Source organism: Collinsella sp. LCP19S3_C9 (assembly GCF_052121575.1).
Classification (GTDB): Bacteria; Actinomycetota; Coriobacteriia; order Coriobacteriales; family Coriobacteriaceae; genus Collinsella.
The window spans coordinates 1-57,671 of record NZ_JBQKDZ010000004.1; the positions used below are offsets into that span (position 1 = coordinate 1).

51 protein-coding genes and 1 riboswitch (1 of these 52 running past the window's edge) are annotated in these 57,671 nt (G+C 59.5%); of the genes, 15 read left to right on the forward strand and 36 right to left on the reverse strand.

What is annotated here, in order from left to right:
* Positions 1-129: 129 nt before the first annotated feature.
* From ACTQXI_RS02735 to arcA (ACTQXI_RS02795), 13 genes are all read right to left on the reverse strand, one after another.
* The gene (locus ACTQXI_RS02735; protein ID WP_441548286.1) at positions 130-1,752 is read right to left on the reverse strand and encodes a peptidoglycan D,D-transpeptidase FtsI family protein; all 1,623 of its coding nucleotides are present in this window, start codon (positions 1,750-1,752) and stop codon (positions 130-132) included.
* A 260-nt stretch (positions 1,753-2,012) separates the two neighbouring features.
* Complete coding sequence (locus tag ACTQXI_RS02740) at positions 2,013-2,483, reverse strand: hypothetical protein (RefSeq protein ID WP_427747787.1); 471 nt, start codon at positions 2,481-2,483, stop codon at positions 2,013-2,015.
* Positions 2,484-2,573: 90 nt separating this feature from the next.
* On the reverse strand, positions 2,574-3,539 hold the full coding sequence (rsmH, locus tag ACTQXI_RS02745; RefSeq protein WP_154515233.1) for a 16S rRNA (cytosine(1402)-N(4))-methyltransferase RsmH: 966 nt from the start codon (positions 3,537-3,539) through the stop codon (positions 2,574-2,576).
* Positions 3,540-3,559: 20 nt separating this feature from the next.
* Entirely contained in the window at positions 3,560-3,994 is a 435-nt protein-coding gene (locus tag ACTQXI_RS02750; protein WP_035137949.1) for a division/cell wall cluster transcriptional repressor MraZ, read from the reverse strand.
* 463 nt (positions 3,995-4,457) lie between these two features.
* A complete protein-coding gene (gene xerD, locus ACTQXI_RS02755; protein WP_427747788.1) occupies positions 4,458-5,399 on the reverse strand; it encodes a site-specific tyrosine recombinase XerD in 942 nt (313 codons plus the stop codon).
* Between the two features lie 2 nt (positions 5,400-5,401).
* Positions 5,402-7,063, reverse strand: a complete 1,662-nt coding sequence (locus ACTQXI_RS02760; RefSeq protein ID WP_441048613.1) for a CTP synthase — start codon at positions 7,061-7,063, stop codon at positions 5,402-5,404.
* 180 nt (positions 7,064-7,243) lie between these two features.
* Complete coding sequence (locus ACTQXI_RS02765) at positions 7,244-7,627, reverse strand: hypothetical protein (protein ID WP_441048612.1); 384 nt, start codon at positions 7,625-7,627, stop codon at positions 7,244-7,246.
* A gap of 193 nt (positions 7,628-7,820) precedes the next feature.
* Positions 7,821-9,302: a DUF1846 domain-containing protein gene (locus ACTQXI_RS02770; RefSeq protein WP_154515227.1), complete on the reverse strand. Its 1,482-nt coding sequence runs from the start codon at positions 9,300-9,302 to the stop codon at positions 7,821-7,823.
* A gap of 500 nt (positions 9,303-9,802) precedes the next feature.
* A complete protein-coding gene (locus tag ACTQXI_RS02775; RefSeq protein WP_370450555.1) occupies positions 9,803-11,290 on the reverse strand; it encodes a YfcC family protein in 1,488 nt (495 codons plus the stop codon).
* A 138-nt stretch (positions 11,291-11,428) separates the two neighbouring features.
* Positions 11,429-12,424, reverse strand: coding sequence for an ornithine carbamoyltransferase (argF, locus tag ACTQXI_RS02780; RefSeq protein ID WP_006234279.1), 996 nt, complete (start codon positions 12,422-12,424; stop codon positions 11,429-11,431).
* Between the two features lie 104 nt (positions 12,425-12,528).
* Positions 12,529-13,770 carry an arginine deiminase gene (gene arcA, locus ACTQXI_RS02785; RefSeq protein WP_427719159.1) on the reverse strand — a complete coding sequence of 414 codons (1,242 nt, stop codon included), beginning with the start codon at positions 13,768-13,770 and terminating at the stop codon, positions 12,529-12,531.
* A 578-nt stretch (positions 13,771-14,348) separates the two neighbouring features.
* Positions 14,349-15,473 (reverse strand): aminotransferase, encoded by a 1,125-nt coding sequence (locus ACTQXI_RS02790; protein WP_441048611.1) that lies wholly within the window; start codon positions 15,471-15,473, stop codon positions 14,349-14,351.
* Positions 15,474-15,735: 262 nt separating this feature from the next.
* On the reverse strand, positions 15,736-16,977 hold the full coding sequence (arcA, locus tag ACTQXI_RS02795; protein WP_427719159.1) for an arginine deiminase: 1,242 nt from the start codon (positions 16,975-16,977) through the stop codon (positions 15,736-15,738).
* A gap of 548 nt (positions 16,978-17,525) precedes the next feature.
* On the opposite strand from arcA (ACTQXI_RS02795), the gene ppk1 reads away from it, so the two are divergent.
* The 5 genes from ppk1 to ACTQXI_RS02820 all read left to right on the forward strand — a co-directional run bounded on the left by ppk1 (position 17,526) and on the right by ACTQXI_RS02820 (position 23,749).
* Positions 17,526-19,934 (forward strand): polyphosphate kinase 1, encoded by a 2,409-nt coding sequence (ppk1, locus tag ACTQXI_RS02800; protein WP_441048610.1) that lies wholly within the window; start codon positions 17,526-17,528, stop codon positions 19,932-19,934.
* Between the two features lie 86 nt (positions 19,935-20,020).
* Positions 20,021-21,349 carry a 23S rRNA (uracil(1939)-C(5))-methyltransferase RlmD gene (gene rlmD, locus ACTQXI_RS02805; protein ID WP_427748199.1) on the forward strand — a complete coding sequence of 443 codons (1,329 nt, stop codon included), beginning with the start codon at positions 20,021-20,023 and terminating at the stop codon, positions 21,347-21,349.
* A gap of 177 nt (positions 21,350-21,526) precedes the next feature.
* Complete coding sequence (locus tag ACTQXI_RS02810) at positions 21,527-22,069, forward strand: DJ-1 family glyoxalase III (RefSeq protein ID WP_441048609.1); 543 nt, start codon at positions 21,527-21,529, stop codon at positions 22,067-22,069.
* Positions 22,066-22,647: a Maf family protein gene (locus ACTQXI_RS02815; protein ID WP_441048608.1), complete on the forward strand. Its 582-nt coding sequence runs from the start codon at positions 22,066-22,068 to the stop codon at positions 22,645-22,647. The genes ACTQXI_RS02810 and ACTQXI_RS02815 overlap by 4 nt, the downstream gene beginning before the upstream one ends.
* 100 nt (positions 22,648-22,747) lie before the next feature.
* Complete coding sequence (locus ACTQXI_RS02820) at positions 22,748-23,749, forward strand: P1 family peptidase (protein ID WP_427794874.1); 1,002 nt, start codon at positions 22,748-22,750, stop codon at positions 23,747-23,749.
* A gap of 362 nt (positions 23,750-24,111) precedes the next feature.
* Here ACTQXI_RS02820 and ACTQXI_RS02825 read toward each other — a convergent pair whose 3' ends face one another.
* A complete protein-coding gene (locus ACTQXI_RS02825; protein ID WP_441048607.1) occupies positions 24,112-25,143 on the reverse strand; it encodes a glycosyltransferase family 2 protein in 1,032 nt (343 codons plus the stop codon).
* Positions 25,136-26,338: a UDP-galactopyranose mutase gene (glf, locus tag ACTQXI_RS02830; protein ID WP_427729079.1), complete on the reverse strand. Its 1,203-nt coding sequence runs from the start codon at positions 26,336-26,338 to the stop codon at positions 25,136-25,138. Before glf ends, ACTQXI_RS02825 begins: the two co-directional genes overlap by 8 nt.
* A 231-nt stretch (positions 26,339-26,569) precedes the next feature.
* Between glf and pta the strand changes: the two genes are divergently transcribed.
* Positions 26,570-27,550 (forward strand): phosphate acetyltransferase, encoded by a 981-nt coding sequence (gene pta, locus ACTQXI_RS02835; protein ID WP_427718446.1) that lies wholly within the window; start codon positions 26,570-26,572, stop codon positions 27,548-27,550.
* Between the two features lie 550 nt (positions 27,551-28,100).
* Here the strand turns inward: pta and ACTQXI_RS02840 are convergent.
* The 7 genes from ACTQXI_RS02840 to rnd form a co-directional block, all read right to left on the reverse strand.
* Positions 28,101-29,279, reverse strand: a complete 1,179-nt coding sequence (locus ACTQXI_RS02840; protein WP_441015726.1) for an acetate/propionate family kinase — start codon at positions 29,277-29,279, stop codon at positions 28,101-28,103.
* A gap of 163 nt (positions 29,280-29,442) precedes the next feature.
* The gene (locus ACTQXI_RS02845) at positions 29,443-30,621 is read right to left on the reverse strand and encodes an acetate/propionate family kinase (protein ID WP_441548287.1); all 1,179 of its coding nucleotides are present in this window, start codon (positions 30,619-30,621) and stop codon (positions 29,443-29,445) included.
* Between the two features lie 147 nt (positions 30,622-30,768).
* A complete protein-coding gene (locus ACTQXI_RS02850; protein WP_035137921.1) occupies positions 30,769-31,104 on the reverse strand; it encodes a histidine triad nucleotide-binding protein in 336 nt (111 codons plus the stop codon).
* A 155-nt stretch (positions 31,105-31,259) separates the two neighbouring features.
* Entirely contained in the window at positions 31,260-31,526 is a 267-nt protein-coding gene (gene xseB, locus ACTQXI_RS02855) for an exodeoxyribonuclease VII small subunit (RefSeq protein ID WP_006234311.1), read from the reverse strand.
* A gap of 42 nt (positions 31,527-31,568) precedes the next feature.
* Positions 31,569-33,020 (reverse strand): exodeoxyribonuclease VII large subunit, encoded by a 1,452-nt coding sequence (xseA, locus tag ACTQXI_RS02860; RefSeq protein WP_370450632.1) that lies wholly within the window; start codon positions 33,018-33,020, stop codon positions 31,569-31,571.
* Between the two features lie 115 nt (positions 33,021-33,135).
* Entirely contained in the window at positions 33,136-33,840 is a 705-nt protein-coding gene (locus ACTQXI_RS02865) for a zinc metallopeptidase (RefSeq protein WP_441548288.1), read from the reverse strand.
* Positions 33,841-34,078: 238 nt separating this feature from the next.
* Positions 34,079-35,212 carry a ribonuclease D gene (rnd, locus tag ACTQXI_RS02870; protein WP_154517283.1) on the reverse strand — a complete coding sequence of 378 codons (1,134 nt, stop codon included), beginning with the start codon at positions 35,210-35,212 and terminating at the stop codon, positions 34,079-34,081.
* Between the two features lie 98 nt (positions 35,213-35,310).
* Here rnd and ACTQXI_RS02875 point away from each other — a divergent pair, with 98 nt between their 5' ends.
* The 5 genes from ACTQXI_RS02875 (at position 35,311) to ACTQXI_RS02895 (ending at position 40,108) form a co-directional block, all read left to right on the forward strand.
* Complete coding sequence (locus tag ACTQXI_RS02875) at positions 35,311-36,228, forward strand: diacylglycerol/lipid kinase family protein (RefSeq protein ID WP_427727874.1); 918 nt, start codon at positions 35,311-35,313, stop codon at positions 36,226-36,228.
* 261 nt (positions 36,229-36,489) lie between these two features.
* Positions 36,490-36,720, forward strand: a complete 231-nt coding sequence (locus ACTQXI_RS02880; RefSeq protein ID WP_441548289.1) for a hypothetical protein — start codon at positions 36,490-36,492, stop codon at positions 36,718-36,720.
* Positions 36,721-36,864: 144 nt separating this feature from the next.
* Positions 36,865-37,434, forward strand: a complete 570-nt coding sequence (locus ACTQXI_RS02885) for a hypothetical protein (protein ID WP_441048603.1) — start codon at positions 36,865-36,867, stop codon at positions 37,432-37,434.
* Positions 37,435-37,602: 168 nt separating this feature from the next.
* Positions 37,603-39,369 (forward strand): ABC transporter ATP-binding protein, encoded by a 1,767-nt coding sequence (locus ACTQXI_RS02890; RefSeq protein WP_441031568.1) that lies wholly within the window; start codon positions 37,603-37,605, stop codon positions 39,367-39,369.
* The gene (locus ACTQXI_RS02895; protein WP_427727867.1) at positions 39,362-40,108 is read left to right on the forward strand and encodes an energy-coupling factor transporter transmembrane component T family protein; all 747 of its coding nucleotides are present in this window, start codon (positions 39,362-39,364) and stop codon (positions 40,106-40,108) included. The genes ACTQXI_RS02890 and ACTQXI_RS02895 overlap by 8 nt, the downstream gene beginning before the upstream one ends.
* A gap of 194 nt (positions 40,109-40,302) precedes the next feature.
* Here ACTQXI_RS02895 and ACTQXI_RS02900 read toward each other — a convergent pair whose 3' ends face one another.
* Both ACTQXI_RS02900 and ACTQXI_RS02905 read right to left on the reverse strand, forming a co-directional pair.
* On the reverse strand, positions 40,303-41,049 hold the full coding sequence (locus ACTQXI_RS02900) for an aspartate/glutamate racemase family protein (protein ID WP_441048602.1): 747 nt from the start codon (positions 41,047-41,049) through the stop codon (positions 40,303-40,305).
* An 85-nt stretch (positions 41,050-41,134) separates the two neighbouring features.
* The gene (locus ACTQXI_RS02905) at positions 41,135-42,391 is read right to left on the reverse strand and encodes an ATP-grasp domain-containing protein (RefSeq protein ID WP_427748222.1); all 1,257 of its coding nucleotides are present in this window, start codon (positions 42,389-42,391) and stop codon (positions 41,135-41,137) included.
* A 789-nt stretch (positions 42,392-43,180) separates the two neighbouring features.
* Here ACTQXI_RS02905 and ACTQXI_RS02910 point away from each other — a divergent pair.
* Positions 43,181-44,314, forward strand: coding sequence for a coiled-coil domain-containing protein (locus tag ACTQXI_RS02910; protein WP_427748224.1), 1,134 nt, complete (start codon positions 43,181-43,183; stop codon positions 44,312-44,314).
* A gap of 37 nt (positions 44,315-44,351) precedes the next feature.
* Here ACTQXI_RS02910 and ACTQXI_RS02915 read toward each other — a convergent pair whose 3' ends face one another.
* From ACTQXI_RS02915 to ACTQXI_RS02955, 9 genes are all read right to left on the reverse strand, one after another.
* The gene (locus tag ACTQXI_RS02915; protein WP_441048601.1) at positions 44,352-45,731 is read right to left on the reverse strand and encodes a serine/threonine protein kinase; all 1,380 of its coding nucleotides are present in this window, start codon (positions 45,729-45,731) and stop codon (positions 44,352-44,354) included.
* A gap of 98 nt (positions 45,732-45,829) precedes the next feature.
* Positions 45,830-46,252 carry an XRE family transcriptional regulator gene (locus ACTQXI_RS02920; RefSeq protein WP_154517313.1) on the reverse strand — a complete coding sequence of 141 codons (423 nt, stop codon included), beginning with the start codon at positions 46,250-46,252 and terminating at the stop codon, positions 45,830-45,832.
* A 39-nt stretch (positions 46,253-46,291) separates the two neighbouring features.
* Positions 46,292-46,834: a DUF4352 domain-containing protein gene (locus ACTQXI_RS02925; protein ID WP_154517316.1), complete on the reverse strand. Its 543-nt coding sequence runs from the start codon at positions 46,832-46,834 to the stop codon at positions 46,292-46,294.
* Positions 46,835-47,253: 419 nt separating this feature from the next.
* Positions 47,254-48,357 carry an ADP-ribosylglycohydrolase family protein gene (locus tag ACTQXI_RS02930; RefSeq protein ID WP_441048600.1) on the reverse strand — a complete coding sequence of 368 codons (1,104 nt, stop codon included), beginning with the start codon at positions 48,355-48,357 and terminating at the stop codon, positions 47,254-47,256.
* Between the two features lie 9 nt (positions 48,358-48,366).
* A complete protein-coding gene (locus ACTQXI_RS02935; RefSeq protein ID WP_427727850.1) occupies positions 48,367-49,290 on the reverse strand; it encodes a GIY-YIG nuclease family protein in 924 nt (307 codons plus the stop codon).
* 480 nt (positions 49,291-49,770) lie between these two features.
* Positions 49,771-50,037, reverse strand: a complete 267-nt coding sequence (locus tag ACTQXI_RS02940) for a hypothetical protein (RefSeq protein ID WP_427727848.1) — start codon at positions 50,035-50,037, stop codon at positions 49,771-49,773.
* An 86-nt stretch (positions 50,038-50,123) separates the two neighbouring features.
* Positions 50,124-50,465, reverse strand: a complete 342-nt coding sequence (locus ACTQXI_RS02945; protein WP_427727846.1) for a HigA family addiction module antitoxin — start codon at positions 50,463-50,465, stop codon at positions 50,124-50,126.
* Positions 50,437-50,718, reverse strand: a complete 282-nt coding sequence (locus tag ACTQXI_RS02950) for a type II toxin-antitoxin system RelE/ParE family toxin (protein WP_441015768.1) — start codon at positions 50,716-50,718, stop codon at positions 50,437-50,439. Before ACTQXI_RS02950 ends, ACTQXI_RS02945 begins: the two co-directional genes overlap by 29 nt.
* A gap of 100 nt (positions 50,719-50,818) precedes the next feature.
* Entirely contained in the window at positions 50,819-52,006 is a 1,188-nt protein-coding gene (locus ACTQXI_RS02955) for an N-acetyldiaminopimelate deacetylase (protein ID WP_441548290.1), read from the reverse strand.
* Between the two features lie 144 nt (positions 52,007-52,150).
* Positions 52,151-52,319: riboswitch (Lysine riboswitch) on the forward strand.
* A 65-nt stretch (positions 52,320-52,384) separates the two neighbouring features.
* Between ACTQXI_RS02955 and dapA the strand changes: the two genes are divergently transcribed.
* From dapA to dapD, 3 genes are read left to right on the forward strand one after another with little or no spacing between them, the layout of a single operon-like run.
* The gene (gene dapA / locus ACTQXI_RS02960; RefSeq protein ID WP_441063779.1) at positions 52,385-54,694 is read left to right on the forward strand and encodes a 4-hydroxy-tetrahydrodipicolinate synthase; all 2,310 of its coding nucleotides are present in this window, start codon (positions 52,385-52,387) and stop codon (positions 54,692-54,694) included.
* Positions 54,687-55,427 carry a 4-hydroxy-tetrahydrodipicolinate reductase gene (dapB, locus tag ACTQXI_RS02965; RefSeq protein WP_441548291.1) on the forward strand — a complete coding sequence of 247 codons (741 nt, stop codon included), beginning with the start codon at positions 54,687-54,689 and terminating at the stop codon, positions 55,425-55,427. The genes dapA and dapB overlap by 8 nt, the downstream gene beginning before the upstream one ends.
* 39 nt (positions 55,428-55,466) lie before the next feature.
* Positions 55,467-56,186 (forward strand): 2,3,4,5-tetrahydropyridine-2,6-dicarboxylate N-acetyltransferase, encoded by a 720-nt coding sequence (gene dapD, locus ACTQXI_RS02970; RefSeq protein WP_441040967.1) that lies wholly within the window; start codon positions 55,467-55,469, stop codon positions 56,184-56,186.
* Positions 56,187-56,464: 278 nt separating this feature from the next.
* Here the strand turns inward: dapD and ACTQXI_RS02975 are convergent, their stop codons facing one another.
* The 3 genes in view from ACTQXI_RS02975 to ACTQXI_RS02985 are tightly spaced (at most 12 nt apart) and all read right to left on the reverse strand, a layout consistent with a single transcriptional unit that may run on beyond the window.
* Complete coding sequence (locus ACTQXI_RS02975; RefSeq protein WP_441548292.1) at positions 56,465-56,809, reverse strand: type II toxin-antitoxin system RelE family toxin; 345 nt, start codon at positions 56,807-56,809, stop codon at positions 56,465-56,467.
* Entirely contained in the window at positions 56,806-57,228 is a 423-nt protein-coding gene (locus ACTQXI_RS02980) for a hypothetical protein (RefSeq protein ID WP_441548293.1), read from the reverse strand. Before ACTQXI_RS02980 ends, ACTQXI_RS02975 begins: the two co-directional genes overlap by 4 nt.
* Positions 57,229-57,240: 12 nt before the next feature.
* On the reverse strand, positions 57,241-57,671 hold the final stretch of the coding sequence (locus ACTQXI_RS02985; protein WP_118377194.1) for a nucleoid-associated protein. It continues 574 nt past the right edge of the window; the window shows 431 of its 1,005 coding nt (coding positions 575-1,005); its start codon lies beyond the right edge, outside the window — the gene reads right to left on this strand; its stop codon occupies positions 57,241-57,243.

A 57,671-nucleotide genomic window follows, 5' to 3' on the forward strand; every position in this document is an offset into this window, starting at 1 on the left:
CCTGCGGCTTCTACGAGCATACGAGGCGCCAGATGATCGATCGTCCCCAGCCCTTCTGGGACTATTGGCAACGGCAGGGAGCGGCTACGTCAATGCTGGTCTAACAGAGAGTTTCAGGATTGTAACCCCCTACTTGGTGCGTGGGATACCCAACACATCGAGCGCGTTAGCCATAATGACCTGGAACGGCACGGCAGCAGCATCCGAACCGCTCGGCGTTCCGTCGAGCGTGATATAGCACAAAACCTTGGGTGCTTGCGCCGGGGCAAACCCCATAAAGGACGACATATAGCTCGCTTTGAGGTAGCCGCCTTTTTCATCGGCGCGCTCGGCCGTACCGGTCTTACCCGCCACGTCGTAACCGTCGACGGCGCCCCCGACACCCGTGCCCTCGGAAACGACCGTCTGCATGCACGATATCACCTGGGCGGCGGCGTCCTCAGAAATTGCCTGCTCGCCCTCGCCCCAGTCCTTCTCCTCGCCTTTGCTGGATTTATAAAAGTGCGGCGTCATCATCACGCCGTCGTTGGCAATGCCGCCCACGGCGCGCGCAATCTCGATCGGCGAGACAGACAGCGCTTGGCCAAAACTCATCGAGCCCAACGTGGCGCCGTCATACTGGTCACGCTCCTTGACAATGCCAAGGCTCTCGCCGGGAAAATCGATGCCCGAACTGTGTCCAACGCCCCATTTGTCCACGTACGCGGCAAAATCGTCCGCGCCGATCTTATGCCCGACCAATACAAAGCCAACATTGGATGAGCGGCGCATCATCTCGCGCACATCCATGGTCATGGCGTAGTCACGCTTATCGGCATCGGTGACGGTATCGTCGCCGACCTTAATGCTCGCCGGCACCTCAAACGACGTACTCGAGCGCACGACGCCCAAGTCGAAACCCGCACCTGCAACGAGCGTCTTAAAGACCGAACCGGGTTCATACGCATCGGTGACCAAGCGCAAGTTCATATCCTCGGTCTTGGCGTTCTCCAAATTGGTCGGGTCGTAGGTCGGATACGAACAGGCGGCCAGAATCTCGCCGGTAGTAGGGTCTGTCACCAAAGCCGAACCGTTCTTGGCTTTGGTCTTCTCAACCGCCTCCGCCAGAGCGTCCTCTGCTGCACGCTGGATATTGACATCCAGCGTCGTCACGATGTCAACGCCATCGATGGCGGCAACCTTTTTATAGGCGCCACCCGCAATATAGCTATCGTCCCTCGCACGCTCTCGTACCAGCGTGCCGTTTGTTCCGGTCAGCAATTTGTCATATTGCTTTTCAAGTCCCGTTAGGCCCACGTTGTCAACGTTCACCACGCCTAGAACCTGCGAAGCCAGATTGCCGTATGGATACACCCGCTTCATCGCCTGCTCAAAGAGCACGCCGGGCAGATTTTTCTTCTTCAATGCCGCGGCATCGTCCTCGTCCACCTGGCGCTTGATATACACCCAGGTGCCATCGGACTGAACCAGCTTGCGGCAAGTCTTCTTATCGATTCCAGTCGCCTTAACCAAGGCCGATACCGTTTTGTCGACATCCTCGATCAGCTGTGGATTCACGGCGACATTGCTGCACTCGACCGACGACGTCAGCACGTTGCCGTTTCGGTCGTAGATCGTGCCGCGTTTGGCGTAAAGCGTCTCCGCAAGCAGGCGTCGAGCATCGGCGCGCCCGCGCAACTCATCGGCATTTACGATCTGGTAGTCGGTAAGGCGGATGGCGCCCGCAGCCAGGCCCAAACCGATACAACCCATGACGACATTACGGCGAGGCAATGGCGTCCCCGTAAGCCATTCGGTCGAAGATCGTCTATTCGATCTGCTATTGCGTACTTGAGGGTCATCCGAGCCGCGAAGGCGCGACGTTGGGTCGTTGCCACGATTCGACCCCAAGTTGTAAGATGACCGACCCGATCCTTGATAACCAGAACGTCCCTGCGAAGAGGGACGTCCCTGCCCGCGACTCCCGTCTGGACCGCGGCGATAATCATTTGTCATACTCAGCTACCGTCTTATTACTGGACAGCCGCAACCGAGCTAGCGCCCGCGGCTGCATCCTGCGAAAAATCAAGTGTAACGCTCTCGCTGGGCTCCACCATGCCATAAGCGCCCGCAAGATCGCGAATGCGCGTATCGGCACCATAAACAGAGTGCATGACCTCAAGGTCAGAGCTCTCATCGGTCGCCTTCTCGAGCGTGTTGGTAAGCTCGGCGTTGCTGTTGAGCACCTGGGCCGTAACGCTTGCAAGCGCCACGCGGGCGACGCCAATCGTCATGAAGATAGCCGCAATGATGCAAAACGTTTTAAGAACGCTCATGAAAACCGGGCTTACCGCCTGGTTTGCCTGACGGCCCGCGCCCGTGTAGACATCAAAGCGCGGTGTGCGCTGCTCACGGGGAGCAGCGGGCGCCTGCGGTGCCTCGCGGTAGGCGGGCATGGCGTTCATATCATAGGCGAGTGCTGCGTTTGAGGTGTTGTAGCCCATGATATGCCGCCTCCCATCCCGAGTACGTTGGTAGTGTGTTTAAGCTTCGTTTATGGTGCGAGCGGGAGGTCCAATATCGCGCGCGTAACGCTACAAGCGCTCCGCCACGCGGATTTTGGCTGATCTCGCCCGAGGGTTGCGCGCAACCTCATCGGGTTGGGCAACCAAGGGTTTGCGGGTGATGACCTTGAGTATCGGCACGTTGCCGCACACGCACACCGGAATCTCCGGCGGACACGTGCACCCCTGGCTCATCTCCTTAAAGTGGTTCTTTACGATACGGTCCTCGAGCGAGTGATACGAGATGACGCAGATGCGTCCGCCCGGGTTGAGCCACCTGGTGGCGGCGTCAAGTCCTCTCTCGAGCACATCGAGTTCATGATTGACCTCGATGCGAATGGCCTGGAAACTTTTCTTGGCCGGGTGTCCGCCATGCCGACGAGCGGCAGCCGGAATGCCAGCCTTGATGATCTCGACAAACTGACCGGTGGTTTCAATCGGTTCGGACTCGCGTCGACGCACGATCTCGCGTGCAATCTGCGAGGCGAACTTCTCTTCACCATAGACGCGTAGAATCCGGGCGAGGTCGTGTTCGTTATAGGTGTTGATGACCTCAGCTGCGTTTAGGGTGTTGTTACCCGGATCCATCCGCATGTCCAATGGGGCATCTTCGTTATACGAAAAGCCCCTGCCAGGGATATCGAGTTGCGGTGACGAAACGCCCAAGTCAAACAGGAAGCCATCGACCCCGGGCACCTCGGCCGAGCAAAGCAGCTCGTCCAAGTCGCCAAAGTTGCCCTTCAACAACTGATGCGGGACGCCGGGGACCTCGCGGTCCAGACGGGCACCAGCGGCCTCGAGGGCCATGTCGTCCTGATCGACGCCAAGCAAAAGACCCGTCTCCCCCACCTGCGCGGCCATCTTTACCGAATGACCGGCACCGCCAAGGGTGCAATCGCAGACGACAGATCCGCTCTTTAGCTGCAGCGACTCAAGCACTTCGCCTAGCATGACAGGTTCATGCCGATATTCTTGTGTCAAGATCCCACGCTCCATCCGTTACTCATGCCTTGCCCTTACGAGAAGAAGAGGTCCAGCAGAGCCTCATCGTCATCGTCCTCATCGGCCGTAGCACGGTCCCAAACCTCGAGGTGGTCGTAGTTGCCCACAACCGTGACCTCGCGGTCGAGGTTCGCCTGCTTGCGGAGAGACTCAGAAAGACCGATACGACCGGCGCTGTCCACATCCATCGAGGTGGTGCGCTTGTTGATCGCCCTCATGAGTTTCTGGTCGTTGATGTCACGCGGGTTAAAACCCTCGTGGCCCTCACGACCCGCGAAGAGTCCTTCGACCCACTTATCGAAGGCCTCGGCAGAGAACACGTACAGAGCATCGACATCCAGGGCTTTGAACACGCGAACATGCTCTCCAAGCTCCTCGCGAAGGGGTGCAGGCAGAGACAGACGACCTTTTGCATCGAGATTGCGCTCGTATGCACCCGTCATTCCCATGTGCGCCCTCCCCTCGGTTACTCAGATGGCACGTACGCGGGGAACCACCCCGCCTGTCGACGTCATTAATAATATGGGGAACTGCCCCATTTTTCAACATCTTTCCCCACACCTTCCCCCACAACACCCCACTACTCCACCCTCTATATGCTGTAAAACACCCTCGTTCATATGTTCGAAAACACAACATGTTGTGTTTACAGCAAAGCCGGGATGCCATCTGTAGCAGCCCGGCTTTCAACCTCAACCTTCAAGTTGACCTTGAGGCGAATTTTGTGTCCCTTTACGCGCCGTTCACATCGCCCCCCAAACTTCCCCACCAACGTCACGCGTGACCCACCGGCGCATCGGCGCAAGACAAAAGATGGGGCGGACCCCAGATTGCCGATACGCGCACAAAACCGCGTCACGACAACCCGGGGTCCGTCCCCCATTAGTTGTAAATATGCAGGTCAAAGAGTCGCTAGCGATGCGCCAACGGATGAGCCGCCAGGTAGACCTCGGTCAGCTGCGTGCGGTCGACATGCGTGTAGACCTGTGTGGTCGAAATGTCGGCATGTCCCAAAATCTCCTGTAGCACGCGCAGGTCGGCACCGCCCGCAAGCATATGGGTCGCAAAGGAGTGACGCAAGGTATGAGGATGAAGCCCCACCAGTCCCACCTGACGCCCGTATCGCTCGCATATGACGTGAACACTCTGACGCGACAGGCGACCACCGTTCTTATTTAAAAAGACTGCCGGCGTCTTTGACCCGCGGGCATGAGCGGCCAGGCGCCGACGCCCATCAGCAATATATTGAGCCATAGCCCGTGCGGCACTTCCCACGAGTGGGGCAAGCCGCTCCTTCGAGCCCTTGCCGCGCACCAGCACAAAGCCGTCGTCAAAATGAACGTCGCCCACATCGAGCCCCACCAACTCGCTCACGCGCAGGCCACATCCATAGAGCACTTCCAAAATGGCATGGTCCCGCAAACCCATCTCCCCTTCCGGGAAATCTTGGTCGAGGAGCGCCGAGACATCCCCTACCGAGAGACACTCCGGAAGGCGCTCCGCCTTTTTGGGCAGGCGCAGTGCAGCCGTCGGGTTTTGGGCGACGATTCCATCGCGAACCAAAAAGGCATGCAAACCTTTCACGGCCGCAACTGCACGCTCCACCGAGGCATCGGAGTAGCCCCCGTCGCGCCGATCACCGACAAAACCCTCTATTATCTGACGGTTCACGCCTTCAAAGGACTCAACACCGGCCCGCTCCAGGTAGGAACAGTAAGTCGTCAAGTCACGACGATATGCCGCGATCGTATTGCGCGCCAAGCCTCGCTCGACCGCAAGGTAATCAAGATACTCCCCCGTCACCGTATCGAGCAACGAGGGAGTATCTTCGGTATGTCTTTCGTTCGCTGACACCCTTAGTCCGTCGCGAGGTTCATGGGCGTCACCTGCAGGCGATCGACACCCTCGTGCTGGCCAATCGAGGCGCGCACGAACTCGCGGAACAGAGGCTGCGGCTTGGTCGGACGGCTCTTAAACTCGGGGTGGGCCTGGGTGGCCACATACCACGGATGCACGTCACGCGGCAGCTCGACCATCTCGACCAGACGCTCGTCAGGCGAAAGACCCGAGATAACCAAACCCGCGTCCTCGAGCTGGTCGCGGAAGGCATTGTTGAACTCAAAGCGATGACGGTGGCGCTCATAGACAAGCTCCTCGCCATAGGCCTCGCGCGCAAGGGTATCGGCAGTGAGCTTGCACGGATAGGCGCCCAGGCGCATGGTGCCGCCCTTCTCGGTCACGTCCTCCTGCGAGCTCATCAGGTCAATTACGCTAAACGGACCGTCCGGATCGAACTCGGAGGAGCTAGCGCCGGCAAGGCCGACCACGTTGCGGGCAAACTCGCACACGGCGACCTGCATGCCCAGACAAATGCCCAGATACGGAATCTTATGCTCGCGAGCAAACTCGGCAGCAAGAATCTTGCCCTCCAGGGCACGCTTGCCAAAGCCGCCGGGCACCAAAATGCCCGATGCGTCGCCCAGCACCTCGGAGACGTTCTGCTCGTCGAGGCTCTCGCCGTCGACCAGCTGCACGTCCACATGACGATCATAGAAAACGCCTGCATGATGCAGGGCCTCGATAACCGACAGGTAGGCATCGGGGAGCTGGGTATACTTGCCCACAACGGCGATCTTGACCTTGTCGGCATGGTGGTTGGCATGATTCTGTTTGCGCAGGAACTCGTTCCACTCGCTCATGTCGCGCTCGCGCGGGTCCAAGCCCAGTCGCTCGCAGATGCGCAGGTCAAAGTCCTGCTCGGCGAGCAGCTGCGGCACATCGTAAATACTCGCGCAATCTTCGTTGGTAAAGACGCAGTCGGTATCGACGTCGCAGAAGCTTGCGATCTTGCCACGGATGGCATCGTCGATATGGTGATCAGAACGCAGCACAATGATGTCGGGCTGAATGCCAAAGCTGCGAAGCTCCTTGACCGAATGCTGCGTGGGCTTGGTCTTGACCTCGTGCGCGGCGGCGATATAGGGGACGAGCGACACGTGGATGTAGCAGACGTTTTCGGGGCCGGCCTCTTTACGGTACTGGCGGATGGCCTCCACGAACGGCTGCGACTCGATATCGCCAATCGTGCCGCCCAGCTCGGTGATGACCACGTCGGAACCGGTCTGCTCCTCGATGCGGCGGAACTTATCCTTAATGGCGTTGGTGACGTGCGGAATCACCTGAACGGTGCCGCCTAAAAAGTCACCGCGACGCTCGCGGGCAATCAGGCTCTTGTAGATAGCGCCGGTCGTAAAGTTGGAATCACGGGTAAGATTCTCGTCAATAAAGCGCTCATAATGGCCCAGGTCCAGGTCGGACTCGTAGCCATCCTCGGTCACGAAGACCTCACCATGCTGAAACGGGCTCATGGTGCCGGGGTCGACGTTCAGATACGGGTCGGCCTTCTGCATCGTCACCTTGTAGCCTCGTGACTTGAGCAGACGGCCCAACGAGGCCGCGGTGATGCCCTTACCCAAAGACGAAACTACGCCGCCGGTTACAAACACATGCTTGGTCATATTGAATTACCTGCGCTTCCCGTAGAAGTTTTCCATTCACATCTTACGGGTCTTCATTGTAATACTCGAAAAGCAAGCCGCTCGCTATTTTTCACCCGCATGCCCGCATTTCTCCATCTCGAAACAAAACACCGCCCAAGTAGCTTTGGGCGGTGCAGGCTCGTCGAAACTGCCGTGTTGTTACCGATCGGCAGTCTCATCCTTCAACATATCTTGAACAAGCATGCCGGCACGAACACCCTTAAGGTACCACTCGCCTCGCCCGGTCAGGCATATGCCATTTGCAAGCTGGCCGCCATCATCGTTATAACGAGAAACGACCTCGATAAGGCCATCAGAATCCAAACGGTCGATTGCAGCGCGGGCACGATACGGCGAAACCCCTACGCACTCGGAGAGTGTCTTGCGCGAGAAACCGTACGGCGCACCGTTTCCCTTAGATTGCCGAGCGATCTCCATCAGCACCAGCACCTCGACACGCTTCATATCGTTGACACTCGCACGACCCTTGCCCGCCATGGCAGCCTCCTCAAACCGAGCACGAGCATCAAAAGCACCGCGCATGACCGGCGCATCCCTCGATGGCCGGTAACATCCATCATGGGTAGCCCCGCAAAGGATGTATCCACTGAGGTAATTGTATACCGCGCAAATCGCTTTTGGGCAGGTAAACGGCCTAAATTTCGGCAAATATAGCCCTAAAAACCCCTAAGCGCCGCATCGGGTGCGCACTCCGATGCGGCGTCTCATCTCAATCTTAGCGATGGAAGAAACCGCGGCGCTCAAACTTGGGCTCGCAGCACACGTTAATGCCCAGCTTGCGCAGCACCGTCTCGTCCGTAGGCGAGATAATCACGCTAAAGAAGGCGTCGCAGCCGCGCAGCTGCTCAAGACCCGAAAGAACACGAGTAGCCGTCTCGCTCGTGGCCGAGGTGATAGAGAGCGCCATGAGCGTCTCGTCGGTGTGGAGACGCGGGTTTTTGCTGCCAAGGAAATGCGTCTTGAGCTTGCTGATAGGCTCAATCGCCTCATCGCTGATGACCTCGAGCTCAAGATCGACGCCCGAAACATGCTTAAGCGCGTTCATGATGAGCGAGCTCGCGGCGCCCAGACGCGTTGAGGTCTTTCCGGTCACTACCGAACCGTCCGGCATCACCATGGCGCCCACGGGACCGCCCGTCAGTTGCTCCCTGGTGAGAGCAGCCGAGCGTGCCGGCGAATAGTTCTTGTCGATGCCGGCTTTTTTCATAATGAGTTTGAGACGGTCGACCTGCTCATCGCCCACGCCAGTACGGCGCACGCTTTCAACCGCGGCAAAATAGCGGCGCACGATCTCCATCTTGGAGGCATCTCGGCATGCATCGTCATCGGTAATGGCAAAACCGACCATATTGACGCCCATGTCCGTGGGGCTCTGATAGGGGCTCTCGCCCAAGATCTTTTCCATCAGGGCGCGAACAACCGGGAACGCCTCAACGTCTCGGTTGTAGTTGACCGTGGTCTTGTTATATGCCTCAAGGTGGAACGAGTCGATGATGTTGGCGTCATCGAGGTCTGCCGTGGCAGCCTCATAGGCAATGTTCACCGGATGCGTAAGGGGGAGATTCCAGACCGGGAAGGTCTCAAACTTGGCATAGCCGGCAGCGGTGCCATGCTTGTGCTCGTGATACAGCTGCGACAGGCAGGTGGCGAGCTTACCCGAGCCAGGGCCGGGCGCCGTCACGACAACGAGCGGACGCGTGGTCTCGACAAACTCGTTCTTGCCGTAGCCTTCATCAGAAACGATCAGGTCGACATCGTGCGGATAGCCCTCGATGGGATAGTGCAGCTTGGCGGGAATGCCGAGCGCGTTTAGACGATTGCGGAAGACGTCGGCAGCGGGCTGACCGGCATACTGCGTGATAACCACGGCGGCAACGGCAAATCCGTTCCCGCGGAACAGATCGACCAGACGCAGGACGTCCTCGTCATAGGTAATGCCCAAGTCGCCACGGGCTTTGTTCTTCTCGATATGGTTCGCATTGATTGCGATGATGACCTCGACGTCGTCGGCAATGCTCTTGAGCATGCGGAACTTGCTGTCCGGTTCAAAACCCGGCAGCACGCGGCTCGCATGATAGTCATCGAACAGCTTGCCGCCAAACTCCAAATACAGCTTGCCGCCAAACTGCGAGATGCGCTCCTTAATGTGAGCAGCCTGCAGCTCGATATACTTCGCGTTGTCGAAACCCTGGCGCATGTATGGCTCCCGTCCCGTTTCCATTTAATGTCCTAGGCGATTATAGCGGAGCAGACCCTCCCCCACCGACGAGGCCGGGGCAGCTAATTTGGGACGGGGCTTTTTTGACTACCCTTTATGTGGGGGTAGTCAAAAAAGCCCCGTCCCAAATTAGCTGCCCCAAACGCACTTCCCCTGCACCAGCAATGGCAACATCGCAGGTTGAGCATAAGTCAGCGAGCGCCGTCCAGAACGTACGAGTTGGCATGAAAAAGGCAAGGCATAGACCTTTTGGTCATGCCTTGCCTTTTGAATGGCAAATTGTCGTTCTGGGCGGCGCGCAGCGTCAACTGGTTGCGCGGTTCGTAGAACCGCGCAACATAAGAGCGCCCCCTCCCGCGCACGGAACGGGAGGGGGCTAAAGGTAGGAGTCTACCGGTGGGTTGACCCCACCGGACAGACGATGACCAAGTGATCCTCTACAGGATCGTCAAGGTTTCCGTGGGGCACCCGTTGGGTACTTAGATCAACACGCAGGCGACGGTCAGGATGATGGCGCAGACGACGGAGAGAACGACGATGAGCTTAAGGGCAAACTTGAGCCAGGTCGTCCACTCGATCTTGGCCAGGGCGAGACCGCCCATGATGGCACCGGAGGTCGGGGTGAACAGGTTCACGACACCGATGGCGGCGGAGAAGATCATGACCATGACCTCGGGCGAGAAGCCGAGCTTAACAGCCAGCGGTCCCATGATGGGCATGGAGACGGTAGCCATACCAGAGGTCGAGGGGATCAGGAAGGACAGGCCGAAGTAGACCAGGAAGCTCATGGGAGCGAAGATCACGCCGGACAGACCAGCCAGGGCACTGGCGGCAGCGTCGAGGACGTAGACGTCGAGACCGGTGTTGGCCATGAGGACGGAGATGCCACGGGCGAGGGCGATGACGAGAACAACGGACATCATGTCGGCAGCGCCGGTGATGAAGGTGTTAACGATCTGCTTCTCGGACAGGCCACCGATGATACCGATCAGGATAGCCATGAGGAAGAACCAGGTGGAAGCCTCGTCGAAGTACCACTGGCCAATGGGCAGGCCGGTGATCAGGGCAGACCAGCCCTGGACGACGGTGTTACCGTCGGCATCGTAGACAGCGCCAGCGTCAAAGAAGTTGGCGACGCCCTCGTTGAGGTCGGCCAGCGGAATGAAGCCGACGATCATGACGACGAAGGTGAAGGCGAAGGCGATCAGAACACCCTTCTGACGACCGGTGAGCTTGACCTCCTTGTTAACCTCGGAAGCAGCCTTGCCGTGAGCCTCTTCGGCGTCCTTGAGCTCCTGCATCGACAGGATGGTGGAACCCTTGTCAGCCTTGACCTTCTTGGCATAGCCCATGACGAAGAAGATGGAAATGGCCGTGGTAACAATCCACAGGACGGCACCGAGGCCGATGATGATGGACTGGTTGACCTCAATGCCAACGCCGGTCAGAGCGTCGACGGCAGCGCCGACGGCGAACGGGTTAACCGTGGAGCCCAGGCAGCCGCAGCCAGCGCCGAGCAGGACGGTAGCAGCGCCGACCATGGGGTCGAAGCCGGCAGCCATCATGGTAGCGGCGAGCAGGGCGTAGAAGGGAACGGTCTCCTCGCACATACCATAGGTGGTACCACCGAGGGAGAAGATGAGCATAAGGACAGGAACGAGCATGATCTCGTTGCCCTTAAGCTTCTGCACCAGAACGGCAATGCCGTTGTCCAGGGCGCCGGTCTCGGTCATCATACCGAGGAAGCCGCCGAGGATCATAACGAAGAGGCAGACGGGCAGAGCGTCAGCGAAGCCCAGGATCGGGGCGGTGCAGAAATCGCTCAGGCGGGCTGCAGTAACAGCGCCGCCGGACGTGCCGGAGACGATAACGGTAATCACTGCAACAATTGCCAGCAGAGCTAGAAGAATGGTGAACGATGAAGGCATACCGCGCTTTTTCTTAGCGGTCTCAGTCATGGTTCTCATCCCCCCTTCATAAATCATTTAACTTTCTCGCGCGAAGCGGATCTTCCGTGCCGTGCCCACCGCCCGACGCAAGATATTTACCAGACAAACCGCTCGGGGTGTGCAGCGATACACCCCGAGCGAAGTGCTTAAAGGCTCTTACTTGAGCGTTGCGTACATGACAGCCTTGATGGTGTGCATGCGGTTCTCGGCCTCGTCGAAAACCTTGGAAGCGGGGCTCTCGAAGACCTCGTCGGTGACCTCCTGCTCGGTAATGCCGAACTGCTCGCACTTCTCGGCGCCAATGGTGGTGTTGGTGTCGTGGAAGCTGGGCAGGCAGTGCAGGAAGATGGCACCCGGGTTGGCCATAGCCATGACCTCGGAGGTGACACGATACGGGGTGAGCTGAGCGATACGCTCGGCCCAGACCTCGTCAGGCTCGCCCATGGAGACCCACACGTCGGTGTAGATAACGTCGGCACCGGTGACGCCGTCCTTGACGTCGGTGGTCAGCTTGATGGTGCAGCCGTTAGCCTCGGCGATGGGCTTGCAGGCCTCGATGACGTCGTCAGCGGGCATGCACTCCTCGGGGCCACAGGCCACGAAATTCATGCCGAGCTTGGAGCAGACAACCATGAGGGAGCGAGCAACGTTGTTCTTGCAGTCGCCCATGAAGACGAGGGTCTTGCCCTTGATGTCGTAGTTGAAGTTCTCCTGGACGGTCAGGATGTCGGCGAGCATCTGGGTGGGATGCCACTCAGTGGTCAGGCCGTTCCACACGGGCACGCCGGACTTAGCGGCGAGCTCCTCGACGTCGTCCTGGGCAAAGCCACGGAACTCGATGCCGTCATACATGCGGCCGAGAACGCGGGCGGTGTCCTCGATGGACTCCTTCTTGCCCATCTGCGACGAACCCGGATCGAGGTAGGTGACGCCCATGCCCAGATCCATGCCGCCGACCTCGAAGGCGCAGCGGGTACGAGTGGAGGTCTTCTGGAAGAGCAGAACGATGTTCTTGCCCTCGAGATAGCGGTGCGGAACGCCAGCGCGCTTCATGTCCTTGAAGTTCTTGGAGAGCTTGAGCAGGTACTCGATCTCCTCGGTGGTGAGGTCGAGGAGCTTGAGGAAGCTACGGCCGGAGAGGTTAACACCCATGGTTCGTTTCCTTTCGAAAAATGAATTACGCAAGTATTCGTGTTGCCCGTTTGACGGGCGAAACCGGTGCGGTTGTAGGGGGACCGCACCGGAAACGGAAAGACTTAGAGGTCCTCGCGCCAGAAGGGCATGCTCATGCAGCGCGGGCCGCCACGGCCGCGGGAGAGCTCGGCGGAGGGCACGACGAGAAGGTCCAGGCCCTCCTTGTACAGCACGTCGTTGGTGACGGTGTTGCGGGCGTAGACGCAGATCTTGCCGGGCTCGACGCACAGGGTGTTGGAGCCGTCGTTCCACTGCTCGCGGGAGGCCGCGATCGGGTCGCCGCCGCCGCAGGGGATCAGCTTGACCTGGTCGACGCCGGTGGCGTCCTCCAGGACGTGCTCGAGGGTGTCCTCGATCAGGCGGATGTTCACGTCGCCCGGGTTCTTGCCGGCGGTCAGCTCGTAGACGCGCAGGGTGCCCATGATGGCGGGGTGGATCGTGAACTTATCGACGTCGATCTGGGTGAAGACCGTGTCGAGGTGCATGAAGGCGCGCGAGACCGGGATGTCGAAGGCCAGGATGCGCTCGACCTTGGAGTCGGAGTTCCAGAAGATGTTCTGGGCCATGACGTCGATAGCGGCGGCCTGGGTGCGCTGGGAGATGCCGACGGCGAGGGTCTTCTCGTTGATGTTCAGCACGTCGCCGCCCTCGGTGTGGAACTGGCAGTCGCGGCGGAAGTACAGGGAGACGTCCTTGTAGTCGGGGTGGTACTTGAAGACGTACTTGCCGTACAGGGTCTCGCGGTTGCGGGTGACCGAGTACATGCGGTTGAGGTTGACGCCCTCGCCGACGACCGCGAACGGGTCGCGGGTGAAGTAGAGGTTGGGCATCGGGTCGATGATCAGGTCGGACTCGGACTCGGAGTTGACCAGGGAGTCGAGGGTCGTGGAGGCCGTGAGGGGCATCTCGATCTCGGCCTTGGTCATGCCGGCCATGGTCTTCTTGACGAACTCGAGGTTGTCCTCGATGGAGTCCAGCTTCTCGCGGACGATCTGCGGCATGTGCTTCCCGCGGATGCCGGCCTCGGCGATGTACTGGTCGGTGAACTCGGCGCGGGCGCCGGGGACCTGGTCGAACACCTCGGCGACGAGGTTCTCGAGGTAGAGCACCTCGACGCCCTGGTCCCTCAGGATCTGGGCGAAGGTGTCGTGCTCCTGCTGCGCGACCTCCAGGAACGGGACGTCGTCGAACAGGAGCCGCTCGAGCTCGTCGGGCGGCAGGTTGAGGAGCTCGTCGCCGGGACGGTGCAGGCAGACCTTCCTGAGCTTGCCGATCTCGGAAGGCACGTGCAGACCTTTCGTCATGGCCTCCTACCTTTCTTTCGGGCCCTTGTCAGGGCCGATTCGTTAGCGCCCCTCCGTGTGAGGCGTTATTGCTGACGACATATTTATATCCAAAATCAACCCATACTTCCACCTTGCCCCCGAACGGTTTTTTATAGGGGGTGAACGGCATACACATATACTTCACGCATGGCACACTTCATCTTAATAAAGTGTATTTACGTGCTTAAACGCGTTTTCAATCCAAAAATCAAATGAAACTAAACTTTGTTAAACCACCCTCAGTTTGCATATTTCGCGCAACGATATGAATAGAATTCGCAATTCTTGCTGCATCTCAACCATTTTGAGTTTTATTCAAAAGAAAGTTCTTCCTATTCATTTTTTGCAAACAGATTACCGTTTACCAGACGTTGGATACCGTTCACCGGAAGCTTAGTATAAGGCCCGTCGAATACCCGATCGATCTTGCGTCTCCATTTGTAACAACTTGACTTTTCCGGCGGCAAAGACAAACAGACCCGCCCCCAAAAGGGGCGGGTCTGCATTCGGTACACCTAGGGCCAAGTAAGGTTTAGGCCTTCGCGGGCCTCAAGGGATTAGCAATCGAACTCGGCCAGTGCCTCGCCCAGAAGCCTCAAGCCCTCGCGAAGAACATTTTCGCTCGCGCAGTAGCCCAGGCGTGCGCCGCAGGGAAGCTCAAAACGGCTGCCGGGCACCAGCAGCACTCCCCTCTCGGACAACAGGCGCTTGCAGAACTCCTCGTCGTCCTCGGGAATATCAAGCCGGATAAACGAGGTAGACACGCCCTGCGGGGCCGTCCAGGAAACGCGATGTTGCGTATCGATCCAAGCCTGCACGATATCGCGATTGCCAGACACGATCTTGCGGTTGCGCTCGAGAATCTTGTCCTTGTGCTCAAGCACATAGGTCGCCAGGGCATCGTTGAACACGCCGCCGCAGATCATGGTGTAATCGCGATAGGTGCGGATGCGATTGGACACCTCTTCGTCGGCCACGACCCAACCCACGCGGGCTGCAGGCGTCGAATAGGTCTTAGACACCGAGTTGGTGACAATGGCCTTCTCATACACGTCGGCCATCGACATAAAGGACTCGGTGTTCTCGAGCGGCAGATATACCTCGTCACACAGCACGTAGGCGCCCACCGAACGGGCGATCTCGGCAATCTGACCGAGCGTATCGGCATCAAGCACCGTACCGATGGGGTTCGATGCGTTGTTGATGCAGATGAGTTTCGTGTTGGGACGCACCAGGCGCTTGAGCTCCTCGATATCGGGCTTCCAGCCGAGCTCCTCGCGAAGCTCCCAATACTCGACCTCGGCGCCCAGTGTACGCGGGATCTCGTAGAGCGGCGCATAGGTAGGCCACTCGGCGATGACATGATCGCCGGGCTCGACCACGGCCATGATGGCGTTGAGGTTGGCACCCGTGCAGCCATTGGTCTGCAAAATGTGATCGGGATTGACCTCGCGACGATAGAGCTTGGCGACCTCAGCCTTAAACTCCGGTGAACCCTCGATCCAGCCGTAGTTCATCTTCTCGCGGTCCAGGCGCTCGTAGAATGTGGCGCCGTCCTGCTCGTCGAGCGCGCGCAGCTCGCCCATGGTAAGCGAGGAGATCGTCGACTGGGCGATATCCCACGTAGCGCTCTTCTCCCAAACGTTAAGCCACTCCTCAACGCCGATCGTCTTGATATCCATGGTTAGGCTCCAATCGCTAGAACACGGGGATGATGCCGGCGAAGGTCATGGGAATCGAGATGATGCCCAAAAGGCAAAGAAGCCGACACCGTTGGGGGGGTATCAACGTGACTGCCCCTGGTCATATGGGCCGCCTTATCTGATGTTAATTAAGCTTCATTAAACAAGAATGGGGCGGTGCGAAAACCCGCACCGCCCCATTGGAAGACATCTAATGGCAGCTAGATGTTTGTATTAAGACCCGTACGGATCTTTGAAAACCTTAGAGGTCCTCGCGCCAGAAGGGCATGCTCATGCAGCGCGGGCCGCCACGGCCGCGGGAGAGCTCGGCGGAGGGCACGACGAGAAGGTCCAGGCCCTCCTTGTACAGCACGTCGTTGGTGACGGTGTTGCGGGCGTAGACGCAGATCTTGCCGGGCTCGACGCACAGGGTGTTGGAGCCGTCGTTCCACTGCTCGCGGGAGGCCGCGATCGGGTCGCCGCCGCCGCAGGGGATCAGCTTGACCTGGTCGACGCCGGTGGCGTCCTCCAGGACGTGCTCGAGGGTGTCCTCGATCAGGCGGATGTTCACGTCGCCCGGGTTCTTGCCGGCGGTCAGCTCGTAGACGCGCAGGGTGCCCATGATGGCGGGGTGGATCGTGAACTTATCGACGTCGATCTGGGTGAAGACCGTGTCGAGGTGCATGAAGGCGCGCGAGACCGGGATGTCGAAGGCCAGGATGCGCTCGACCTTGGAGTCGGAGTTCCAGAAGATGTTCTGGGCCATGACGTCGATAGCGGCGGCCTGGGTGCGCTGGGAGATGCCGACGGCGAGGGTCTTCTCGTTGATGTTCAGCACGTCGCCGCCCTCGGTGTGGAACTGGCAGTCGCGGCGGAAGTACAGGGAGACGTCCTTGTAGTCGGGGTGGTACTTGAAGACGTACTTGCCGTACAGGGTCTCGCGGTTGCGGGTGACCGAGTACATGCGGTTGAGGTTGACGCCCTCGCCGACGACCGCGAACGGGTCGCGGGTGAAGTAGAGGTTGGGCATCGGGTCGATGATCAGGTCGGACTCGGACTCGGAGTTGACCAGGGAGTCGAGGGTCGTGGAGGCCGTGAGGGGCATCTCGATCTCGGCCTTGGTCATGCCGGCCATGGTCTTCTTGACGAACTCGAGGTTGTCCTCGATGGAGTCCAGCTTCTCGCGGACGATCTGCGGCATGTGCTTCCCGCGGATGCCGGCCTCGGCGATGTACTGGTCGGTGAACTCGGCGCGGGCGCCGGGGACCTGGTCGAACACCTCGGCGACGAGGTTCTCGAGGTAGAGCACCTCGACGCCCTGGTCCCTCAGGATCTGGGCGAAGGTGTCGTGCTCCTGCTGCGCGACCTCCAGGAACGGGACGTCGTCGAACAGGAGCCGCTCGAGCTCGTCGGGCGGCAGGTTGAGGAGCTCGTCGCCGGGACGGTGCAGGCAGACCTTCCTGAGCTTGCCGATCTCGGAAGGCACGTGCAGACCTTTCGTCATGGCCTCCTACCTTTCTTTCGGGCCTTACTGGCCAAATGTATCAGCGCCCCTCCGTATGGAGCGCTGCTTGCTGACAGCTCTAGTTATATCCAATTTCCACCCGCAATTCCACCTCGCCCCCGAACGGTCAACAAACTACGATGAACGGTATATCGCATATGATTTCCCATGATGCACTTCAGTTTCATAAAGCAGATTTTCCTAGGTAAACGTTATTTTTCTAGGAAATCAAGATTGAACACTCAAAGTTATCCATGATTCAAAATTGCATAGCGAAAACGGTTTTCTGCATATAAATGACGCTTGTCCTCGATTCGACCTAAATTCGATTATATTCAGCTTGCTATCATTCTTATTCATACATTCTCACCAGTTGAGTGAGGATATAGATCGCTTGTTCAAAGCACCGGACGTTAGTGCTTCGGATCGTCAGCGTAATAAGTAGGTAAAGATACCGTTCGCGCGATACGTATGTGCCATAGGTCGACTAAATTGAGACAATAGCAAACAGTGTTAGGCTACCGTCCCTTTGGGGACTGAACGGACAGATGCATATGCCGAGCAAAATCGAAAAGAAGCAGAACGCCGCCAAGCTGCGCAAGAAACCGCGCGATTTCTCGTATACGCAAAATCGAGAGCTTAGCTGGCTGCGCTTTGATAACCGCGTACTCGACGAAGCCTTCGATGAGTCTGTGCCACTGTTCGAGCGCCTTAAGTTCGTCTCGATCTTCGAGTCAAATCTCGACGAGTTTCTCATGGTGCGCGTGGGCGGCTTGTCCGATCTGGCAGAGCTCAAAAAACAGCCCGTCGACAACAAGAGCAATATGACCGCCTCCGAACAGGTCGATGCTGTCATGGCAGAGCTGCCCGGGCTCCTTACCCGCTGGGAGTCGATCTTTAAGAGCATCGAGGACAAGCTCGACGCTTTGGGCGTTCACCGCGCCCGCATCGATTCGCTTACGCCCGAGGAACATACCTTTGTAACCCGCTACTTCCAGGCCTACGTATCACCGGTCATCTCGCCGCTGGTCATCGATCCGCGCCATCCCTTCCCCAACCTGCGCAACGGCGCGCTCTATCTGGCTTGTGGCCTGGACGGCATCACCGACGAGGAGAGCCTGCTGGGCCTTATCGAGATTCCCACCTCGATGAACCGCGTGGTCGAAATCCCCTCGCCCACCGGCACCTACTCCTACATTCTGCTCGAGGACGTCATCCTCGCCTGCCTGGACAGCTGCTTCGGCTCCTATAAGCCGCTCGACCGCGCGCTCATCCGCGTCACCCGCAACGCCGACATCGATCCGGACGGCGAAGGCGTCGAGGAGGAAGAGGATTACCGCCAGCACATGAAGCGCATCCTCAAGAAGCGCCTGCGCCTGCAGCCGGTGGTGCTCGCCGTATCGGGCTCGCTCGAAAAGCCAACGCTCAAGACCATCCGCAAAGCGCTCGAGCTTTCGCGCCGCTCGGTTTTTACCTGCGATATCCCGCTCAACCTGGGCTACGTCTTTGGCATCGAGGGCAAAATACCCGAGCATTTACGCAACGAGTTGCTCTTTACGCCGTTTAGGCCGCAGCCCAACCCCACCATCGATATGACCCGCTCCATCCGCGATCAGGTGCTGCAGCACGACAAGCTGCTCTTTTACCCTTACGAGACCATGAATCCGTTCTTGGACCTGGTGCACGAAGCAGCCTACGACCCCGAGTGCATCTCGCTTCGCATCACGCTCTACCGCGTGGCCAAACAAAGCCGCCTGTGCGAGTCGCTCATCGATGCTGCCGAAAACGGCAAAGAGGTTACAGTGCTCATGGAGCTCCGCGCCCGCTTTGACGAGCAAAACAACATCGAATGGGCCGAGCGGCTGGAAGAGGCCGGCTGCACCGTTATCTACGGCTCCGAGGGCTTTAAATGCCATTCCAAGATCTGCCAGCTCACCTATCGCGAGGGCATGGCGCTTACCCGTCTGACGCTTTTGGGTACCGGCAACTTTAACGAGAAGACGGCCAAGCTCTACAGCGACTTTATGCTCATGACCGCGCATCCCGGCATCGGCGAGGACGCCAACCTGTTCTTCCGCAACCTGTCGCTGGGCAACCTGCGCGGCGACTACCGCTTCCTGGGCGTGGCGCCCGTGGGCCTCAAGCCGCTCATCATGCGCGGCCTGGACCGCGAGATTCAGCGTGCCCTTGTCGGCGAGCCCGCCCGCGTGTTCTTTAAGCTCAACTCGCTTACCGACCGCGAGGTCATCGACAAGATCGCCGAGGCATCGTGTGCCGGTGTGCGCGTGGACATGATCATCCGCGGTATCTCGTGCCTCAAGCCCGGTGTTCCGGGCAAGACCGAGAACGTGCACGTGCGCTCCATCGTCGGACGCTTTTTGGAGCATGCGCGCGTCTATGCCTTTGGCGTGGACTCGGATATGATCTACCTGAGCTCGGCAGACATGATGACGCGCAACACCGAGCACCGCGTGGAGATCGCCTTCCCCGTGCTCGACCCCACCTGCCGCGCCCAGGTGCACGAGTACATGGGCATGCAGCTGCGCGACAACGTGAAGGCACGCAGTCTGACGAGTGACGGCACCTGGATTCCCGTGGAGCGCAAAGACGGCGAGAAGCCCTTCAACTCGCAGGAAGCTCTGCTGGAGCGTGCCTATCGCAACGCCGAGGCCGTCGCCAAGGCAGAACCTACGCTCGCATCCAAGCCTGAGCTCGAACCGCAGCCGGCCGCACCCGAGGTCCAGAAGGTTCAGGCAACCGTCATAGAGCCTGAGTCCGAGCCTGCTCCTCGGCCCCAACCGCAGACGGCCAACCCCGCGTCCGAGAAGGGCGCCCGCCGCGAGAAGCCCGCTGGCAAGACCAAGACCATCGAGCGCCATCGCCCCGGTCGCGTGCGCATGGGACTGGGCCTGATCGGCCTAGGCCTTAAGACGCTCATTACCGGCAAGACGAAATAGACGTTTGTAGAAGCGCCCCGTATTTGAGGAATACCCCAAATACGGGGCGCTTTTCACTGCTACCATGGTTGCGAACAATACCGCGAATGACAGGCAGGAACATGAAGCTCACCATAGAATCGATGACCTACGGCGCCGACGGACTGGCGCACGCCGACAACGGCAAGGCCGTCTTTGTGCAGGGCGCCGTGGCAGGCGACACCGTCGAGGCCGAGATCGTGCAGGACGGCAAGTCGTTTATGCGCGCCCGCACGACCGAGATTCTGGAGCCGGGCCCCGATCGCATTCAGCCCCCCTGCCCCTTCGTGGGCGTCTGCGGCGGTTGTTCGTGGGGCAATCTCTCGCGCACCGCGCAGCTTGCCGCCAAAGAGCAAAACCTGCGCTCCACGCTCGAGCGCATTGGCAAGTTCGCCCCCGAGCAGGTCAACGATCTTGTCCAGCCCATCCGCCACACCAAGGACGACTGGGGCTACCGCAACAAGATTGAGCTGGAGCCCACCCTCGTTAACGGCCGCGTTCGCCTTGGCATGCACGGCGTCGATCCCAGCAAGATCGTCACCGTAGATTCGTGCCCGCTGTTCGATAAGCGTTTTCCCAAGGCGCTCAAATCGGTCGTCGGCGCGCTCAACTATCTGAGCGGCAGTCACGATCTGGGTCTGGAGCGCGTGGGCATTCGCGCTTCGCGTCGCACCAAGGCGCTCGAGGTCGCACTTTGGACGCCCACGGGCTCCTTCCCGCGCTCGCAGGTCTCGCGCGTGTTGGCAGACGCCGCTCGCCCCACGAGCGTAGTGCGCGTCATGAGCAAGGGCGAGAAGAAGGCCCGCCGCGTCTCCAAGGTGGAGATGCTCGCCGGCGAGGGCTCCTGGACCGAGAACATCGCCGACGGCCAGATGCGCCTTTCGGCCCCATCGTTTTTCCAGGTCAACACCAAGGGCGCCGAGATTTTGATCGAGCTTGTCATGGAGGCGCTCGACCCGCAAGAAGACGAGCTTGCCATGGACCTGTACTGCGGCGCCGGCACCTTTACCCTGCCGCTCGCCCGCCGCTGTGATTTTGTTGCCGCCGTCGAGGCCTACGGCCCGGCCGTGCGCGACCTGCGCCGCAACCTCGAGATCAACAAGCTCGATAACGTCGATGTCATCGGCGGCGATGCCGTGCGCGAGTTCCCCGACCAGGATGCCGATGTCCTGGTAGTCGACCCGCCGCGTGCAGGTCTGGCACCCGAGGCAATCGACCTCATCGCCAGCACGAGCGCCCGCGACGTGGCCTACGTGAGCTGTGATCCGGCGACTTTGGCACGCGATCTTAAGCGCTTTGTCGAGGAAGGAACCTTCTCCCCCGTCAAGATCACGCCGGTCGACCTGTTCCCGCAAACCTTCCACTGCGAAACCGTCGCCCATCTCAAGCGCAACTAGACTGTTTGCCCAAGACCACACCCGATGATTTTTCTGGGACGGGGATAAAAATAAATTTGTTCCGAATGATTATTTAATCCCCGTCCCTTTTTAAACATTGGGAAATCGAGCGTGGCAAGCATAGGTCTTCGGGGTATAAGACGGCTAATTGTATGCCGCCTTACGAAAGGAACTCTCATGCCCAGCGTTGCCGTTCTCGCCGCCGATGGCTTTGAAACTATTGAATGCCTGACCATGGTCGACGTCATGCGTCGCGGCGGCGTGCGCGCCACGCTCGTCTCGATCATGCCCACACGCGAGGTCGTGAGCTCGCTGCAGATTCCCGTGACCTGCGATGCGCTCTTTGATGAGATCAACTTTGAGGAGTACGACTGCATCGTGCTGCCCGGCGGCCTGCCCGGAGCCACCAACTTGCGCGCCGACCAGCGTGTCTGCGATGTAGTCTGCGAGTTCGCCGCAACCAAGCACGTTGCCGCCATCTGCGCCGCCCCGTTTATCCTGGGCGAGCTTGGTCTGCTCGAGGGACACCGAGCCACGTGCTTCCCCGGCTTTGAGAAGAGCTTCCCCGAGGGTGCTTATACCGGCGAGAAGGTCACGCAAGACGGCAACATCATCACTGCCAGCGGCATGGCACAGTCACTTCCCTTTGCCTTGGAGCTGCTGCGCACACTCGCCGGCGACAAGGCCGTCGAGAAGGTTGCCGAGGGCATCCAGCTATGATTTTGGCTTCGCAATCGCCGCGCCGCATAGAGCTGATGCGCGAGGCGGGCTATGACGTTCGCGTAATTCCCGCAGATATCGACGAAACACCTTTTGATGGCGAAGCTCCGCTTACGCTTGTCGAACGCTTGGCACGCGCCAAAGCCGCTGCCGTTGCCTCCGAGCACGCCAAACCCAACGAACTGACTGTCGCAGCCGATACCATTGTCACCTTTGACGGGCAAATTTTGGGCAAGCCGGCAGACGAGAACGAGGCACGCACCATGCTCCGCGAGCTTTCGGGCCGCACGCACCAGGTGGCAACCGGCGTCTGCATCGTTAAAGCCGGCGACGCTGCAGCTCCGCATGCCGCCGAAAGTCTGTCGTTTGTCGATGTGACCGACGTGACGTTCTATGAGCTTACCGAGGAGCAGATCGGGCACTATGTTGCCTCCGGCGAACCCATGGACAAGGCCGGAGCCTACGGTATCCAGGGCACAGGCGGCCGCATGCTCGTGCATGACATTTCGGGCGACTTCTACAACGTGGTGGGCTTACCCATCGCTCGCGTCGCACGTGCGATTCAAAAACTCTCGTAATTGCATCTGGCGCTGGGTATCCCCCGGCGCCTACACTTTTGCCGTACCGTACGGATCCCGACCGAGCATAAGGCCCGGCGGAAAACCGATAGGAGAAAACATGGACACCCTGCTCGAAGCCATTGACGTTTGCGATATCGATGGCTTTTGCTTTGGCAACTATACAGACGGGGAGGCCGGCACCGGCTGCACCGTAATCGTGGCGCCCGAGGGTGCCACCGGCGGCGTTGACGTACGTGGTGGCGCTCCCGCTTCGCGCGAGACCGATCTGCTGCGTCCCGAGAACACCGTCGATAAGGTCCACGCCGTCTGCCTTTCGGGCGGTTCGGCCTTTGGTCTCGAAGCGGCAAGCGGCGTGGCCCGCGAACTCGAGAGCCGCGGCATCGGCCTGCCCGTCGGCCCCACGCAGGTGCCCATCGTGTGTTCCAGCTGCATCTTCGACCTCGCCTTTGGCGATCCCACCGTGCGTCCCGACATTGAGGCCGGTATCGCCGCCGTGCGCGAGGCGCTCGACCATACCCCCACCACACTCGAGCAGGGCAATGTAGGTGCCGGCACCGGCGCCACCGTAGGCAAGCTCATGGGGCCCGCCACCTGCATGAAGGCTGGCCTTGGAGCTGCTGCCGTGGCACTCGGCACCGTCAAGGTGGGCGCCGTGGTCTCGGTCAACGCCTGTGGCAACGTGGTCGACCCAACCACCGGCGAGTGGGTGGCCGGCATGCGCGCCGCAGCCGATAGCGACCAGATCGTCGACATGGAGCTCGCCGCCCTTGCCGCCGCCGGCTCTATGAAAATGCCACTCGACCGCACCAACACCACCATCAGCTGCATCGTCACCAACGTGGAGCTCACTAAGGCCCAGGCCACCAAGGTCTCCCAGATGGCCGCAGACGCCTATGCACACGCCATCCGCCCCACACACACCACCAACGACGGTGACACCATCTACACCCTTGCCAGCGGCAAGCTGGGCAGCCAGGCAAGCGCCGCCGTTCCCCTAGACCTGCTGGGCATGCTCGCCGTAAGGGCCCTGGAAACCGCCATCGTAAACGGAGCCAAAACCGCCAAAACATCCCACGGCATCCCCGGCGTTGCGAAGTAAACTAGCTCGTCCGGTTGCCCGGTTGGCCTTGGTTATGTTTGCTGCTCTACAGTCCTGGCTCGCACGAAGAGCACATTAAGTGCTCTTCGGCTCGTGCGGAACTCGCGACAAACATAACCAAGGCCAACCGGGTAACCTACTCAACAAGATCTCTTTCAGCCCAGGCCCCTGTGTACCGCGCGTCGAAGATCTTCAAATTCAGCTTGCTGACATAAAGCGGGACATAGCAGAGGGCCCCTGGTCCTTAACTTGATACGAGTTCCGCACGCAAAGGAGGCGCCAGTGGCGCCTCCGTCTTGCGCAGGACTGTTCGAAGTAGCAAGTTAAGGACCAGGGGTCCCCGTTACCCGAGCGTTTATGCACTAGTTGAATTTGAAGATCTTTGAGGCAAGACGGTATAGGCCGAGTGTGGTTTTGTCTCCAGCCCGCCCGTGCAGGTTGGTAAAGAAGCCGACCACACCGTAGCGCGCACGACGATACATACGCTCGTCGTAGGCCTTCAAATCACTCCACAATGTCGTCAGGCGCTCGTCGGCGCAATCCTCATCGGAAAGCTTGGTAAGCACCGAACAAATTGCCATCATCATGGTGAAATAGCCCATCATGTACGCGCGCAGACGCGACGACTCGACATCGCTGTACAGATGGAACGACTCCATCATAATGCGCGTCACGCGAAACTGCTGGTCCAGACGTTTGACCATCGTGGCCTCGTTGACGCTCTGGCCCTCGCGACCGATAAAGTAACGATAGAGGTCGATGTCGGCGTAGTACATGGTCTTGCAGCGCGGCAGCGGCACATAGGCGTAGATATTGTCGACATAGAACGTGTGCGGCGGCATAGGCAGATTGGACGCGCGCAGCACATCCGTGCGATAACACAGGCTGTGCATGAGCAAATTCTGGTCCAGACGGAAATGGCCAATCTGGTCCCAGGTAAAGATCTTTTTGCGCGGCAGGGCAAACTTGTAACCAATAGCGGTATGCGTACCCTCGTAAACCTTCTCGTACACATAGTTCGAGATAAACAGATCGACGCGCTGGTCGCGCTCCTCAAAGCCACGCAGAATCGAAAGCATGGTCAAAAGCGCCGCACCGTCGAGCCAGTCGTCCGAGTCGACGACCTTGTAGTAGGTGCCCTGCGCCTCGCGCAGGCCCGAGAGGACGGCCATGCCGTGGCCGCCGTTCTCCTGATGCACCGCGCGGATGATACCGGGGTAACGCGCCTCCCACTCATCGGCCTTAGCTGCCGTCTCGTCCTTGGAACCGTCATCGACGATGATGATCTCGATATCGGTGGCGTAATCGCTCCCCTCCAGAATGGAGGTGATGCAATGGTCCATGTCCTTGGCGGCGTTATACGAGGGAATACCGAATGATATGACTTTATGCATGGCAGGCGATAATCTCATCCGAAAGATCGAGGGCAGAGTTGGTCACGGCATCCATATCGTAGTAACGATACTCGGCCAGGCGACCCACCGGGTGGAAGTTCGTCAGGTTCTGGACGCGCTCAAGATAGCGCTCATAGAGCTCGCGGTTCTCGGGCTCCAGAATGGCGTAATAGGGCGTCTCACCCGAGCCGGGCGTATAGGCCTTGGAATACTCCTTCATGATGGTGGTCTTGCCGGGCAGGACCTGACCAGTCATGTTCTTGAACTCGGTGATACGCGTGTAATCCTCGCTCGTGGTGTAATTGACGGTGCCCACGGGCTGGAACTGGTCCATATCGAGCGTCTCGAACTTCATGTCGAGCGTACGGTACGGCAGAGCGCCCAAGTCGAGGTTGAACAGCTCGTCGAGCGGACCGGTGTAGACGATCTCGCCGCCATAGACCTTGCCGTCGATCTTGACGGTGGTCTCGTCGATCTCAAAGAGGTCGCGGGCGTCCACGTCGCAGAACACATCAATCAGATCGTGGTCGAGCATATGCTCGAACAACGCGGTATAGCCGTCCTGCGGCATGCCCTGGAAGGGAGCCTGCGGGAAATAGCGGTCATCGTCGCCCACAAAGACGGGAACGCGGCCGGTGATCGAGGGATCGATCTGGTCGGGCGTCTGGCCCCACTGCTTCATGGTGTAATGCAAAAAGACGTTCTCGTAGACGTAATCGGCGACCTCGGCAAGATCCGGGTCGTTCTTCTTGCGCAGCTCCATGATGGGCACCTTGACGTCCTTGCCAAAGGTCTCCACGAGCTTCTGATACAGCTCCTCGCCGCGCTCATCGCCAAAGGCGAGCTTGAGGCTCGCGTGGTTAAAAGGCACGGGCATAAGGGTGCCGTTGATGTTGGCGAGCACCTTGTGCTGGTAGTCCGTCCACTTGGTAAAGCGCGACAGAAAATTGTGGACGCGCTCGTTAAAGGTATGGTAAATGTGCGGACCATACTCGTGGACCAGGATCCCGGCCTCATCAAAGCAGTCGTAAGCATTGCCCGCAATGTGGCCACGGCGCTCCAAAACGGCAACGCGATAGCCGATGGTCTCGGCAAGACGGCGGGCACAAACGGCACCGGCATACCCGGCACCGACGACAATCATGTCGTATGCGCCGGCGTTAAAGCCTTCAGGCAGGCCTGAGGTAATCTGCATCGATACTCCTTGTCAAAAGCCACGGGCTCGTTAGCTGGGCTTTTCTCGAACATTCTTCGAGACATATTTATCAGAGCGATTATAGCGCTAATGCGTCCTATAATGAGCTTGCCACACAAGGAAAGCTCAAGCACCCCGGCGTACATATTTGAAAGGTAAACCCGCTAGCAGCGGGTTTATTCGTGGAAAGCCGGGTGCCTGGAGCTTAGCGAAACGCTTGTAAGGAGTAACATGAGCGATTTCCTAAACCGTATGAAGTCTGCCGCCAAGGCCGACCTTAAGACGATCGTCCTGCCCGAGGGCGAAGATCCGCGCACCATCATCGCAGCTACCAAGATCATCGAGGAGGGCTTGGCAAAGATCGTCATCTTGGGCAACCCCGACGAGATCAACGTTCCCGGCGCTACCGTCATCGACCCGCGCAATGCCGAGAAGCACGAGGAGTACGCGCAGAAGTTTGCCGAGCTCCGCGCCAAGAAGGGTGTCACCATCGAGCAGGCTCGCGCCCAGGTGATGGACGCCACCTACTTTGGCACCATGATGGTCAAGATGGGCGATGCCGATGGCCTGGTCTCCGGCGCCTGCCACTCCACCGCCGACACTCTGCGCCCCGCGCTGCAGATCCTCAAGACCGCCCCGGGCACCAAGCTGGTCTCGGCCTTCTTTGTGATGTGCACCGACACCCCGCAGTTCGGCACCGACGGCACGCTGATCTTCGCCGACTGCGGCCTCAACATCAACCCGTCCTCCGATGAGCTCTCCGAGATCGCCATCGCCTCCGCTCACTCCTGGTCCACCTTCATGGGCAACGTTGAGCCGCACGTGGCTATGCTCTCCTACTCCACCATGGGTTCCGCCGGCGGCGAAGTCGCCAAGAAGGTCCAGGAGGCCGTGAAGTTCTGCAAAGAGAAGGCCCCCGAGCTCGCCATCGATGGCGACCTGCAGCTCGACGCCGCCATCGTCCCCAACGTCGCCCAGCTCAAGGCTCCCGGCTCCTCCGTTGCCGGCAAGGCCAACGTGCTCGTGTTTCCCGACCTCGAGGCCGGCAACATCGGCTACAAGCTGGTCCAGCGCTTCGCCGGCGCCGACGCCTACGGCCCCATCCTGCAGGGCATCGCCAAGCCGGTTAACGACCTTTCGCGCGGCTGCTCTGCCGACGACATCGTGGGTGTCGTAGCCATCACCGCCGTCCAGGCTCAGATGGCTGAGTAGCGGACGTATCCCCTCGGGACCCTACAGGGTAAAGCTCTGAAAACGTCCTCGGACATGCATGAAGCCCCCGCTGCGCACTTCGTGCGGCGGGGGTTTCATGCGTCCTGCGGAATGTTTTCAGAGCTTTACCCTGTAGGGTCCCTGCCGCCACGTGGTGCTCAGGGGATCTGGAGTGGACGGCGGCTTGGCTACGAGTTGGGGCTGAGAATCTGAATGGATGGGTGCCGTTGCTGGGGGGCAAACGATGCGGATATGGTCACTTTGGATTTGAAAGGCTGATAGGGCCTCGGCGGTTGTTGTGCCGGAAAGCGTGTCCCGGTTTGAAGGCGGATTGCGGGATGTAGCTTCCACTTGGGGGCTGTTTGGGAAACTGCGGGACGGAATTTTGCTTTGTTGTGGGTCGTATTTTCCGCAACGTGCCTCAACCGGAAAGCGTGTCCCAGAATTTGTGCTCGAAACGGGATGGAGTTTCCGCTGTCCTTCTGCTAGTAAAAAAAGGCCTCCGGAGCTGTTGCTTCGGAGGCCTTTCGTTTACATGCAAACGAGCACGCTAGTTGTTCTTGGTCAGACGCTCGACGTCGTGGGCGATCATGTATTCCTCGTCGGTGGGGATGACCATGACCGTGACGGCGGAACCGGCGGAGCTGATGACCTGCGGGCCGTTGCCCACGGCCTCGCGGTTCTTGTTGTTGTCGATGCGCACGCCCAGCCACTCAAAGCAGTCGCAGAAGGCCTTGCGGATCGACCAGTCGTTCTCGCCGATGCCGGCGGTAAAGGTGATGGTGTCCACGCCCGCCATGGATGCGATCATGGAACCGGCCTGCTGCATGGCCTTGTAGGCGAACATGTCGAAGGCGAGCAGGCAGCGCTCATCGCCCTCGGAGGCGCGCGTGCGGATGTCGCGGGCGTCGTTGGAGATACCCGAGATGGCAAGCAGACCAGACTGCTTGTTCATCATGTCATCGACTTCCTGGTAGCTGTAGCCGCCCTCACGCTGCAGGTAGCACACGGTAGCAGGGTCGATGGAACCACAACGGGTGCCCATCATCAGGCCATCGAGCGGCGTGAGGCCCATCGTGGTGTCGCGGCACACGCCGTCCTCGATGGCGGCGAGCGAAGCACCGTTGCCCAGATGGCACGAAAGCAGACGGTGGCAGCGCGAGCCCAGAATCTCCTTGGCCATCATCCACTCGTAGCGGTGGCTCGTACCGTGTGCGCCGTACTTGCGCACGTGGTACTTGTCGCACACGTCCTTGGGCAGGGCGTAGGTGTAGGCAACCTCGGGCATGGTCATGTGGAACGAGGTGTCGAAGACGGCCACGTTGGGCAGCTCCGGATACTTCTCGCGGCAATATTCGATTGCCGCGGCCTCGCCGTAGTTGTGCAGCGGAGCAAGCGGTGCTACCTCAAGAATCTTGGCCATAACCTCGTCGTCGACGACTGCGGAATCATCGAAGTGCCAGCCGCCCTGAACGATACGATGCCCAATGCCATCAATCGTAAAGTCGGTCTTCTCAAGCTCCTCGAGCACACGAGCGATAGCAGAGCGATGATCGGGGAAAGGGACCTCCTCGGTCTGCTTGGCGCCACCGTTCTCGGAGTGGCCAAAGACGCCCATGTCCGATCCGATACGCTCGCAGTTGCCCTTGGCGAAAACCTTGCGGGTATCGGTATCCAAAAGCTGATATTTAAGGCTTGAGCTGCCGGCGTTGACAACAAGTACGTTCATGAGACTCCTTTGCAGTGCAATACGGTCGACGCAGACCCCTTAAGGCGGCCGCATGTTAATAAGAAGTTATCATATCTTGATAAATAGCTATCAGCATATCGCCCAACGAGCGCAAAAGAGGGGCCGAACGGCGCTCGGTCGCCCAGCCCCTCCCCTCTTGCAATTACTTGCCGTTGACGATGCGCTCGACGTCGGAAGCGATCATGAACTCCTCGTCCGTGGGGATGACGAAGATCTTGACCTTGGAATCCTTGGCGGACAGGCACCAGGCGCCGTCGCCACGCAGGGCGTTGCGGGCATGATCCATCTTAACGCCCATAAAGGCCAGACGGTCGGCCACGCCGGCGCGAACGGCCGGAGCGTGCTCGCCGATGCCGGCGGTAAAGACCAGGGTGTCCATACCGCACATGGAAGTGGCCATCTCGGCAGCCTTGGCGGCAATCTTGTAGACGAACATATCGAAGGCGAGCTGAGCCTCGGGGTCACCAGCAGCGGTGAGCTCCTCGACGTTGCGGCAGTCGTTGGTCTTGCCGCCGGTCACAGCCAAAAGGCCGGACTTCTTGTTCATCATCTCGTCGACCTCGTCGAAGGTGTAGCCACCCTCGCGCTGCAGGTAGCACACGGTAGCCGGGTCGATGGAGCCGCAGCGGGTGCCCATCATGACACCGTCGAGCGGCGTCAAGCCCATGGTGGTGTCCATGCACTTACCGTCCTCGATAGCGCACAGGGAAGCGCCGGAACCGATGTGGCACACGACGACCTTGCGTGCCTCGCCGTTGGTCATCTCGGCAACCTTCTTGGAGATGTAGCGGTAGCTGGTGCCGTGGGCGCCGTACTTACGGATGTGCAGCTTGTCGCAGACGTCCTTGGGCAGGGCGTAGGTCTTGGCGACCTCGGGCATGTTGAAGTGGAAAGCAGTGTCGTAGACCGTGACGTTGGGCAGGTCGGGATACTGCTCGAGGCAGTACTCGATAACGTTGGCCTCGGGGTTGTTGTGCAGCGGGGCGAGCGGAGCGACCTCGCGGATCTTGGCGAGGACGTCCTCGTCGACGAGGGAGGAATCGCCGAAGTACCAACCGCCCTGAACGATACGGTGGCCGATGCCCTCGATCTTGACGCCGTTGGCCTCGAGGTCCTTCAGGACGACCTCGATGGCGACCTTGTGGTCGGGGAACTCGATGTTCTCGGTCACCTTCTTGGAGCCGTTGGCAGCGTGGGTGAAGGTACCGCCGGTAAAGCAGACGCGCTCGCAGGAGCCCTTTGCGGACACCTTGTGGGACTTGGTATCGATGACCTGATACTTAAGGGTCGAAGATCCTGCGTTGACGACCAGAACGTTCATGTGTCTCCCTACTAACAGGCGGTGTGGCGCCGCCAGGTTACATACGCTTCAATAATAAACCCAAACGCCCTCGCGCTCGGGTTTATTGCGTTGATATATAAGTTATCGGTGCCCAAGCTTTCGCCTCATCCCACGGAAGAAGCGTCCTCAGATGAGGTTCTCGCCCAGGTTCTTGCCGCCGAGGACATGCATGTGGAAGTGCATGACGGTCTGACCGGCGTTGACGCCCTTGTTGGAGATGACGCGGAAACCGTCCTCCAAGCCCTTGGCCTTAGCGACCTCCTGGATGGCGTGGGCCATGGCGCCCATGGTCTCGGCAGGTACGTTGTCGGCGATGTCGCTGTAGTGCTTCTTGGGAATCACGAGGGTGTGGACCGGCGCCTGGGGATTGAGGTCGTCGAAGGCGATGACCTGATCGTCCTCGTAAACGACGGTCGAGGGGATCTCATGGTTGGCAATTTTGCAGAAGATGCAATCACACATGGTTGGTTCCTTTCTCACAGACCAAGGTAGTCTTTTTGGGACGGGGCTTTTTTGACTACTTTTTCGCAAGCGCAGGCACCTGGCGAGCCGTCGCGCAAGGGTAGTCAAAAAAGCCCCGTCCCAAAAAGACTACCCCAAAGTAGGCTGCGAGGTGGTTAGAACGAGAGGTTATCGTCGGTGTTGGCGGCTTCGCCGTCGGCGAGCACGTCGTTGCCGTCGACGTCCTTAAGGAGCACCGAGACCTTCTGCTCGGCATCGGACAGGCGGGTGCGTAGGCTCTTGAGGAGCTCGACGCCGCGGGTATAGCTCTCGAGCGACTCCTCGAGCTCCATGTCGCCCGACTCCAGGCTGCGGATGATGAGCTCCAGCTCCTGCGAGGCCTGCTTGTACGTAAGCTGCTCGACCGGGGTCTTCTCTGCCATATCTGTTTCCTTTCCTAAAGGTTTATCGCTATGAAAGGCGGCCTACTCGACCGCGTTGACGGTTGCTGCCACGTTGCCGTCCGCCATGCGCACGCGAATAGCGTCGCCCGGCTTAAAGGTCTTGGCGCTCGTAGCCACACCGTCCTCGCTGTACGCGATGGAGTAACCGCGGGCAAGCACCTTGAGCGGCGACAAGGCATCGAGCGACGCAGCAGCTCGGCCCAGGTCGGACGCGGGCTTGCTGAGCATCGTGCGCCCCTGATGCTCCAGACGGGAGCTCGCAAGCGTGAGCGCATGGCGCTTGCCATCGAGCCCCGAGGTGCTTGCGATCAAGCGCTCGGGCAGGCGCTCAAAGTCGGAGCGGAAGGCCCCAACCGAACGCGTTACAGCGCCGGACAGGCGATCAGCCGTCAGGGCAAGCTCAGACTCGCGACGCTCGACCATAAATGTGGGGTCGTTGAGGCACGGACGGCGTGCGGCGGCATCGAGCGCATCGCCCAGACGGGCCGTATAGGTGTCCCAAGCGCGGCGACCACGCTGATCGAGCATTTCCAGATCGACCTGATCTGACCCGATCATCGATGCCATCGCGGCGCCCAGACGCTGATGGCGCGCCTCGAGCACATCTGCCAGCTCCGTCATAGCCGGCGCAACCGATTCGGCCGCCGCCGTGGGCGTGGAGGCGCGGCGGTCGCTCACCATGTCGCAGATCGAGGTATCGGGCTCATGGCCAATGCCGGTCACCACGGGCACAGGACAAGCCGCCACCGCGCGGGCAAGCTCCTCGTCATTAAAGGTCATGAGGTCCTCGAAGGAGCCGCCGCCGCGCACGAGCAATATGCAATCGGGCGCCGGCGTAATGGAAGCGGCGCGACGCAAACCCTCAATGAGCTCTGCCGGCGCTCCCTCGCCTTGAACTTTGGCACCCACGCAAACGAGCTCGACGAGCGGGTTGCGACGACGCAATGTGCGCTTGACGTCATCGATTACGGCACCCGAAAGTGAGGTGACGACCGCCACGCGTGAACAGAACACCGGGATGCGGCGCTTGCGCGCTTCGTCCATCAGGCCCTCGCGGCTCAGCTTTTCGGCCAGTTGCGCCACTTGTTGACGCAGCAGACCCTCCCCCGCCAGCGAAAACGAGCGGGCGACAAAACTCATGCGGCCCGTGGGCTTATAGAGATTGAAGCTACCCTTAAAGCTCACCTGCATGCCGTCGCGCAGATCGAACGTGCGCTTGAGATAGGCGCCCTTCCAAATGATGCAGTCAACGGCGGCCGAATCGTCCTTAATCTGGAAGTAGCAGTGGCCGCTTCGGGCATTGGGGCCACGGAAACCCGTGACCTCGCCCAAGACACTCAGCTGCGGAATAGCATCGAGTGCACCGGCGGCGATCTCCACCGCCTGGCTCACGCTGAGTTCCTTGCGCTCCTGATCGTCCGAGCCGTCAAACTCGGCGGAAACGGCATTGCCGGTTAGATTCCAGCCTGCCACGCAGCCTCCTTTCGTTATCGTGCACAAAGGCTCCAGCCCTGCGCAAATTCAAGTCCAACACATAGTACAGCGCCGCGGGGACACAAATCCCCGCGGCGCCTGTCAAGCCAATTTGTTATCGGTTGGAGTTTCTGTTGTAGCGAGCCATCAGGTAGAGCAGCTGAATGATCGAGGTGAGCGCTGCGGCAACATAGGTAAGCGCGGCTGCCGTCAGGACCTTCTTGGCACCGTTGACCTGCTTGGAACTCATGCCCGACCGCTCGATGTACGCCACGGCGCGGCGGCTGGCATCAATCTCGACCGGCAGCGTAACCAGCTGGAACAACACACTAAACGAGAAGAAGATCAGCGCGAGGGTCGTGAGTCCCGCGATGTTCATAAACAGGCCCATGAGTAGCACGATGGTCCAGGTGTTCTGGGTAAAGTTGACGACCGGGACCAGGGCAGTGCGCACCTTCATCATGGCATAGCCGCTTTGGCGCTGGGCGGCGTGGCCCGCCTCGTGGCAGGCGACGGCAACGCTTGCGACCGATCCACCCGAACGGTTGGCATCCGAGAGATACAGGTTGTTATCCTGCGGGTTGTAATGGTCGGTGAGCTCACCGGCGACGTCCTTGATACCCACGGCATTGCAACCGCTGGCGTCGAGCATGCGGCGCGCGACCGCAGCGCCCGTGTCGCCGTCCGAGCGAACCTTGGACCAGGTTTTATACGTCGAGTTGATATAGCTCTGCGCGGCAAGACCGAGCACCGTACAAACAAGGACGACCAGCAGGTACAGCGGGTCGATGCCAAAGCCATAACCATAGTAATAGGGCATGCGAATTCCTCCGAATCGAGTTACACGTTGGAGGCATTCTACCCACTCGCCCAGCCAACGAGACAGTATCGATGTTTTGGCAATGTCAGCGAAAACGGCCGAGAGCGAGCAAGGTGACGTGAAAGAGAAGCGACGCGTACTTTGGTACGCGAGCGACGATTGAACGTCAGATTGCCGCTCTCGACCGTTTGCAGCGTCGAGCTGTTACGCGGTTTGGTAAAACCGCGTAACCATATACCTACAGGAGCTCGATTTTGCCGTCCTTCACCGTCAATCCCATGTTGCCCGAGAGCAGATCGTCCAGGCGCGAGCCCACAAGCTCAAAGCGCCAACCTTCGCGCAGAGGGCTCTGCTCGGGATGCTCGATATAGTCGGCCAGGTCATCGCGCGAGGCAATGACCGAGGTCGCCACGCCCGAACGCTCGGCAACCAGGCGAATGAGCGCGTACATGAGATCCGTCACGCTCTCCAGCTCCGGAGAGATCTGGCGATGTCCGCGCACCATGAGCGGCAGGCGATCGTGCGGGCAGCTCGCGCCGCGCTTGATGGCCATGAGCGCGCCGTCCACATCGCGCTCCCCCAGTTGATCGGTGCCGCGGATGCTGCGGAACTCCTCAACGCGCACGGGATTGCGCTTGACGAGCGCCAGCAGCGTATCGTCGGACATGACCCACTTGCGCGGGATGTTGCGGCGCTCGGCGCGGTCCTCGCGCCAGGCGGCAAGCTCGCGCGCAATGCCCAGCTGATGGCGGCTACACGAGTTGATGCGCTTGACCTTGCGGAATGCCTCATGCCGGTCGGCGCGGTAGTGCGACTCGTCTGCCAGCGGGCGCAACTCGTCGAGCACCCAGTCCACGCGGCCAAGCTCGCGCAGGCGGCTCATCATCTCGGTATAGGCGACGATCAGATACTTGACGTCATCGATCGCGTACTCAATCTGCTTATCGCTCAGCGGGCGGCGCGACCAATCGGTCAGCGACTCGGTCTTGGGCAGCGATACGCCGCAGAACGTCTGAACGAGCGCGCCGTAGGAAATCTGCTGGCGCTCGCCCAAAAAGGCGGCGGCGACCTGTGTGTCAAAAATCGGTCGCGGCAGCGCGCCCACGGTGTGGAGCATGACCTCCATATCCTGCGAGCAGGCGTGGAAGACCTTGACCACGCTCTCGTCGGCCATAAGCTCGGCCAGCGGCGATAAGTCGTCGATCACCAAAGGATCGACCGCGACGCTCTCGGCAGGGGTGGCAATCTGAACCAGGCACAGGCGCGGATGAAACGTGCGCTCGCGCAAAAACTCGGTATCGACGGCAATCGCGTCGAACTCACGAGCGCGCTGACAAAAGTCGAGTAGAGCCTGATGTGTGGAAATGTACATATCAACCCATCGAATAAGGTTAGGCCCGAAAAACACGGGTAGGATATCGGCATTGCCCTACAACTATACTCGGTTAGACACAGAACGGGAACGTAAGTATGCGCTGCCTTATCATCCACAACCCGGCATCGGGTCCCAGCTCCGATGAAATCTACGCATTCACGCACGCTCTTGCACAGGGCGGCGACGAGGTCGTAATGCGCTTTATCGGCGATGGCATGGAGCCCGAGGACGCGGTAGCGGACGTTCGTGAGTTCGACCGCGTAGTCGTTTCGGGCGGCGACGGCACCGTCTCCAACGTGCTCGACCAGATGCGCGGGTGCGGTGTCCCTACGCTCATCTTCCCCTCCGGCACGGCCTGCCTGTTCTTTAACAACATCGGTAATGCCCCCGAGGCGGCGGCGCTTGCCAAGGCTTGCCGCGCCGGCCGCACGGTCAAGGTGGACATGGGTGAGCTCTTTTGGATCGACGAGAACGGTAACGAGAAGCGCCACGGCTTTATCATCATCGCCGGCTCGGGCTTCGACGCCGAGATCATGATGAAGGCCGCTCCCACCAAAAACGACATTGGCGAGATCGCCTACTTCCTCTCCGCGCTCGCCACGCCCAACCCCACGGTGGCGCACTTTACCATTGAACACGACGGCATGGTCGAGGAGCTCGACGGCATCTGCTGCATGGCGGGCAATACCTCAGTCATCCAAAACGACATCAACCTGTTCCCCAACTGCCGCATGAACGACGGCATGGTCGACATCGTCGTTATTGAACCCGTGCGCACGGTGCAGCTGCTCCCCACGGTGATCACCGCCGCGCTCGACCCCGCCGGCAAGGTGCTCGGCCGCCCGCAGTTTAAGATTATCCAGACCAAGGAAGCCAAGATTACCTGCACGCCGTCGCTGGGCATGCAGTTCGATGGCGAGATCATCTCCAGCAACTCCGGTGTCTTTGGCGCCCGCGCGCTTCCGCAATGCCTCGACCTCATCGTCGACGAATTCTCACCACTCGGAAAATAGGAGAGCCCCGTGAACGACAACCCTATCCTTGGCTTTATCGTCATCGTTCTGGCCCTGCTCGTGGGCTACGCCATCAACCTGATTCACCGCCGAAAGAAGTAAATCCACATTGGTATGATATTCATCCAATCACCGAGGAGAAGTCCAAGGGCAACAACATGGCCGCCATGGGTGTTGGCGCCATCATCATCGGTGTCTGTGGCTTCGTGATCTATCGTCGCAAGAAGGCCTAAGAACCCCACACCTTAAGGCGCGGGCGGGATGGCCAAGGTCGCCCCCCGCTCAGCCCGCCCCTTCGACCGGCGGGAAACGTCGCTGAAATCTTTCGAAAAAGATTCCCCGCAAACACTTTGCTGTGCTATAGTGCAACGCAACAGAAACAAGGTGCGACTGCGCCATGGCATCACGAAAGGAGCCACCAAGATGAAGAACGCGATGAAGTCCCTCAACAACTGGTGGTGGCGTGATGCGAATACGATCGGTCGACAGTGAGTCCCTCACGCCTGTTTTTGCGCTCTAGGTGATTGAAAGGCCTCCGGTTTCGACCGGGGGCCTTTTTCTATCTCGAGCCCGATCGCATTCGCATCACGCGCCTCCGCTTTTCCCTTGCACTCCCCTTCCGAAAGGATTTTCAACATGTCTCAGAACACCACCGCCCAGCCCCGCACCGTCCAGACCACTGACCGCGGCAAACTCGATATCCGCGCCCTCGTCCTGCTCGCCATCCTGCTTGCCGCCGGTTTCGTCCTCAACATGACCGTCTCCAAGTTCTTTAGCGGCCTCACCGGAGGCTTCCTCTCGCCCGAGTTCATCATCGCGGCTTTCTGCCTCGAGATTCTCATCGTCAAGCCCAACATCGGCCAATCCGCGATTATCGGCCTCCTCGCCGGCGTGGTAATCCAAATCACCGCCTCCGTCAAGGGCCCCGACCTGATCGCCGAGCCCGTCGCCGCCATGGTCATGGCTCTGCTCGTCTCCGTGCTCGCCGACTCCAAGGTCAAGGGCCTGCTCCCGCTCGTCAGCACCTTTGTTGTCACCTTCATCTCCGGCATGATCTACGCGGCGATCTTCTCCTTTGGCGTCATGAACAACCCGGCTTTCATGGGCGTCATGGCTCCTGTCGTCGTCGCCACCGGTGTTGCCAACGCCATCATCGTGACCGCCCTCTACATCCCCATTAAGAAGGCCCTCAAGCTTAACGACTAAGTAGCTGACAGGCCACACGCAGGCACCGCCGTCTTCAACGCCATCCTGGTCCAGGCCCTCAGCGTTCCGCTCAAGAAGGTCTTCTCCAAGTCCAAGTAGTAATACTTGCTACCATGTAGACCGCCGGTCGTTTTGCGGCCGGTGCTCTTTTACGATAGAAAGGCCCCCATGAGCTCCAGCAATACCATCATCAAGCTCGATGACGTCTCATTTTCCTATGGGCACGAGGCGCAGAATGCCCTCGATCACGTCTCACTCGCCATCGAAAAGGGTGAGTTTGTGGGCGTCATCGGCCCCTCAGGCGCCGGCAAATCGACGCTTGCCGCCGTTATGAGCGGAGCCATCCCCCACCATTACACCGGCCAGCTCTTTGGAGCCACGCTCGTCGATGACCGCGACACCTGCGAGATCACCCTCACGGATATCTCGCGCGTGGTGGGAAGCGTGCTGCAGGACATCGATGCCCAGATGGTTGCGCCCATCGTTGAAGACGAGATGCTCTTTGGCCTCGAGAACTTTGGCATACCGCACGATCAAATCGAGGAGCGCATCAGCCAGACGCTGACGACCGTCGGCATTAGCGACCTGCGCCACCGCGAGATTGCCACGCTTTCGGGCGGGCAGAAGCAGAAAGTCGCAATCGCCGCGATCATCGCCATGGCGCCCAACGTGCTCGTGCTCGACGAGCCCACGGCAGCGCTCGACCCGGCAAGCTCCACGCTCGTTTTTGACACGCTGCGCCAGATCAACCGCGAACACGGCATCACCGTGGTTGTTATCGAGCAGAAGGTCGCGCTGTTGTCGAAATACTGCAGCCGCGTCCTCGTCATGGCAGACGGCAAGCTCGCGTTTGACGGCGAACCCCACCAGGTCTTTGCCCACGCAAGCGAGCTGCGCCAGATGGGCGTCGACAGTCCCCGCGTCGCGCGCATCGCGAACAGCCTGGCAGAAGTGGGTCTGTTGCCGAGCGATCAGGCGCCCTGCCTCAATGTTTCCGAAGCGCACCAGCTTATCTCGTCCTTACTTGCGGATGCAACGAGCAAGGACGCGCCCGCCGATGTGCCCGAGACCTCTCCCCATATCCCGGCGGTCCCCCGCGGCGTTAATCAGGAGCCAGTAGTCGAACTCACCGATGTGACCTTTGCCTACCCCCATGGCGGTGCCTCGGTCAGCAACCTCAACATGTGCGTCTATCCCGGCGAGCTCGTAGGCATCATCGGCCAGAACGGTGCTGGCAAGACCACGCTCACCAAGCTGTTGAACGGCCTTCTGCATCCAGCGTCGGGAACCGTGCGTATGGCGGGGATGAACACCGCCGACGTCCCCACCAGCGCGATCGCTGCAAAATGCGCGACGCTGTTCCAGAACCCCGACCGCCAGCTCTGCCGCGACACCGTACTCGACGAGGTTGCCTTTGGTCTTGAACTGCACGGTGTCGGCACCGACGAGGCCCGCCAGCGTGCACGGGTGGCGGCGGAGCGCTTTGGGCTCCCCTTGGACGAATCGCCGTTCTCGCTTTCGCGCGGACAGCGACAGATGGTCGCCCTAGCGTCCGTGGTTGTGCTCGATCCACAGGTGGTTCTGCTCGATGAGCCCACGAGCGGCCTCGATTACCGCGAGTGCATGACCGTGATGGAGACGGTGAGCGAGATGGCCGAGCGCGGCTGCGCCGTGATCATGGTGTGCCACGACATGGAGGTCGTCTCGGACTTTGCCCAGCGCCTGGTAGTCATGGCAGACGGACGCATCCTCGAGCGCGGCGACGCGAACCGGATCTTCGCCGACGATGCCCTCATGCGCGCCGCCTACGTGGAGCCACCGCAGGTTGTGGCCCTGTCCAAAGAACTCGCGCGCGACGTTTCGCCCCGATTCGCCGGAATCAGTCAGGTCTCCGATCTGGTCGACCTGGTAAAGGAGATGCTCAAGCATGACTAACGTGATCGACTACGTGCCCGGAGACTCACTGCTGCACCGGCTGAACCCCGTGACCAAGCTAGCCCTGGCCGCGGCTATTATCTTGGCGACCTTCCTCGGCGACACTTATGTGCTCCTGATCGCCCTGCTTGTGCTGACTTTTATCTTGGGCATCTACGCCAAATCGACCGCAGGCCTAGTCTCGCTCGTCAAGCTCATGGTGCCGCTCTCACTAATCATGCTGGTCCTGCAGACCGCCTTTATCCGCACCGGAGCCCCCATCTTTGCCTGGATTACCACAGATGGTCTTATCACCGGCACCAAGGCGGCGCTTCGCCTGCTCGGCGTGGCGCTGCCGCTCATCCTCATGCTCACCATCACGCAGCTCGGCGATCTCGCTAACGCTTGCGTGGAGGTGCTGCACGTGCCGTACCGCTATGCGTTCACGTTTACCACGGCACTGCGCTTTGTACCGGTCTTTAGCCAGGAGATGAACGCCATCATGGAGGCGCAGACCGCGCGCGGCGTTGAATACGACACCAAGAACCCCCTCAAGAAGATCCAGCTCATGCTACCGCTCTGCGTGCCGCTGCTGGTGAGCTCCGTGGGCAAGACCGATGCCACTGCCCTGGCGGCCGAGCAACGTGGCTTTTATCTGCGTACGCGCGCGAGCTCGTACAAGCGCTATCCCATTAAGGGCATGGACATTGCCATACTTATTGCCAGCATTGCCCTCATCGTCCTCGGATTCTTGTTCTAACCTGCCAAAAAGGGACAGGTTTATTTTGGTCGGTTTTATATGGGCAAATGTCAGTCTCGTCCTTTAAGCTCCAGCACCAAGCAGCAACCGCAAAATGCAAAAGGCCTCGGCTCGCACAAACGAGCCGAGGCCTTTACTGTTTTCCCAGATAAAACCTACCAAAATAAACCTGTCCCTTTTTGGCAGGTCGAGGGCTACAGGCGGTAGGGGGCGCCGCTGCGGATGATGGACTCGCGTACCAAAACGTCCATGGCGTCGAGGGCGATCTCGGGCATCTCGCGATACTTTTGCAGCACCGAAAGCTCCGTGCAGGCCAGAATGACGCGGTCGCAGCCGCTGCGGGCAAACTCCCACATCACTCGGTCAAACTTATCCATATCGGGCTCGCGTCCTGCCTTCACGTCATCGTAAATAAGCGACATCACATCGGCCTGGCGCTTCTCGCTGGGATAGACGACTTCGACGCCCGCCGCCTCGCACTCGCGACCGTAGACGCCGGCACCCACGGTGCCATCGGTACCCATGATGCCGATCTTGCGCACCGGCTCGGCCGGCATGCTCAAGTTGGGGTCGAACTCACACTCCCCCATCACCACGCCGGCAAGCGCATAGCGCACCGACTCGCGCGGCATATGGATGATGGGGACCGAGGTAAACGACTGAATCTGATCGTAAAAGTAGTGCGACGTGTTGCAGGGAATGGCAATGTGCGCGCAGCCCAGCGTCTCGAGCGCCTGCGCGCATTCCTTCATGGTCGCCAGCAACTCGGTGTGGTCGCCGGTCTTAATGGCCAGTGTGCGGTCGGGCATGGTCGACTTAGAGAGCACCACCATGTCGATATGTTCCTGATCGCGGGCGGCTGCCGTGTGACGCACCACCTGGTCGTAGTAATACGACGTGGCCTCGGCGCCCATACCGCCGATAACTCCCAGCTTTTCCATCGCCGCCTCCTTGGTGACGCTCGCAGCATTGCGCGTATCATACCCGCGCCCGTCCGATACAAACCGGGCGGGCGCGACGTTCATCCTATTTGTAATACGTCTTAAACAGCTTAAAGTGACGCAGCTTGGTGTGCCACATGCGCAGCCAGCGGTTAAAGACAAAGTCGCCCTTCATAAACGAGGGGTCGGCGGCCTTACCCTCCTTGACCAGGCGATGCGCCTTAGCGCGCAGCTCGGGATCCTTGACGTATTTATCGACCACGCCCATGGGGACAACCATCCACAGCGCCTCGTTCTGCGCCGTCACAAACTCGGGCTCAAACGGGCGGTTGTACACATACTCGTCCACTACGTACTTGGCAACGTTAAAGCCACTGTTGGTGACGTAGTAGTTACTGCGGCCCTGGCGAGTGTTGAAGTCGAAGAACTTAAACGAACCGTCGCGCTCGTCGTATTTGACGTCAAAGTTGGAGAAGCCCGTAAACTTGAGGTCCTCGAGCAACTTGCGCACGCCGCCCATGAGCTCGTCATTGGGCTCGGTGATGATGCAGGCGTGGTTGCCAACGCCGTGAGGCTGGTGCTCCTCGAGCAGCACGTGGCCCAGGCACATCATGCGCACCTTGCCGTTGCGGTCGGAATAGCTGGTAAGCACGCGCATGTACTCGTCGTTGCCGGGCACGCGATCCTGCAGGATCAGATCATCGGTGTAGCCACTCGCGTATACATCGCGAATGACCTGCTCCAGCTCGGCGCGATCGGCGATCTCGTAGGCCTTCTTCTGGCCCTCGAACTCGTGCTCCCACCACATGATGCCGTCGGAAGGCTTCAGGATCATCGGGAAGGGAAAATCGATCTGGTCGAGCACCTCGGCAGGAGCCTCGCCCTGGGCGTTGAGCATGGCCATGGTAAAGGTAAACGTATGCGGATAGGGAACACCGTGCTTCTCGCACAGCTCGTAGAAGATTTCCTTCTTCTGGCACTGTTCGAGCATGCTGTAGGGCGCATAGGGCGCGATGACGTTTGAGGCAAGCTCGCCGGCATCCTGAGCCTGTGCGGCAAGCGCGACATAGTTGTCGCCGCAGCCCATGAGAATAATCTTCTTATCGGGATTGGCCTGCGCGACACCGTTAATGGTCTCGATCATGACCGGCATGGTGTCGATATCAACATTGGGCGTGTAGTCGATAATCTGGCTGCGGTACGCAGGACCGGTCTGGTACTTGCCAAAGACCAGGCTCTTGACCTGATACTCCTCGTAAAAGGCGCGCGCTACCGAATAGGCGTTGATGTCACCACCGAGCAGCACGGGGATAAACTCGCGCTCTGTAAACTGCAATGCCATGGAAACTTCCTATCTAGAACTGCCCACGACGGGCGGTCTTTATGCAACCCGTTTATTTTAGCGTGCCGGACCGTTTCCTCCTAAAGCTCCACTGTATCTATGACAATCAACGCAATTATCCAGCATGAAGGCCGCGCTCACCGCCGTATGACAAGCGGCAATGAACCCACCGTTGTTGTAGGGTTCAGCATATTGATACCCCCGAGTGAAAGGCGCACGCGTGATCCAGGAACTTCCAACCGATAACCCCATCCTCGATGCCGCAAAACGCGAGTTGGCGCAGCGCGCCAAGCGACTGCTCCTCTGCGCACCGCAAACGACGCTTACGACGGTGCCGCCTACATCACCTCCATCGATACATCGGCGCACAAAGGCACGCGCAAGACGCCCGTCGCCGGCGGACACGATACCGCCATCGAGCAGTTTGGCCTCGTCTCCGATGCCCACGCCGGTGACAACATCAGGGTAATCAAACTCGGCGACGGCACCTGTTCGTTCACCCCCGCCCAGGCGCTCAACGAAGTAGGGCAAGCTCGCCGCAATGGGGCCTTATAGCCACAAACCCCAACGTTGAGATAGCTTTCACAGTCCAAAGCCCGTCCCAGACAGGCCCCCGTAACGTTAAAGTTGAACTCTATGGTTTCTCAACAATTCGATATAACTGCAGGTCAAAGCCAAAGTCTCAAGTTCAACTTGACCCTTTAAAACCTTTAAGGTTCAAGTTGAGGTCGAAAGCAGTAGTAGAATACCTGAGGAACAATAACCTACGATTGATTGCAGAGGGACTGGATGCAGCATTCGAATCATCGCACCGCAGCGCTCATCGCGTCGAAGCCGGCTCGTATCATCACGAGCGCCGCGCTCGCCGTTGCGTTGACGGCCACGCCGATGCTCTCCCCCGTCGCGGCGTATGCCGCCTCGCAGGCAACGCAGGATCAGCTTGCCGCCGCCCAGCAGAAGATCGAAGCCGCCACGAGCGCCTACAACGATGCCCGTACCAAGCTCGGCGATCTGCAGAAGCAGATTGACGCCAACGAGGCAAGTATCGAAAAGATCGAGGCGAAGCTTCCCGATCAGCAGGAAAAGGCATGCGCCGCCATGCGCGATCTGTACAAGTACCAGAAGGGCACCAACCCCATCGTGAGCTTCCTGGTCAACGCACAGAGCCTGGGTGAGTTCATCACGACCTGCAAATACACCAACCAGATCACAAGCTCGAGCGTCGACGAGATCGAAGAGCTCAATAACATGCAAACCGAACTCGAGCAGAACAAGGCCGAGCTCCAGCAGGCCAAGTCTCAGCTTGAGGCAGAGCAGAAAAACGCCGAGGATGCGCTGGCGCAGGCCCAGCAGCTCCGCAGCGAGGCACAGGCAAAAGCCGAGCAGGAAAATGCCGCCGAGCTTGCCAAGCTTGAGGCCGATAAGGCCGCTGCCGCCGAGAAGCTCTCGGGCGAGGGCGTGAGCGGCAGCAATTCCAGCAGCCAGGCCACCAACGCCAACACCACCATCGACACCACGGTGAACAACGCCAACACCGGTAGTTCCGATTACGATTCGTTCATTAATGAGTGGACGAGCCGCATCGACAATTACCTCGCCGGCTCCCCTATGGCAGGCCAGGGCTATAACTTTGCCGTCGCCGCTTGGAATACCGGTGTCGACCCCCGTTGGTCCCCCGCCATCGCCTGCATCGAGAGCACCAAGGGTGCTTATTGCGCCAATTCTTACAACGCCTGGGGCTGGAGTGCACGTGGCGGCGGTTGGCGCAGCTTTGGCAGCTGGAGCGAGGGCATCTTCGCTCACGTTGCCTATCTGGGCGCCAACTACGGCTCCACCCTTACCCCGGCTGCGGCCAAAAAGTACTGCCCACCCACGTGGCAGGACTGGTACAACAAAGTCGCCGCTCAGATGAACCGCATCTAAGTGCAACTGCAAAGGGCCCCAATGGGGCCCTTTTCTTTTAGGTAGCGGAGGTATCGACGACGCCGGTCGCATTGGCAACTGCGACTATGACGATCATGCATAGGAGCAGCACACCCAATGCCTTGAGCCAGAGTTTCGCGAGTTTCTTGCCGCGATAGCTGTCGAGCAGTGCGAATCGCCGACGTAGACGGCGCTTATCGAGCACCGCAAAATGCATAAGCGCCATAAGGCCATCGACAAAGAAAAAATACTCGATTATGAGAAGCCACGTCGGGTAGCTTTGGTTTGCTCCCGTGGGTTGAAAGACGGCAAAGTGACTTCCGGCAAAGAACACAAGCAGCGAGAAGCAGACGAGCGTATTCCAAATGCGCCCCAGGGACTCCGGAACGTGAGAGAGCAGACCGCATGCAGTGGAGGTGGCAGGCCTAGGAAGCCTTGCGGGGTTCTGGAGCCCTTGGGGCGTCAACAACGTCTCCGAGGCCGGAGTACGGACAGGCGCAGGCGCAGGAGGCCGCACGGGGCGACTCAGATCGTATGCCGCGCGCGTCGCCCGTCCCAACGCTTCCGCACTCGCAAAACGCTTGGCCGGGTCGAGCGCCATCGCCATGCAAACGACATCGGCAAGTGGAGTGGGAATGCCGCGCACCTCGCATTGCTCGCGCATGTCGAGCCCTGGTTTAGGGTCGACTCCCGTCAAGCAGAAGAACAGCAGGGCACCGAGCGCGTAGACATCGCTTCGCACGCTCGTCTGCCCAAACCCATACTGCTCGGGCGGCGCATAGGGCCGTGTCCCAAACTTGACAGTATCGGCATCGGCGCCATCGCGCCACACGCGCGCGATCCCCAAGTCGATAATCACCAGCGATGAAAACGTCAGGCCGTCATCAGGCGTATAGTTGGCACCTGCCACGATGATATTCGACGGCTTGAGGTCGCGATGGATCACCGGCGCCGAAGCCTCCCCCGCCATTGCAAAACCGGCATGGAGCTCGCCCACGGCGTCGCAAAGGACAGGATACAATTCACGCGCATAATCGGGAGCGGATCCCAGACGGTCCACCAGCGCCCCGAGTGTCTCCCCTTCTATGTATTCCATAACCACGTTGAGCTCGTCGCCCGAACGACGACAATCGACGATTCTGGGCAGGTGCTCAAAACGCCTGCCTGCCCGCTGAGCGGCAAACAGACGCTCGTATGCCCCGCCGATTTGAGCCGAAGCATCGATGCGTTTACGGACAAAGGGACCGAGCGAACCACCGCCGGCTCCTTCAAAGTACACGAGCTCGGTTGTTTCAACGGACGAGCGCTTAAGTACACGCTCCACGCGATAGCTGTCGTCGCGATCGAGCGACGCCAGGTGCTCGGCAAGCGCTGCGGTCAGCTCGTCATTGGAATATGTTGGGGCCTGAGTATCCATAGCCTCCATCATAGCGCAGGGCGCAGACACCCCATCGCATCCGCGCCCCGTTCGTTTGCATCGTTGTTCGACAGCTCCGCCGGCTCAGATATCAGCGGCTAATTCACCGTCTCCTCGCCAAAGCGATACAGCTCCTCGTTGACCTTTTGGAGGCTGCACCCGCGATCGATGCAAAAGATGATAATCGCATCGCGGCGGTCCTTGCAGTTAAGGACGCTTACCCCGGCAGCCGTCAGCGCACGGTTGGTCTCTTTGAGCGTCAGCGCCATCGCAAAGGCAATCTGCAGTACCTTATTGCGACTCGGATGACGCGCACCGGTAAAGATCTGATAGCCAAAGGTCTCATTGAGATCGGCCATACGAACCACGCGCGAGCGCTCCAAACCCTTTTCCTGCAGTAGCTGCTTCAGGTAATCCGAAAGCGACGGGGCGGCAAAGTCGTGCTCCCTGATATAGCCATCGATGTTCGGCGCATCGAGAAGCTCATTGAGCAACTCCTCGGTCAGCTTTTTATCGGGCATACGACTTCACCTCCCATCCGGCGCAACGGTAGCGACATGCTAGGCCAGCACCCAGCTTGCAGTGGCAGACTTATCAAACATGTTGGCAAAATACAGTGCCTTCTTGATATCGCCATCAAAGTAGATATTGCCCGCCACGGAGCCACCGGCGGAAAGGGTACCAGACTGCAGCTCATCGGAGCCCTCGCTGTAGTAACCCTGATTCTGTTGGGCGCCGTTGGCGTCCTCGCCCTTCCAGTCGTAGATATTGTAATCTGCGCCCTCATCGCCATTGTTGACGTACGTGACGTGAATGCCCGTCATGGTCGAACCGTCATAATTTGTAAGGCCGGGCTGGACGGAATCGACAACGACGGAAAGACCGGCAGCTGTGGTCACCGTCGTGCCAACCGCCAGGTCAGTCGTAGGCTGCTCTTCCTTCTTCGCCTCTTCCTTCTTGTCGCCATCGCCAGCGTCCTCGGTGACGGTCGCCTTATCGCTACCACAACCGGCAAGAAGACCGGCAGTCCCCAAGGCGACGGTGGCGAATGCGCCAAGTGCAGCGCGACGGCTCAGCAGCACTTCGTTTTCGAGCTTTTTCATTATGCATCCTTCCTACGATCCGGCTACCGCGCCGGTACACAGCACATCGTAGAAGGCAGCGAGCTCAAATTCATTAGCTGGGAGCTAATGGGGGGGGTTGTAAGCCAGATTGGTACTGGATTGAGAAGATGCCTGTTCAGATGGAGCGGTGATTGAGGCTGCAGCTTGATACCAAAGCGCCCTTGCCGCGCCTCTGGCCGACGTTAGCCGCACCCCTCTCGCCTGCAAGATGCCCATGAGGGGGCTGCCCGTCGAAGATAGCGCGCGCATGGTGATCGACGATTCCGTCGCCCCGCTATCGAATAAAAGGTATGGTCCTAAGATCACTCAGGCAATAAAGCAATAGCGCTGCGGTATATCTCCCCGTGCTTTAAGTCGGCATCAGCCACCTCAGGCAAGCGATTCAAATCACGGCACCCCTATGCCAGCTCGCGAAGCCTCCCGAGCGCCAGCCTGAACCACTCCAGATCGTCCTCATCAGGCACGCTATCGTACTTCCAGTGCGTTATATAGCGCCACCGAGAGAAGACGCCGCTGCCCAGAAGCCCAACGTCGTCTATGGTGTCTATGTCCTCTCGCAGTCCTTCGGCCGTACCGGAGCGCGGATATGCCCCGGCAAAGGCCTCGCCAAAGTCCATGTGCCAACCCAGGCCGAACATGTCATGGGCCAACGCGTGGAAGTCGCGGGTGGGACCGTCCAGCGAATCCTCGAAGCGCTTAACGAACCTGCACAGGTCATCACCGTAAGCCCCGCCGAACAAATAAGGCTCAATCACGTCCTTGCCGCGCAAGGCCTCTAACCACTCGGTCGGAATGCCCTCGTATCCGTACAGGATGCCGGCCAATCCACCGGCCACGCAAGCCGTGGTGTCGGTATCGTCGCCCAGGTTCACGGCGGTCAGTACGCAGTCGCGGTAGTTGTCGGTATGTTCTAGGCACCAGATGGCGGCGTGGTAAGTATCCCACACGTAGCCGCCGCTGGCACCAGCTCTGTCCTCACTCTCGCAGCCGGCGTGCCCGCTGTAAAGCACCTCGCGGGCATAGGCGATCATGTCCACGCAGGCCTGGCAGCAGTCGTCGGTAGCGTGGGTGATCGCGCTGACCTCCCTTATGTCGCAGTCGGAGCATTCCATAAACACCATAGGCAGGCAACGCATGAGCGAGCCGTTGCCCTTGCTGTATTCGCTTGTGAGCCCGCAACCCGTATCGAGCGCCTGCCTGGTGGCGTTGCCGTAGTCGAAGACGTTCCCGTCGGCGGTGTATGCGCCTTCGTTTATCCAATTGCGGAACTTGACGAGGATATCGTCGCAATTGATATCGCCGAGCTCGCGGTAGCTGTCGCACAGCGCGAGCGCCATGGACGTGTCGTCGCTCCATGTGCCCGCAGGCTGGTTGTGCGTGCCGAGGCCCACCATGTCCGTGCAGGTAAAGCTGCCGCGCGGCCTGAACTCGTAGGGCACGCCGAGCGCATCGCCCACGGCCATGCCGTACACGCAGTCCCTCACCGTCCGTAACAAGCCCATGGCGCGCACCTAGTTCCAGTTCATGCCGAACTTGCGCGAGCAAAGCACGTCTTTCCAGTGGCTCTCGCGCTCGCACACCTCGGCGGTGGTCATCTTGGTGTCGCACACCTCTAGAATGGAGTAGGTGAAGTTTTCCACGATGTACCCAGTTCCGTGCTCGGCCACGATGGCCTTGAACTCCTTGTTGCCGCCAGTCGGGTCCATGGGGTTGGCATAGGCGCTCCAGCGCTGCCAGATACCCAAGTCCGCGCCCGCGTCCTTCTTGCTGTCGCCCGAGGCCGAACCCACGTAGAGTTTCCCCGTCGCGGTGTCGGTGATGCAGTAGACGCCCTTCACGTTGTCCAGCGCCCAGTACCAGTCGGAGCCCACGCTGGCGATAACGGCCTGCAAGGTCTTGTGGTCGATACACACGTACTTGTAGCCAGGAAAAGGGGCAACGTTGCCCAGGCTCATCGAGTACTCGTACACTACGGGCTCGAAGTCGTGCATCGTGTTCTCGTAGAACTTGTTGTAGATGTCGCGCCCGATAGGCTTCTTCAACTTGATGATGAGGCGCTTGATGTAGGCCTCGTAGTCGGGAAGAAGCGTCAACTTGTAGCCCACGCCGCCCAGCACCTCGGGTACTGCCTTCTCCACTTTGTGCATGCCGCCGAAGATGAAGTACTCGGGCCCGTAGGTGTAGTACTGTGCGAATGAGAGCAGGTAATCTGCATGGTTGAGGTTGTTATTCGCTTGTCCCGTCGCGCTCCTCCACGCGTTCATCTCGTACCACCGCGAGCCGCTATCGGTCTTCTCGGGGGTCGAGGTGTCCTTCAACAGCATGTCGTACGCGCGCACGTTCACGTCGCCAGCATTCATGTTGAATTTGATCTTTGTCTTCTCTGGGTGCGCCACCGGCATCAAATCCCTGAGCGTTATAACAGCATTTCCCATGTTAATTCCGCCGTTTCAGTTTGAAAGGCCTGTAGGTCGAATCATACCACTCGCTTTCCAGACGAAAATTAGCGCTCGGCTAACCGCTCTGCTGTTGTCGTTTCTTATGGCGAAGAAGAGCACGAAGCCGATAAGCCCCGCGCCCGTGTTTATGCCTTGTTTGGCGATTGTTCGTGATGTGCCCGCACAGCTATTTTTGGTGAATAATCCGAAAGTAAGGAAGATAAGCGCGAATCATCCACGCCACCATCCGTCTCGCCCGCACTCGGGCAATACGCAGTGCCCGCTCCTGATCGGCCGTCCCTAGCGCCGGCGCGAACTCTTAGATGGCGTCTTTTGCGCTCATCACCTTGCGGAAGACGGTCGCGTCCTGCTTGCCGATGGGAATCGCGATCTTCTTGCCGCCCGCGCGTCGCACTCCGTCTTGAACAACATGTCCCATCCGCCCCCTCGCCTCATCCTCAAAAGGCTCGTCGAAGCCTAGCCCACCGTGACGGATTCCCCGGTAAAGGTGCTAACGAGCAGCAAAACAAAGAACACAAGGTAGCCGATGCTCAACAGGTAGGCGGTAACCAAAAAGACAATCCATCCCACATCGGTCTTGCCGTCGGCATGGCGTTGCTCGCGATTGCGGCAGAGCCAAATCGTCACGCCAATGGCCACGATCAGCAACACGAGTGCCGCTGCCGCCAACCCGGCAAGCGCAAACATAACGCCAATGCTCACAGCAATAACCGGAAGCAACAACAAGCCGCATCCACACCCACCGGGACTATAAACGGCAGACTGTCGGCGTCGCCCCATCGTCACTCCAACCTCAACATCTTTGAACACTACAATGCGATAGCCTGCTGAACAGGAACGATCTTATCCAGTTCCGGCTCGATGCGCCTCTTTTCCGCCTCGAGGTCAAACGCTATCTGGGCGCGCAGCCAATAACCATCCGTTAGGCCAAAGTAGCGGCAAAGGCGAAGATCGGTGTCAGCCGTAACACGACGCCTCCCCAAAATAATCTGCCCAATACGCTGTGCCGGAATCCCGGTCTCCTTAGCAAGACGATATTGAGAAATGCCCATAGGAACAAGAAATTCCTCTTTGAGAAGTTCACCAGGAGTCACCGGTGACAGCAAATCGGGCGCGGTCTCATCACTTGTGATAATCGACGATTTCGACATTCCAAGCCATCCCCTTTCTCCACTCAAAGCAGACCCGATAGCGCTCATTAACACGGATACTATATTGGCCGGCGCGATCGCCCTTCAACGCTTCAAGACGATTGCCCGGAGGAACGCGAAGGTCATCAAGTGAAGCACAAACCTGCAGTTGACGAATCTTCCTCAATGCGACCCGCTCAAAGGGCACGAACCTCCTGACCCGCACACCCATTGCAAAACGTTCGGTATCCTCATCTTTGTACGATGCAATCATAGTATCGCCTTACGTTAATAACGTCAAACGTTTCTACAGACATACATCTCTATTATACCGTACATTTGTTCGTATTTTCTAGAACATGCGCCCGCGCCGATTAACCAAGCAAAAGCAATCGTTTGTAGACATCGAGGCCCTTGAGCAGAATTTCCTCGTCAAAGAGCATGGTATCAGTGTGAAGGGCGCTCATCGCATAAGCTGGGCAGCCGTCTGCGTCGATCGGGTTTTCTTGACCCTCCGGCACGCCCGTGCCCAGCAAGAAGAACACGCCCGGCAGATGGCGCTGATAGAAAGCAAAGTCCTCGGCAATTAACAGCGGCTCCTCCACAAGCTGCAGGCCGGGCAAGGCAGGCGCGACGCTGGCAAACAACTCGGGGTCGTTGTCGACCGGCGGATAGCCCTCGGCAAAGTCGAGATCGTACGTGCAGCCCGTTGCGGCACAGGCATCGTCCAGCACGCGGCGCACGCCTTCGCGCGCCCGGTCGAACATGTCGTCCGTAAACACACGCAGGCTTCCGGCCACATGGGCCTCCCCCGCCACCGCGTTGCAAACCGTACCGGCCTGCAGCAGACCAAACTTGCCGATGCAGGGCTCGTCGCCGCCCAGCTCGTCCATCAGCTCGCGCTCGGCAACCAAAAACTTCGCTGCCGCCAACGCGGCATCGTGCGACTCCTCGACCGGCACGCCATAGGTCTTAGCAATATGGATGCTCGTACCGTGAATATAGATATGCGTCTCGCTCGAACGCGCCAACAGCGGACCGGAACAGCTCGCCAACGTGCCGGCAGGCAGATCGGGCCACACATGGAAGCCAAAAATGCGGTCGACCCCATAGCGCTCGAACACGCCGCTCTCGCATACCGTCTTGGCACCACCGGTCGTTTCCTCGGCCGGCTGGAACACAAAGAGCACGTTGCGCCTCATGGCGCCCGGCTGCTCGCGAATCGTACGGTCGACATGCGTCGCGGCGGCAAGTGCCATGGCCATGTGACCGTCATGTCCGCAAGCGTGCATCTTGCCGGGATGGGTCGAGGCAAAGGCCGCCCCTGTCGCCTCCTCAATGGGCAGCGCATCCATATCGGCGCGAATCGCCGTGGCATGCGCGGCATCAACGCCGGCGTCGAAGAAAGCGCAGACGCAGCTGGGGCACGGATGGGTCACTTCGCAGGTGAGCGGTGCCAGCACGCCCTCGATATAGGCAATGGTTTGCGGAAGATCGAAATCGAGCTCCGGAATGCGATGGAGATCGCGGCGATAGCGACGGAGTTCTTGGAGCTCGGTCATAGAGGATCCCTTCGTGAGGCACATTTGTTGCAACTTATTGTGATACAGGATTGTGGCGCACATGTTTCCAGCATATCCCTGCATTTTTTAAACGTTATATACGAATACTCTTGTTTGGTAAAGTGCAACGTGATAGGGTCTTTACCACTTGATAGAGGCGCGGGCACGAAGAGCCGCGGGCGAGTCGGCAGGCTTTGACCCCGCGGGGAGGCGAAACCCGCCGAACTGGGTTTTTCGGGCACGAACAACCTGGTGGGCCTGTGGGAAACACCCACAGGACTGTCTGCAGCAATGCGGGAGCGCTATCCGGACATTGGGTCCACGCTATGCGGATTCGATGCGCAGATGGCGCCGTCTGGATAGCGAGGTTTACGGGACATGGCATTGACCCCCAACGAGGCATATGCGGCCAAGCAGCCGTTTGTGGACAAGGAGACGCTCGAGCATATCGTCGAGCAGTTCCCCACGCCGTTTCATCTATACGACGAGGCGGGCATCCGCCGCAACATGCAAGAGGTGCGCGACGCCTTTGCGTGGAACCCGGGCTTTAAGGAATACTTTGCCGTCAAGGCCAACCCCAACCCGGCACTCATCTCCATTCTCAACGAATACGGCTGCGGCTGCGATTGCTCGAGCTATACCGAGCTCATGATCGCCCGCTCGCTGGGTATCACGGGACACGACATCATGTTCTCGTCCAACGACACGCCGGCTGCGGACTTTGAGCTCGCCGACAAGCTGGGTGCCATCGTCAACTTTGACGACATCAGCCACATCGAGTTCTTTGAGCGCGTTGCGGGACCCATCCCCAAGACGGTCAGCTGCCGCTTTAATCCGGGCGGCCTGTTCCAGCTCTCCAACGGCATCATGGACAACCCCGGCGACTCCAAATACGGCATGACCACCGAGCAACTCTTCGAGGCCTTCCGTATGCTCAAGACCAAGGGTGCCGAGGACTTTGGCATCCACGCCTTCCTTGCCAGCAACACCGTCACCAACGACTACTACCCCAAGCTCGCGCGCATCCTCTTTGAGCTTGCCGTGCGCCTGGAGCGCGAGACCGGCGCACACGTCGCCTTCATCAATCTATCCGGCGGCGTCGGCATCCCCTACCTACCCGAGCAGCAGGCCAACGACATTCACGCCATCGGCGAGGGAGTGCACGCGGCATACGACGAGATCCTGGTCCCCGCAGGCATGGGCGATGTGGCAATCTACACCGAGATGGGCCGCTTTATGATGGGCCCCTACGGCTGCCTGGTCACCAAGGCCATCCACGAGAAGCAGATCTACAAGGACTATATCGGTGTCGATGCAAGCGCCGTCGATTTGATCCGCCCCGCCATGTATGGTGCCTACCACCACATTACGGTGATGGGTCAGCCGGGCGGCGCCGACAAGGGCACAGCGCCCGTCACGAACACCTATGACATCACGGGCAATCTGTGCGAGAACAACGATAAGTTCGCCATCGATCGCGAGCTACCGCATATCGACATGGGCGACCTGCTTGTAATCCACGATACCGGTGCGCATGGCTACTCCATGGGCTACAACTACAACGGACGGCTGCGCTCCGCCGAGGTCCTGCTGCGCCCCGATGGCGCGGCCGACCTCATCCGCCGCGCCGAGCGCCCGGGCGATTACTTTGCCACGCTCGACGTGCTGCCGTGCGGCCGAGAACTGTTGGCCAAGTCGCGCGCCGAAAGTGCCCGCCGCCGCGCCCAAGACGAGCGCCTGGCAGTCGCCGCCCAATGGAACAAGCGCATCCAGATCGCCGAAGCGAAGGAGAAGAACATGGACATCCGCAATCTCGAGGGCTCAATCGTCGCCCTGGTTACGCCGTTTAAAAAGGACGGCAGTGTCGACTTTGATGCGCTCGAGCGCCTTATCGATTTCCACCTGCAAAATGGCACCGACGCCATCCTCGCCCTGGGCACCACCGGCGAGAGCGCCACGATGACCGACGACGAGGACAACTCCGTTGTCGCCGCGGTGGTCAAGCAAGTTGCAGGACGCGTCCCCGTCATCGCCGGCTCGGGCTCCAACTCCACGCAGACCATGCTCACCAAGTCGCTCACTTACCAGGGCTTGGGAGCCGACGGTCTACTGCTCATTACCCCCTACTACAACAAATCCAACGAAGAGGGTATCTACCAGCACTTTAAGACCGTCGCCGATGCCGTAGACATCCCCTGCATCCTGTACAACATCCCCGGCCGCTGTGGCTGCGGCATCAGCGAGCGCAACGTGGAGCGCTTGGCCGCGCACCCCAACATCATGGGTATTAAGGAAGCCTCGGGCAACGTCGCCTACGCTGCCAAGATCGCCCACCTGCTGTCCGACAACTTCCGCATGTACTCGGGCGAGGACGCGCTCACCGTGCCGCTCATGAGTCTGGGTGCTTCGGGCACCATCAGCGTGTGGGCCGACGTGCAGCCGCAGCTCGTACATGACATGTGCCGCGCCTATCTGGACGGTGACGTGGCACGTGCCCGCGATATCCAGATTGCCGGCCAGCCGCTCATCAATGCCCTCTTTAGCGAGGTCAACCCCATCCCCGTCAAGGAAGCGCTCGCCCAGATGGGTATGATCGAGGCAAACTACCGCATGCCGCTGTGCCCCATGGCAGACGACACGCGCTCCGCACTTACCGATGCTCTGAAGGGAGCTGGTCTGCTTGATTAAGACCGTCATTATGGGAACGGGCCGCATGGGCTCGCTCATCCGCACTACCGCCGAGGGTATTGTCGACGCTGCCGGAGAGCCCGTTTTTGACATCGTCGCCCAGATCGGCTTCGACTTGTCCGAGCTCGAGAACGCTCCGGCAGCCGACGTCATCATCGACTTCTCGAACGTTGCGACCTTCGACGCCGTCGTCGCCTATGTCGAGCGCACGGGCACGGCGTTGGTCTCGGGCACCACAGGCTATACGCCCGAGCAGATGGATCGCCTGCGCGAGCTGGGTCAGAGCACCCGCGTCATGCACTCCGGCAATTACTCCATCGGTATCGCAGCCCTGCGTCATCTGGTGGCACAGGCCACGCGAGAGCTGCCCGGCTTTGACTGCGAAATCGTCGAGACGCACCACAACCAAAAGGTCGACGCCCCCAGCGGCACTGCCAAGTTGTTGCTCGACGCCGTCGTCGAAGCCGAGCCCGAGGCAGGCTACCACCCCGTCTATGGCCGCGAGGGCATGTGCGGAGCGCGCGACCCCAAGGAGATCGGCATGCACTCGCTGCGCGGTGGCACTGTCGCCGGCGTGCACGAAGTGAGTTTCTTTGGCCAGGACGAGGAGGTCACGCTCGCGCATCGCGCCACGAGTCGTCAGATCTTTGTCAACGGCGCCTTGGCAGCCGCGCAGAAGCTCGTCACCCGCGAACCCGGCTTCTATACGTTCGACCAGGTCATGTTTGCCTAACCAGGTATCAACCGGATCCGCCCAAAGGAGAGACCGCAAATGAGCAACGCAGCCGAAATGGATGCACAGGAGATTATCAACTATATCGCCACCGCGCCCAAGAAGACGCCCGTCAAGCTGTACGTGCGCGAAAAGCCGGGCATGAAGGTCCAGTGGGGCAGTGCGCATGTCTATGGCGGCCGCCGTGGCAAGACTGTATTTGGCGACTGGGATGAGCTCAAGGCAATCCTCGACGCCAACGTCGATTCCATCGACTACTACGATGTGGAGAACGACTGCCGCAACTCCGCCGTGCCCATGCTCGACCTCAAGGGCATCAACGCCCGCATCGAGCCGGGTGCGATCATCCGCGACCGCGTCGAGATCGGCGACCGTGCCGTCATCATGATGGGCGCCATCATCAACATCGGCGCCGTCATTGGCGAAGGCTCCATGATCGATATGGGCGCCGTGCTGGGCGGTCGCGCCACCGTGGGCAAGAACTGCCACATCGGCGCCGGCACCGTGCTGGCAGGCGTCGTGGAGCCCGCCAGCGCCACCCCCGTGATCATCGAGGACGACGTTATGATCGGCGCCAATGCTGTGGTCCTGGAAGGCGTGCGCGTGGGCAAGGGTGCTGTCGTTGCCGCCGGCGCCGTGTGCGTCGAGGACGTCCCCGCCGGCGCCGTGGTCGCCGGTGTCCCCGCCCGCGTTATCAAGATGCGCGACGAGAAGACCGATAGCAAGACCGGTCTCGAGGAAGGCCTGCGCCAGCTGTAGGGTTACGCGGTTTTACCAAACCGCGTAACGGCTCGACGCTGCACCTTTGGTTCCGTCGTTCTAACGAACGACGGACCGGTCGACGCTGCAAACGCCCCTAAGCGGCAATCTGACGTTCAATCGTCGGTCGCGTACAAAAGTACGCTTCCCTCCTCTTTCACGTCACCTTGCTCGCTTAGGGGCGTTTTCGCTGACGTGTGCTCAACCTGCGGGGTAATGTCAGCAACCAAGCCGAAAACAACAAAGGCCGAAGCCCTCGTCCGAGGCTTCGGCCCTCCCTATCTCAGGGTTCCGTTGTATTCAACCATGGCGGGTTGCTTTGACAGGCGCCCTACGGCCGTCTTATAGACCTCGAAACGATCGCGCCGTGCTACTGCCACAATCTCGGCAATCTCAACCATTCCGTCCTCTCGGATTCGGAAAACCATTTTGAGTCCCGCATTCCGCCATTTAATCTTTTTGCAGCCGGCGAGCTCGCCGTGAAGCGGCGTTCCGATTTCATCAGCGCGCGTCTTTAATTTTGCGACGGCAATACGGACGAGCCTGCGCTGGGATCCATCTAGTTTTTGATATTCCTTCTCGACGTCTCGATTCAAAAAGCCGACAACAAAATGCCCGCTCATTCGAAAAGGTCCTCGTCGAGAATCGCGTCCGGATCCATCGACTCAAGCTCCGCGAGGTCCTCGGCAGTTAAGGAGTCCTCAAACGGAACAAACTCATGCGGACCATGCTTGACTCGATCCGCAGCGATGCGGTTTATCTCAAGTTCACGCAGATACTGCAGCGCGCCGTACATTTCCTCATAGGCAGCATAGTCGATAATCACGGTATCGATATCATTATGATCAGCAATGAACTGAGGCGCGCGTTTTGCGCGTTTACGAATGGCGGATAAGGACTTGCTTGCTTCGGTAGCAGAAACAACCTGGTCTTTAGTAAACACCGGTTTTTCCAGAACAAGTGGGGACATTTTGACCTCCAAAAAATAATCTGGATTATATTTCAAAGTATACTTCAAAATATAATCCAGACTTTTATTCAAAAGTTAAAAGCCTTATCGATTCTCGATGCTACCGATGTTTTTGAGCTCGATGGAGATGAGGCCGTTGGGCTCGTTGACAAACTCGATGTACTCGGAGTTTGAACCCATCTCGGCCGGGAAGCTGATCTCGATGCCCGTGTCGGTACGAATCTTGTGATTGCGCACCGCCGCGCGCTCGACTTGCTTGCGCTCCACGGGCACGCGCTCGGGAACCTTCTCCTCGGTCAGCGCCGCACGTACGCTCTCCTTGATGACCGGCTCGTCCTCAAAGACCTCATCGACGATATCCCAAGGCGGCAGCTCCTCGTCGTCTTCAACCTTCTCGGCAACGGCGGCTTTAACCTTGGCGAGCGCTACGGCCGTGTTGGCGCCGTGCTCCTCGGCGACTTCCTCGACCACGCGCGTCACCGTGTCGATGACCTCCTTACCCGAAACCCCCGTGT

Coding starts and splice junctions, on each gene's coding strand:
- ACTQXI_RS02735 (WP_441548286.1), bottom strand. CDS start 1,752: ATGGGTTGTATCGGTTTGGGCCTGGCTGCGGGCGCCATCCGCCTTACC.
- ACTQXI_RS02740 (WP_427747787.1), bottom strand. CDS start 2,483: ATGGGCTACAACACCTCAAACGCAGCACTCGCCTATGATATGAACGCC.
- rsmH (WP_154515233.1), bottom strand. CDS start 3,539: ATGGAGCGTGGGATCTTGACACAAGAATATCGGCATGAACCTGTCATG.
- ACTQXI_RS02750 (WP_035137949.1), bottom strand. CDS start 3,994: ATGGGAATGACGGGTGCATACGAGCGCAATCTCGATGCAAAAGGTCGT.
- ACTQXI_RS02760 (WP_441048613.1), bottom strand. CDS start 7,063: ATGACCAAGCATGTGTTTGTAACCGGCGGCGTAGTTTCGTCTTTGGGT.
- ACTQXI_RS02765 (WP_441048612.1), bottom strand. CDS start 7,627: ATGCGCGGTGCTTTTGATGCTCGTGCTCGGTTTGAGGAGGCTGCCATG.
- ACTQXI_RS02770 (WP_154515227.1), bottom strand. CDS start 9,302: ATGCGCCAGGGTTTCGACAACGCGAAGTATATCGAGCTGCAGGCTGCT.
- ACTQXI_RS02775 (WP_370450555.1), bottom strand. CDS start 11,290: ATGAGAACCATGACTGAGACCGCTAAGAAAAAGCGCGGTATGCCTTCA.
- argF (WP_006234279.1), bottom strand. CDS start 12,424: ATGGGTGTTAACCTCTCCGGCCGTAGCTTCCTCAAGCTCCTCGACCTC.
- arcA (WP_427719159.1), bottom strand. CDS start 13,770: ATGACGAAAGGTCTGCACGTGCCTTCCGAGATCGGCAAGCTCAGGAAG.
- ACTQXI_RS02790 (WP_441048611.1), bottom strand. CDS start 15,473: ATGGATATCAAGACGATCGGCGTTGAGGAGTGGCTTAACGTTTGGGAG.
- arcA (WP_427719159.1), bottom strand. CDS start 16,977: ATGACGAAAGGTCTGCACGTGCCTTCCGAGATCGGCAAGCTCAGGAAG.
- ppk1 (WP_441048610.1), top strand. CDS start 17,526: ATGCATATGCCGAGCAAAATCGAAAAGAAGCAGAACGCCGCCAAGCTG.
- rlmD (WP_427748199.1), top strand. CDS start 20,021: ATGACAGGCAGGAACATGAAGCTCACCATAGAATCGATGACCTACGGC.
- ACTQXI_RS02810 (WP_441048609.1), top strand. CDS start 21,527: ATGCCCAGCGTTGCCGTTCTCGCCGCCGATGGCTTTGAAACTATTGAA.
- ACTQXI_RS02815 (WP_441048608.1), top strand. CDS start 22,066: ATGATTTTGGCTTCGCAATCGCCGCGCCGCATAGAGCTGATGCGCGAG.
- ACTQXI_RS02820 (WP_427794874.1), top strand. CDS start 22,748: ATGGACACCCTGCTCGAAGCCATTGACGTTTGCGATATCGATGGCTTT.
- ACTQXI_RS02825 (WP_441048607.1), bottom strand. CDS start 25,143: ATGCATAAAGTCATATCATTCGGTATTCCCTCGTATAACGCCGCCAAG.
- glf (WP_427729079.1), bottom strand. CDS start 26,338: ATGCAGATTACCTCAGGCCTGCCTGAAGGCTTTAACGCCGGCGCATAC.
- pta (WP_427718446.1), top strand. CDS start 26,570: ATGAGCGATTTCCTAAACCGTATGAAGTCTGCCGCCAAGGCCGACCTT.
- ACTQXI_RS02840 (WP_441015726.1), bottom strand. CDS start 29,279: ATGAACGTACTTGTTGTCAACGCCGGCAGCTCAAGCCTTAAATATCAG.
- ACTQXI_RS02845 (WP_441548287.1), bottom strand. CDS start 30,621: ATGAACGTTCTGGTCGTCAACGCAGGATCTTCGACCCTTAAGTATCAG.
- ACTQXI_RS02850 (WP_035137921.1), bottom strand. CDS start 31,104: ATGTGTGATTGCATCTTCTGCAAAATTGCCAACCATGAGATCCCCTCG.
- xseB (WP_006234311.1), bottom strand. CDS start 31,526: ATGGCAGAGAAGACCCCGGTCGAGCAGCTTACGTACAAGCAGGCCTCG.
- ACTQXI_RS02865 (WP_441548288.1), bottom strand. CDS start 33,840: ATGCCCTATTACTATGGTTATGGCTTTGGCATCGACCCGCTGTACCTG.
- rnd (WP_154517283.1), bottom strand. CDS start 35,212: ATGTACATTTCCACACATCAGGCTCTACTCGACTTTTGTCAGCGCGCT.
- ACTQXI_RS02875 (WP_427727874.1), top strand. CDS start 35,311: ATGCGCTGCCTTATCATCCACAACCCGGCATCGGGTCCCAGCTCCGAT.
- ACTQXI_RS02880 (WP_441548289.1), top strand. CDS start 36,490: ATGGCCAAGGTCGCCCCCCGCTCAGCCCGCCCCTTCGACCGGCGGGAA.
- ACTQXI_RS02885 (WP_441048603.1), top strand. CDS start 36,865: ATGTCTCAGAACACCACCGCCCAGCCCCGCACCGTCCAGACCACTGAC.
- ACTQXI_RS02890 (WP_441031568.1), top strand. CDS start 37,603: ATGAGCTCCAGCAATACCATCATCAAGCTCGATGACGTCTCATTTTCC.
- ACTQXI_RS02895 (WP_427727867.1), top strand. CDS start 39,362: ATGACTAACGTGATCGACTACGTGCCCGGAGACTCACTGCTGCACCGG.
- ACTQXI_RS02900 (WP_441048602.1), bottom strand. CDS start 41,049: ATGGAAAAGCTGGGAGTTATCGGCGGTATGGGCGCCGAGGCCACGTCG.
- ACTQXI_RS02905 (WP_427748222.1), bottom strand. CDS start 42,391: ATGGCATTGCAGTTTACAGAGCGCGAGTTTATCCCCGTGCTGCTCGGT.
- ACTQXI_RS02910 (WP_427748224.1), top strand. CDS start 43,181: ATGCAGCATTCGAATCATCGCACCGCAGCGCTCATCGCGTCGAAGCCG.
- ACTQXI_RS02915 (WP_441048601.1), bottom strand. CDS start 45,731: ATGGATACTCAGGCCCCAACATATTCCAATGACGAGCTGACCGCAGCG.
- ACTQXI_RS02920 (WP_154517313.1), bottom strand. CDS start 46,252: ATGCCCGATAAAAAGCTGACCGAGGAGTTGCTCAATGAGCTTCTCGAT.
- ACTQXI_RS02925 (WP_154517316.1), bottom strand. CDS start 46,834: ATGAAAAAGCTCGAAAACGAAGTGCTGCTGAGCCGTCGCGCTGCACTT.
- ACTQXI_RS02930 (WP_441048600.1), bottom strand. CDS start 48,357: ATGGGCTTGTTACGGACGGTGAGGGACTGCGTGTACGGCATGGCCGTG.
- ACTQXI_RS02935 (WP_427727850.1), bottom strand. CDS start 49,290: ATGGGAAATGCTGTTATAACGCTCAGGGATTTGATGCCGGTGGCGCAC.
- ACTQXI_RS02945 (WP_427727846.1), bottom strand. CDS start 50,465: ATGTCGAAATCGTCGATTATCACAAGTGATGAGACCGCGCCCGATTTG.
- ACTQXI_RS02950 (WP_441015768.1), bottom strand. CDS start 50,718: ATGATTGCATCGTACAAAGATGAGGATACCGAACGTTTTGCAATGGGT.
- ACTQXI_RS02955 (WP_441548290.1), bottom strand. CDS start 52,006: ATGACCGAGCTCCAAGAACTCCGTCGCTATCGCCGCGATCTCCATCGC.
- dapA (WP_441063779.1), top strand. CDS start 52,385: ATGGCATTGACCCCCAACGAGGCATATGCGGCCAAGCAGCCGTTTGTG.
- dapD (WP_441040967.1), top strand. CDS start 55,467: ATGAGCAACGCAGCCGAAATGGATGCACAGGAGATTATCAACTATATC.
- ACTQXI_RS02975 (WP_441548292.1), bottom strand. CDS start 56,809: ATGAGCGGGCATTTTGTTGTCGGCTTTTTGAATCGAGACGTCGAGAAG.